At 57.9% G+C, this 56,445-nt stretch carries 56 protein-coding genes and 3 pseudogenes (2 of these 59 only partly in view); 40 read left to right on the top strand and 19 right to left on the bottom strand.

Annotated features, from left to right (window positions below; all coding sequences use genetic code 11):
* Positions 1-383: the 5' portion of a hypothetical protein gene (locus tag U5J94_RS04230; RefSeq protein WP_322564392.1), read on the bottom strand. 79 nt of this gene lie to the left of the window's left edge; the window shows 383 of its 462 coding nt (coding positions 1-383); the start codon lies at positions 381-383; the stop codon falls past the left edge of the window.
* Positions 384-923: 540 nt separating this feature from the next.
* Here U5J94_RS04230 and U5J94_RS04225 point away from each other — a divergent pair.
* From U5J94_RS04225 to U5J94_RS04205, 5 genes and pseudogenes are all read left to right on the top strand, one after another.
* Positions 924-2,615 carry an acetolactate synthase large subunit gene (locus U5J94_RS04225; protein ID WP_322564391.1) on the top strand — a complete coding sequence of 564 codons (1,692 nt, stop codon included), beginning with the start codon at positions 924-926 and terminating at the stop codon, positions 2,613-2,615.
* Positions 2,616-2,687: 72 nt separating this feature from the next.
* Positions 2,688-2,780, top strand: a pseudogene (locus tag U5J94_RS15210) (aldehyde dehydrogenase family protein); the annotation flags it as partial.
* A gap of 92 nt (positions 2,781-2,872) precedes the next feature.
* Positions 2,873-3,037, top strand: a pseudogene (locus U5J94_RS04215) (alkene reductase); the annotation flags it as partial.
* Between the two features lie 258 nt (positions 3,038-3,295).
* Positions 3,296-3,628 (top strand): hypothetical protein, encoded by a 333-nt coding sequence (locus U5J94_RS04210; protein WP_322564388.1) that lies wholly within the window; start codon positions 3,296-3,298, stop codon positions 3,626-3,628.
* 198 nt (positions 3,629-3,826) lie between these two features.
* Positions 3,827-4,420: a DoxX family protein gene (locus U5J94_RS04205; protein ID WP_322564387.1), complete on the top strand. Its 594-nt coding sequence runs from the start codon at positions 3,827-3,829 to the stop codon at positions 4,418-4,420.
* 300 nt (positions 4,421-4,720) lie between these two features.
* On the opposite strand, the gene U5J94_RS04200 is transcribed toward U5J94_RS04205, so the two are convergent.
* The 4 genes from U5J94_RS04200 to U5J94_RS04185 all read right to left on the bottom strand — a co-directional run bounded on the left by U5J94_RS04200 (position 4,721) and on the right by U5J94_RS04185 (position 6,438).
* Complete coding sequence (locus U5J94_RS04200) at positions 4,721-4,897, bottom strand: zf-HC2 domain-containing protein (protein WP_322564386.1); 177 nt, start codon at positions 4,895-4,897, stop codon at positions 4,721-4,723.
* A gap of 6 nt (positions 4,898-4,903) precedes the next feature.
* On the bottom strand, positions 4,904-5,509 hold the full coding sequence (locus U5J94_RS04195; protein ID WP_322564385.1) for a sigma-70 family RNA polymerase sigma factor: 606 nt from the start codon (positions 5,507-5,509) through the stop codon (positions 4,904-4,906).
* 80 nt (positions 5,510-5,589) lie between these two features.
* Complete coding sequence (locus tag U5J94_RS04190) at positions 5,590-5,991, bottom strand: thioredoxin family protein (RefSeq protein WP_322564384.1); 402 nt, start codon at positions 5,989-5,991, stop codon at positions 5,590-5,592.
* Positions 5,992-6,003: 12 nt separating this feature from the next.
* Positions 6,004-6,438, bottom strand: coding sequence for a DUF6789 family protein (locus tag U5J94_RS04185; protein WP_322564383.1), 435 nt, complete (start codon positions 6,436-6,438; stop codon positions 6,004-6,006).
* A 342-nt stretch (positions 6,439-6,780) separates the two neighbouring features.
* Between U5J94_RS04185 and U5J94_RS04180 the strand changes: the two genes are divergently transcribed.
* The 13 genes from U5J94_RS04180 to U5J94_RS04120 all read left to right on the top strand — a co-directional run bounded on the left by U5J94_RS04180 (position 6,781) and on the right by U5J94_RS04120 (position 21,392).
* The gene (locus U5J94_RS04180; RefSeq protein ID WP_322564382.1) at positions 6,781-9,057 is read left to right on the top strand and encodes a bifunctional diguanylate cyclase/phosphodiesterase; all 2,277 of its coding nucleotides are present in this window, start codon (positions 6,781-6,783) and stop codon (positions 9,055-9,057) included.
* 20 nt (positions 9,058-9,077) lie between these two features.
* On the top strand, positions 9,078-10,565 hold the full coding sequence (locus tag U5J94_RS04175) for an FMN-binding glutamate synthase family protein (RefSeq protein WP_416224188.1): 1,488 nt from the start codon (positions 9,078-9,080) through the stop codon (positions 10,563-10,565).
* Positions 10,566-10,736: 171 nt separating this feature from the next.
* A complete protein-coding gene (locus U5J94_RS04170; RefSeq protein WP_322564380.1) occupies positions 10,737-13,556 on the top strand; it encodes a 2-oxoglutarate dehydrogenase E1 component in 2,820 nt (939 codons plus the stop codon).
* Between the two features lie 24 nt (positions 13,557-13,580).
* A complete protein-coding gene (gene odhB / locus U5J94_RS04165; RefSeq protein ID WP_322564379.1) occupies positions 13,581-14,795 on the top strand; it encodes a 2-oxoglutarate dehydrogenase complex dihydrolipoyllysine-residue succinyltransferase in 1,215 nt (404 codons plus the stop codon).
* Positions 14,796-14,980: 185 nt separating this feature from the next.
* On the top strand, positions 14,981-16,420 hold the full coding sequence (gene lpdA, locus U5J94_RS04160; RefSeq protein ID WP_322564378.1) for a dihydrolipoyl dehydrogenase: 1,440 nt from the start codon (positions 14,981-14,983) through the stop codon (positions 16,418-16,420).
* 193 nt (positions 16,421-16,613) lie between these two features.
* On the top strand, positions 16,614-17,072 hold the full coding sequence (locus U5J94_RS04155) for a thioredoxin family protein (protein ID WP_322564377.1): 459 nt from the start codon (positions 16,614-16,616) through the stop codon (positions 17,070-17,072).
* Positions 17,069-18,310 carry a hypothetical protein gene (locus U5J94_RS04150; RefSeq protein ID WP_322564376.1) on the top strand — a complete coding sequence of 414 codons (1,242 nt, stop codon included), beginning with the start codon at positions 17,069-17,071 and terminating at the stop codon, positions 18,308-18,310. The genes U5J94_RS04155 and U5J94_RS04150 overlap by 4 nt, the downstream gene beginning before the upstream one ends.
* A 7-nt stretch (positions 18,311-18,317) precedes the next feature.
* The gene (locus tag U5J94_RS04145; RefSeq protein WP_322564375.1) at positions 18,318-18,878 is read left to right on the top strand and encodes a DUF192 domain-containing protein; all 561 of its coding nucleotides are present in this window, start codon (positions 18,318-18,320) and stop codon (positions 18,876-18,878) included.
* A 110-nt stretch (positions 18,879-18,988) separates the two neighbouring features.
* Positions 18,989-19,138 carry a hypothetical protein gene (locus U5J94_RS04140; protein WP_166668741.1) on the top strand — a complete coding sequence of 50 codons (150 nt, stop codon included), beginning with the start codon at positions 18,989-18,991 and terminating at the stop codon, positions 19,136-19,138.
* A gap of 182 nt (positions 19,139-19,320) precedes the next feature.
* Complete coding sequence (locus tag U5J94_RS04135; RefSeq protein WP_322564374.1) at positions 19,321-19,608, top strand: encapsulin-associated ferritin-like protein; 288 nt, start codon at positions 19,321-19,323, stop codon at positions 19,606-19,608.
* A 177-nt stretch (positions 19,609-19,785) separates the two neighbouring features.
* Positions 19,786-20,250, top strand: coding sequence for a thiosulfate oxidation carrier protein SoxY (gene soxY / locus U5J94_RS04130; protein WP_322564373.1), 465 nt, complete (start codon positions 19,786-19,788; stop codon positions 20,248-20,250).
* A 39-nt stretch (positions 20,251-20,289) separates the two neighbouring features.
* Positions 20,290-20,604, top strand: a complete 315-nt coding sequence (gene soxZ / locus U5J94_RS04125) for a thiosulfate oxidation carrier complex protein SoxZ (RefSeq protein WP_322564372.1) — start codon at positions 20,290-20,292, stop codon at positions 20,602-20,604.
* Between the two features lie 101 nt (positions 20,605-20,705).
* The gene (locus U5J94_RS04120; RefSeq protein ID WP_322564371.1) at positions 20,706-21,392 is read left to right on the top strand and encodes an alpha/beta hydrolase; all 687 of its coding nucleotides are present in this window, start codon (positions 20,706-20,708) and stop codon (positions 21,390-21,392) included.
* 55 nt (positions 21,393-21,447) lie between these two features.
* Here U5J94_RS04120 and U5J94_RS04115 read toward each other — a convergent pair whose 3' ends face one another.
* The 7 genes and pseudogenes from U5J94_RS04115 to prlC form a co-directional block, all read right to left on the bottom strand.
* Positions 21,448-22,002, bottom strand: coding sequence for a DUF4136 domain-containing protein (locus U5J94_RS04115; RefSeq protein ID WP_322564370.1), 555 nt, complete (start codon positions 22,000-22,002; stop codon positions 21,448-21,450).
* 57 nt (positions 22,003-22,059) lie between these two features.
* A complete protein-coding gene (locus U5J94_RS04110; protein WP_322564369.1) occupies positions 22,060-22,704 on the bottom strand; it encodes a ParA family protein in 645 nt (214 codons plus the stop codon).
* A 234-nt stretch (positions 22,705-22,938) separates the two neighbouring features.
* Complete coding sequence (ubiD, locus tag U5J94_RS04105) at positions 22,939-24,414, bottom strand: 4-hydroxy-3-polyprenylbenzoate decarboxylase (protein WP_322564368.1); 1,476 nt, start codon at positions 24,412-24,414, stop codon at positions 22,939-22,941.
* Positions 24,415-24,581: 167 nt separating this feature from the next.
* Positions 24,582-24,683 carry a hypothetical protein gene (locus U5J94_RS15205; protein ID WP_416224187.1) on the bottom strand — a complete coding sequence of 34 codons (102 nt, stop codon included), beginning with the start codon at positions 24,681-24,683 and terminating at the stop codon, positions 24,582-24,584.
* 56 nt (positions 24,684-24,739) lie between these two features.
* Positions 24,740-24,940, bottom strand: a pseudogene (locus U5J94_RS04100) (endonuclease/exonuclease/phosphatase family protein); the annotation flags it as partial.
* Positions 24,941-24,957: 17 nt separating this feature from the next.
* Positions 24,958-25,791, bottom strand: coding sequence for a TIGR04211 family SH3 domain-containing protein (locus U5J94_RS04095; protein WP_322564366.1), 834 nt, complete (start codon positions 25,789-25,791; stop codon positions 24,958-24,960).
* Positions 25,792-25,861: 70 nt separating this feature from the next.
* Complete coding sequence (prlC, locus tag U5J94_RS04090; RefSeq protein WP_322564365.1) at positions 25,862-27,904, bottom strand: oligopeptidase A; 2,043 nt, start codon at positions 27,902-27,904, stop codon at positions 25,862-25,864.
* Positions 27,905-28,005: 101 nt separating this feature from the next.
* On the opposite strand from prlC, the gene U5J94_RS04085 reads away from it, so the two are divergent.
* The 5 genes from U5J94_RS04085 to U5J94_RS04065 all read left to right on the top strand — a co-directional run bounded on the left by U5J94_RS04085 (position 28,006) and on the right by U5J94_RS04065 (position 32,484).
* Entirely contained in the window at positions 28,006-28,995 is a 990-nt protein-coding gene (locus tag U5J94_RS04085) for a serine/threonine protein kinase (RefSeq protein ID WP_322564364.1), read from the top strand.
* Positions 28,996-29,134: 139 nt separating this feature from the next.
* Entirely contained in the window at positions 29,135-29,860 is a 726-nt protein-coding gene (locus U5J94_RS04080; RefSeq protein WP_322564363.1) for a Crp/Fnr family transcriptional regulator, read from the top strand.
* Between the two features lie 226 nt (positions 29,861-30,086).
* Positions 30,087-31,088 carry a multicopper oxidase domain-containing protein gene (locus U5J94_RS04075; RefSeq protein ID WP_322564362.1) on the top strand — a complete coding sequence of 334 codons (1,002 nt, stop codon included), beginning with the start codon at positions 30,087-30,089 and terminating at the stop codon, positions 31,086-31,088.
* Between the two features lie 11 nt (positions 31,089-31,099).
* On the top strand, positions 31,100-32,116 hold the full coding sequence (locus U5J94_RS04070; protein ID WP_322564361.1) for a multicopper oxidase domain-containing protein: 1,017 nt from the start codon (positions 31,100-31,102) through the stop codon (positions 32,114-32,116).
* A gap of 86 nt (positions 32,117-32,202) precedes the next feature.
* Positions 32,203-32,484, top strand: coding sequence for a hypothetical protein (locus tag U5J94_RS04065; protein WP_322564360.1), 282 nt, complete (start codon positions 32,203-32,205; stop codon positions 32,482-32,484).
* Between the two features lie 94 nt (positions 32,485-32,578).
* On the opposite strand, the gene U5J94_RS04060 is transcribed toward U5J94_RS04065, so the two are convergent.
* A complete protein-coding gene (locus U5J94_RS04060; RefSeq protein ID WP_322564359.1) occupies positions 32,579-32,899 on the bottom strand; it encodes a hypothetical protein in 321 nt (106 codons plus the stop codon).
* Positions 32,900-33,031: 132 nt separating this feature from the next.
* Here U5J94_RS04060 and gorA point away from each other — a divergent pair, with 132 nt between their 5' ends.
* From gorA to U5J94_RS04040, 4 genes are all read left to right on the top strand, one after another.
* Positions 33,032-34,381 carry a glutathione-disulfide reductase gene (gene gorA, locus U5J94_RS04055; protein ID WP_322564358.1) on the top strand — a complete coding sequence of 450 codons (1,350 nt, stop codon included), beginning with the start codon at positions 33,032-33,034 and terminating at the stop codon, positions 34,379-34,381.
* A 144-nt stretch (positions 34,382-34,525) separates the two neighbouring features.
* A complete protein-coding gene (locus U5J94_RS04050) occupies positions 34,526-35,053 on the top strand; it encodes a gamma carbonic anhydrase family protein (protein WP_322564357.1) in 528 nt (175 codons plus the stop codon).
* A gap of 6 nt (positions 35,054-35,059) precedes the next feature.
* A complete protein-coding gene (locus U5J94_RS04045) occupies positions 35,060-35,740 on the top strand; it encodes a DNA-3-methyladenine glycosylase (protein WP_322564356.1) in 681 nt (226 codons plus the stop codon).
* Positions 35,709-36,092: a DUF2784 domain-containing protein gene (locus U5J94_RS04040; protein WP_322564355.1), complete on the top strand. Its 384-nt coding sequence runs from the start codon at positions 35,709-35,711 to the stop codon at positions 36,090-36,092. Before U5J94_RS04045 ends, U5J94_RS04040 begins: the two co-directional genes overlap by 32 nt.
* Before the next feature lie 180 nt (positions 36,093-36,272).
* Here U5J94_RS04040 and aroE read toward each other — a convergent pair whose 3' ends face one another.
* Positions 36,273-37,127 carry a shikimate dehydrogenase gene (aroE, locus tag U5J94_RS04035; RefSeq protein WP_322564354.1) on the bottom strand — a complete coding sequence of 285 codons (855 nt, stop codon included), beginning with the start codon at positions 37,125-37,127 and terminating at the stop codon, positions 36,273-36,275.
* Between the two features lie 123 nt (positions 37,128-37,250).
* Between aroE and ppx the strand changes: the two genes are divergently transcribed.
* Complete coding sequence (ppx, locus tag U5J94_RS04030) at positions 37,251-38,771, top strand: exopolyphosphatase (RefSeq protein WP_322564353.1); 1,521 nt, start codon at positions 37,251-37,253, stop codon at positions 38,769-38,771.
* A 31-nt stretch (positions 38,772-38,802) separates the two neighbouring features.
* Here ppx and ppk1 read toward each other — a convergent pair whose 3' ends face one another.
* The 4 genes from ppk1 to hemB all read right to left on the bottom strand — a co-directional run bounded on the left by ppk1 (position 38,803) and on the right by hemB (position 44,053).
* Entirely contained in the window at positions 38,803-40,893 is a 2,091-nt protein-coding gene (gene ppk1 / locus U5J94_RS04025) for a polyphosphate kinase 1 (protein ID WP_322564352.1), read from the bottom strand.
* A gap of 118 nt (positions 40,894-41,011) precedes the next feature.
* Positions 41,012-42,271, bottom strand: a complete 1,260-nt coding sequence (locus U5J94_RS04020; RefSeq protein ID WP_322564351.1) for an inorganic phosphate transporter — start codon at positions 42,269-42,271, stop codon at positions 41,012-41,014.
* A gap of 19 nt (positions 42,272-42,290) precedes the next feature.
* Positions 42,291-42,968, bottom strand: coding sequence for a TIGR00153 family protein (locus U5J94_RS04015; protein ID WP_322564350.1), 678 nt, complete (start codon positions 42,966-42,968; stop codon positions 42,291-42,293).
* Between the two features lie 113 nt (positions 42,969-43,081).
* Positions 43,082-44,053: a porphobilinogen synthase gene (gene hemB / locus U5J94_RS04010; protein WP_416224186.1), complete on the bottom strand. Its 972-nt coding sequence runs from the start codon at positions 44,051-44,053 to the stop codon at positions 43,082-43,084.
* Positions 44,054-44,253: 200 nt separating this feature from the next.
* On the opposite strand from hemB, the gene U5J94_RS04005 reads away from it, so the two are divergent.
* The 9 genes from U5J94_RS04005 (at position 44,254) to U5J94_RS03965 (ending at position 51,330) form a co-directional block, all read left to right on the top strand.
* Positions 44,254-44,967: an ABC transporter substrate-binding protein gene (locus U5J94_RS04005; protein WP_322564348.1), complete on the top strand. Its 714-nt coding sequence runs from the start codon at positions 44,254-44,256 to the stop codon at positions 44,965-44,967.
* A gap of 159 nt (positions 44,968-45,126) precedes the next feature.
* Positions 45,127-45,666 (top strand): ATP-dependent protease subunit HslV, encoded by a 540-nt coding sequence (gene hslV, locus U5J94_RS04000; protein WP_322564347.1) that lies wholly within the window; start codon positions 45,127-45,129, stop codon positions 45,664-45,666.
* A 25-nt stretch (positions 45,667-45,691) separates the two neighbouring features.
* Positions 45,692-47,041 (top strand): ATP-dependent protease ATPase subunit HslU, encoded by a 1,350-nt coding sequence (gene hslU / locus U5J94_RS03995; RefSeq protein ID WP_322564346.1) that lies wholly within the window; start codon positions 45,692-45,694, stop codon positions 47,039-47,041.
* Positions 47,042-47,086: 45 nt separating this feature from the next.
* Positions 47,087-47,470 (top strand): DUF971 domain-containing protein, encoded by a 384-nt coding sequence (locus tag U5J94_RS03990; RefSeq protein ID WP_322564345.1) that lies wholly within the window; start codon positions 47,087-47,089, stop codon positions 47,468-47,470.
* Positions 47,471-47,690: 220 nt separating this feature from the next.
* Positions 47,691-48,434 (top strand): bifunctional demethylmenaquinone methyltransferase/2-methoxy-6-polyprenyl-1,4-benzoquinol methylase UbiE, encoded by a 744-nt coding sequence (gene ubiE, locus U5J94_RS03985; protein WP_322564344.1) that lies wholly within the window; start codon positions 47,691-47,693, stop codon positions 48,432-48,434.
* Positions 48,431-48,934, top strand: a complete 504-nt coding sequence (locus U5J94_RS03980) for an RDD family protein (protein WP_322564343.1) — start codon at positions 48,431-48,433, stop codon at positions 48,932-48,934. The genes ubiE and U5J94_RS03980 overlap by 4 nt, the downstream gene beginning before the upstream one ends.
* Complete coding sequence (locus U5J94_RS03975) at positions 48,931-49,569, top strand: ubiquinone biosynthesis accessory factor UbiJ (protein ID WP_322564342.1); 639 nt, start codon at positions 48,931-48,933, stop codon at positions 49,567-49,569. Before U5J94_RS03980 ends, U5J94_RS03975 begins: the two co-directional genes overlap by 4 nt.
* Positions 49,570-49,698: 129 nt before the next feature.
* Positions 49,699-49,920 carry a hypothetical protein gene (locus U5J94_RS03970; RefSeq protein ID WP_322564341.1) on the top strand — a complete coding sequence of 74 codons (222 nt, stop codon included), beginning with the start codon at positions 49,699-49,701 and terminating at the stop codon, positions 49,918-49,920.
* A gap of 81 nt (positions 49,921-50,001) precedes the next feature.
* Entirely contained in the window at positions 50,002-51,330 is a 1,329-nt protein-coding gene (locus tag U5J94_RS03965; RefSeq protein WP_322564340.1) for a 6-phosphofructokinase, read from the top strand.
* A gap of 148 nt (positions 51,331-51,478) precedes the next feature.
* On the opposite strand, the gene U5J94_RS03960 is transcribed toward U5J94_RS03965, so the two are convergent.
* Positions 51,479-52,522 (bottom strand): aminopeptidase, encoded by a 1,044-nt coding sequence (locus U5J94_RS03960; protein ID WP_322564339.1) that lies wholly within the window; start codon positions 52,520-52,522, stop codon positions 51,479-51,481.
* A 103-nt stretch (positions 52,523-52,625) separates the two neighbouring features.
* On the opposite strand from U5J94_RS03960, the gene U5J94_RS03955 reads away from it, so the two are divergent.
* The 3 genes in view from U5J94_RS03955 to U5J94_RS03945 are tightly spaced (at most 7 nt apart) and all read left to right on the top strand, a layout consistent with a single transcriptional unit that may run on beyond the window.
* Complete coding sequence (locus tag U5J94_RS03955) at positions 52,626-53,561, top strand: AAA family ATPase (protein WP_322564338.1); 936 nt, start codon at positions 52,626-52,628, stop codon at positions 53,559-53,561.
* A 7-nt stretch (positions 53,562-53,568) separates the two neighbouring features.
* Positions 53,569-54,516 (top strand): DUF58 domain-containing protein, encoded by a 948-nt coding sequence (locus U5J94_RS03950; RefSeq protein ID WP_322564337.1) that lies wholly within the window; start codon positions 53,569-53,571, stop codon positions 54,514-54,516.
* A gap of 4 nt (positions 54,517-54,520) precedes the next feature.
* A protein-coding gene (locus U5J94_RS03945; RefSeq protein WP_322564336.1) for a DUF3488 and transglutaminase-like domain-containing protein crosses the window boundary here: on the top strand, positions 54,521-56,445 show its 5' portion. It continues 64 nt past the right edge of the window; only the first 1,925 of its 1,989 coding nucleotides appear in the window; its start codon is at positions 54,521-54,523; its stop codon lies beyond the right edge, outside the window.

Genomic DNA, 56,445 nt, shown 5'->3' with positions numbered 1-56,445 from the left:
GGCGTCTCCAGCTTCCGTTTACCCGGATAGTGACGGGCAAACTCAACCGGATCACATTGATCAGACTGTACCGTGCGCACAGTGACAGACAAATGTTGCGTCACCGGGATGATATCACTGTCGGACTCAAAGTCCGCCGGGTGAAACAATACCCGTTTTTTGACCATGCAGGAGAAATACAGCTGCATTTCAACCAGTAACGGTTCCTCCAACTGCTGTAACTGGCGCTGTGCGCGCCGGGTCCAGTGCACTGTCAGCTCCTTGCCCCGATACTGGCACCGTGCGATATGCCGGTGCGGATGCAGGAACTTCTCCAGCCAACGCGACGGCGCGAACAAATCACCCGTGCCCAGGTAACTGTGATTGATCAGAAAACTTCGCATGATTTTCCTCGATATATAGGGTCATTGATCGGCCTGCCGCAGCCGGCTCTCCAGGCTTCAACGGCAATGAACAGGTGGCGCTATGACCCCGGCACCAGAATACGTCGTTGCGCGCGGCAGGGCCTGGCGACGCCCTAAAATTCGGTTCAATTTCAATCATAACAAACTTGAACGATCATTCAAGTATTGCCATACTCGGAATTATTGAATAATCACTCTATAACCAGGAGAGCACCATGACACGCTTTACCTTTCATGATGAAGATTCCGCCCCGCAGGCCGCCAGGCCGGCCATGGACCAGGCCAAACAAAGCTCGTTTTCATAAACGTATGGCATCCGCCATTGGCAATCGGATGGGAGCTGTAAGGTCCGGGACGTTTCTGCGACCAAACCTTTATTCCTTCTGACTCAACGGCGGTGCGATTATTACGCTCTTGATGCAATCGGGATGGATTATCCGCGCAGCCAGGCCGCGGATAACCGCCAGTTCAGGGAAAGCTTCGAAAAAACATCAACCAAACGGAAGCAGGACATATTTCATGAAGGCCTCCGATCTATTTGTCAAGGCACTCGAATCCGAAGGGGTGGAGTACATTTTCGGCATTCCGGGCGAAGAAAACCTCGACCTGCTCAACTCACTAAAGGACTCGAATATCCGGCTCATCCTGACCCGGCACGAGCAGGCTGCCGGTTTCATGGCCGCCACCTATGGACGACTGACCGGTAAAACCGGGGTCTGTCTTGCCACCCTGGGGCCAGGTGCCACCAACCTGGTCACGGCCGCGGCCTATGCCCAGCTGGGGGCAATGCCCATGCTGATGGTCACCGGCCAAAAACCGATCAAAGCCAGCAAGCAGGGGGAATTCCAGATCGTTGACGTGGTGGATATGATGCAACCGCTGACCAAGTACACCCGCCAACTGAGCAGCGCCCACAACATTCCCGCCCGGGTGCGCGAGGCCTTCCGGCGCGCCGGGGATGAGCGACCCGGCGCGGTCCACCTGGAGTTGCCCGAGGATATCGCCCGCGACGAGACCGACGCCGGTGTGATCCCCCGCAGTCACTTCACCAACCCGCGCGCCAGTGACGATGCCATCGAGGCCGCGCTGCAGATGCTGCATTCGGCCCGCCATCCTCTGTTGTTAATCGGTGCCGGCGCTAACCGCCGCCAGACCTGCGCGGCATTGCGCGCCTTCGTCGACAAGAGCGGCATTCCCTTTTTCAGCACCCAGATGGGCAAAGGGGTCATCGACGAACGCCATCCGCTGTTTCTTGGTACCGCCGCCCTCTCCGGCGAGGATTATCTGCACCGGGCCATTGAGGCGGCGGATCTGATCATCAATGTCGGCCATGACGTGGTCGAAAAACCGCCTTTCATCATGGATGATGAGCATAGCGGTGAAGTCGAAAACCCCGATCTGGCGGGTGCCGGTAAGGCCGGTAACGCCAGGGTGATCCATGTCAATTACATTACCGCCGCCGTCGACGCGGTCTATCATCCCCAGCAAGGCGTGATCGGCGATATCACCGACAGCATCGAACGACTCACCACCGGCGTCAAGATACAGAAACAGTGGGATTTCAGCCGCTTCATGACGGTCAAGCAACACCTCGATGCCCATCTGAGGGAAGGAGTCGAGGATGACCGCTTTCCCCTCTATCCACAACGGCTGGTAGCAGAAATCCGCCGGGCCATGCCGGAAGACGGGATCATTACGCTGGATAACGGTATCTACAAAATCTGGTTCGCCCGTAATTATCTGGCATACCAGCCCAATACCGTCCTGCTGGACAACGCCCTGGCCACCATGGGCGCCGGCCTGCCTTCGGCCATCGCCGTCAAAATCGTTCACCCGGATCGCAAGGTGATGGCGATCTGCGGTGACGGTGGGTTCATGATGAACTCCCAGGAATTGGAAACAGCGGTGCGCCTCGAACTGGATCTGGTAGTCCTGATCCTGCGTGACGATGCCTACGGCATGATCAAGTGGAAACAGGCCAACATGGGATTCGAGGATTTTGGTCTGGATTACGGCAATCCCGACTTTGTGCAGTACGCCAACAGTTACGGTGCCCGGGGACATCGGATTGCCTCCGCAGCGGGACTGCCAACGCTGTTGCAACAGTGCCTCAACGAGACCGGCGTCCATCTGGTTGAAGTGCCAATCGACTATATCGACAACGATCGTATTCTCAATCACGCCATCAAGGAACAGAGCCGAGCGATATAGGAGACCTTCATGCTCGCACACTTTTGCGCACTGACAGCCGATAACCGCTCTCCCGCAGGGAACCGTGACGTGGTCGGACCGGCCGTCGCCGCCGGCTGTCCGGTGATCGTCAAACCGGCGGAGGACACACCGCTTTCCTGTTTTCGTTTCGTCGCGATGCTGCACATTGAAACGCGCTTTCCCATCGGAGAGTATTCAAAATAACAAAGGAGTCGTTCATGAGTACTGATTTGTTCGAACCGGTTCAAACCGGTGACCTTACCCTGGCCAACCCCGATCTGGTCCGCCGTTACTGCGAGGATCTGCCGTTGAACGATCCGGATACCGCCACCTTCTATGGCGGGGACGAAAAGGGTTACACGGATTATCCGTTTTACTCTTCTTCTGCACAGCATGCAGACATGCTTGCTACCGACCAGTAATCTCTTTAACAGACAATTTCTGAATATTGCGGGACAGAACTGTAAGGAATGCTTCGCTGCAACGACCAATGAAAAACGAAGAAAGCCCAAACGGCCGCCTCCTGGCACTCGTTCTGGATTTCTTCGGGGCGGGACCGCGGTAGTACACCTCAATCGTACCGGTACCGCTTAATCAATACCTTGCGCACAGGCCAGCCATCCCGCCCATGCGCAAGGACACCAACGGGATGGTATTTTAAAAGCTGATGGAGAATTCACATGTCACAGTCAAAAAAAACACTCAAATCCATTTCATGGGCCGTTGGCGCCACATTTGTTACCACACTCGCGGCCAGCAATGTCGCCTCCGCTGCCAGCCCGGCAGGCGATAATCCCTTTGCCATGAGCGAACTGGGCGGCGGTTACATGCTGGTCGCCCAAAAAGGCGCCGAAGGCAAATGCGGTGAAGGGAAATGCGGCGAGGGCAAGCGCGCCGACTCCAAAACCAAGGAAGGAAAGTGTGGTGAAGGCAAGTGCGGCGCCAAATCAGACAAGAAGGATAAAGATGCCGAAGGAAAATGCGGTGAAGGCAAGTGCGGCGGTAGTCGTTAAGCGCGCAGCCTGAAACGCATGCCGGCAAGTTCAGCCTGCAATGTGCCATTACCGGGCGCCGCGGACGAACAGTTCTGCTGTTCGACGCGGTCAGCCCGGTCTACCTTCAAGTACATTCAACGCTGTAATGCGGTTTTTTGACTACCCTATAAATATGGATACATAAATCACAACAAGGGAAACTGTCTGGAGGATACAATGAATTTTCTATGCAAACTGCAAGGTCTGCTGGATAAAAGCAGACAACTTGATTTTATCGCGCCGCTTTTACTGCGGCTGTTTCTCGCACCGATCTTTATTCTCGCCGGCTATGGCAAGCTAAGCTCCCTGGATAATACGGCCTATTATTTCGGTGAGATGCTGGGTATGCCGGCTCCCATGCTGATGGCCCTGCTGGCCGGCGCCGCGGAATTCTTTGGTGGAATCGCCATCCTGATCGGGCTGGCCACACGCTGGTTTGCTATCCCCCTGATGGTCACCATGATCATGGCCGCCACCACCGCGCACTGGGAAAACGGCTGGCATGCCCTGCCCGAAACCACCCTGACCGTACCCTGGGAATGGCGCATGGATATGATTGAAGGTGCCGTTGAACGCCGCGACATGGCGCGTGAAATCCTCAAAGAACACGGCAATTACAGCTGGTTGACCGAATATGGCAGTATCACAATTTTGAAAAACGGCATTGAGTTTGCCGCGACTTATTTCATCATGCTACTGGTGTTGTTCTTCCACGGCGCGGGACGTTATGTCAGCCTGGATTACTGGATTGGCCGAAAGCTGGTCACTTGATTCACGCAGCCTCCTCGTGAATCGTTGCCGGTCCACCCTGGACCGGCTTTTTTATGTCTGGATGTCCTCGGTGACATGAATGTAATACGTGGTAAAAAGCTGAATAACCATTCCTAAAAGGTGCACAAAACTCTCGCAGAGACGCGGAGAATGAGCAATATCAGATTGCTTTGCGCCGTGGCGTCTGTGCGAGAGCTCAGCTTTTTTCCTCTACGGCACAGCCTGGTTGTGTCTCACCGCCAACGTCGGCGGTTTGTCAGGGTTTAATCAGGGAGAACCAGCCCTGACAGGTCGACGTGTCTAATTTTTACCGCTGAAACGCTGACAGGCTTTATGGATAAAATCGATCTGCTTGTTGTAGTTACGGCAACCCGAACACATCATCAGATGAAACCGCAGGGCCACCCGTTTGCGAAACGACAGGGACTCATCCTGCTGTTGCGACAAAAGTTTGGTGGTATCTTTACAATTGAGCATCGTGCATTACCCCTGTGCAAACCATTCTTTTTCGAGGCACAGCCGCAGCCGTGAACGTGCCCGGTGCAGTATCACCCAGCAATTGCTTTCGCTGATCTCAAGCTGAGCGCAGATCTCCGCCGTTTCAAAGCCGAGAAATTCGCGCAGGGTAAACACCCGTGTCGACTGTTCGGTCAGTTCTGCCAGGCACAGCTCGAAGATGTGCCAGAACTGCTCATTATCGAGCTCGTTTTCGGGATCGCCCCAGTTTGCCGGCCGCTTTTCCTTGCGCCACTCGCCTTTCTCATTAAAGAGCTGTTCGATCTCCACATCGCTGCCGTCCTCGGCGGTCAAACTCTGTGTCGGATGACGGGAGCGATAGCGCAGCATATCGATGATCTTGTTGCGCAGGATCGAGAAGACCCAGGTCTTGAGCTGGGAGCGGCCGGCAAAACCGTCGCGGGCGAGGTAGGCTGCAGCCAGCGCCTCCTGCACCGCATCTTCCGCGGCGGCCTCATCACGCAGCTGAAAGCGGGCAAAGCGCAGCATATCATGGCGCAGTGCGGCGATATTCGCCTCGGAGAAAGGCCCGCTGGCCCGCGGATTGTCGGCACCCTGTGATGGCTGGCGCATGGCGGAAATAGCCCCGGGTAAAAAATTTGCCCCATTGTAACCGAGCCATTGGCCAGGCGGTATCCTGACAGTATGCGCTGTCAAGGCGCCTCCTCAATATTCAGACGGTTGCGCAGCCACGCCTCCGTGACGCCGCCGAGTCTGACCTCATCGATCCGGTCGTTTGCGACAATGATAAAAGAGGGTGTGGCGGCCACGCCAAACCGGCGTGCCAGCGCCGGGTGGCTGGCCACATCCACCTTGACCAGATTAGGGTATTCCCGGCACAGCCGATCCACGAGCGGGGCCACGGCCCGGCAGGGGCCGCAATGGACCGCATGGAAGAAATAGATTCGTCGCGCCGCCCTGTTCGCCCCGTCGACTGCGGTGGTATCCGGCGCCGGCCGGCCCACGTAGCGCCGGGCCTGGCGCAGCATGGACCATTGCCACCAGAGCAGAAAACCGACGACCGCGAGAATCAGCCCGAAAATGAACAGATTCATGGAGAAACCGGCTCAGTATCCGGCGTGGCTGAGTTTGTTATAGACCAGGCCGAGGACCAGCCCAAAAATGACATGCAATACCAGAGTGGCGACCGGGACCATCATACCGCTGGGCATCGCTACGCCAAACAAACCGGCCCCCATCATTGGCATCACTGCCACCATCATCACCAGCCAGCCCGCGACACCCAGAATAATCCCGCGCAGCCCATGGCCACCCAGTGGCAGATTGCCGAATACCAGGCTATAGGCCAGGCCGTAACCGATAACACCGATCATAAAATGGGCGAGCCAGCCCATGGCCGGCCCTGAACTCATCTGGGCAGACAGCATAGCGATCACGTTCAAATCGGGCATCAGCCCCATCATGCCTTTTAGCACCATGAGTACCGAAAGTACGACAGTGGCAGCCAGGCCGGCCATCAGACCATTAGTCACATTCTTCATTTTTCTCTCCTTGTCATATTTTGCCGGGCCAACCCCGGCTTCTTGCAGGTTGGTCGTCTAACGGCCAGAATCCTTACAAACGTCAGACATCGCATTTCGCGACGGGCTGTAAGGTGTGACCCTCCCGGACGTCTAAATAACTGTCCCTGAAAGGTGCGCAGAAAGTAGGTCAGGTTGCGCGCAGCGCTACCTGACACTCTGCGTATCAGCAGGGGTATCACGCAGGCTAACGCCAGCATGACCTGCAGGATTAGCCAGAGAGTTAGTCGGATATCGCCCGGCAGGGCCTCTCATAGCTTATCATGACATGTCTGTCTTATAACTAACCTGAAAAGAGATACCATGAACTTTGGACGCCGCTGGTGGTTTTTGGTCTATCTTGCCGTGCTCGGTCTCGGCTCGGTACTTTCGATCTATATTTACCAGCAGGGTCAGAACGTCCGCGACGAGATATTGCGCCTGAGCAACGACGATATCGCGCACCTGCACCGGATTGCCGATCTCAAACAGGCGGTCACCGCCCGTGAACCGATTCTCTACCGCTATTACACCGACACCGACCGTGACAGTTATCTGACCTCGTACAGCCGCAATAGCAGACGGGTTAATGACGGTATGGAGTGGCTGGCCAGGACCTTTGCGGACAATCCCGAGCTCGCCGAATTACAGAACGAACATTCGGTGCTACAGAAGCTGGCAAAAAAGCTCGACCAGGTATTGACTGCCGATTCAACAGACTGGGACGAGGCGCGCCGGATACTCGGCGAGGTCGCCGTCGTCTCCCGCTCGCTCAACAACCGGCTGGAACGTTTTGTCCGCTCGGTTGAACGCCAGGTTGCCGAACGCGGTAACTACGTCTCCGCGGCCTCGCTGGAGATGTTTTACCTGGTGGTCGCCGTGAGCGCGGTGATATTTGTTCTGGCTTTGTTTTTCGTCCATTACGCCTATCAACAGTTGTCCGACGCCCGGGCCCGGCGTTTGCTGGCTTTGTTTCCGGAACGCAATCCCAACCCGGTCTTTCAGATTGATACGCACGGCAAGGTTCTGTTTGCCAACCCGGCCGCCTATAACATGCACAGCGTTATTTTCCCGAACAGCGGGGAGATAGAGAGGTTGCTGCCACCAAACCTTCAAAAAAATATCAATGCAATGCACACCAGACATGCGCCTCTAATGCGTTTTGAATACACAGTCTCAACCTATATTTTTTTCTGCACCCTGCAATACCTGGAGGATTTCGACACCTGCCATGTCTATTTGCAGGATATTACCGCGCGCCGCAGCGCCGAAAATCGCAATGAATATCTGGCCTATCATGATTCATTGACTGATCTGGCCAATCGACGGCAGCTGGAAAAAGATGTCGCGGCAATGATTTCGAAAAACAGGCCTGACAACCTTATTGCAGTCGCCATAGCCAATATTGATCGTTTCAGCATGGTATCTCAAAGCCTGGGCCATCTTGCGGGCGATGAGCTGATCACCTCTGTGGCGAACCGCCTGCAACACTGTTTCTCTGAAACGGAGTACGACAATCCGATTAAAATTTACCGACTGGAAGGCGATCATTTCGTCATTCTGGCGGACAATGCGGACGAATTGTTTTCCGGTGAACTCTCTGAACATTTACGACGTATCGCCCGGGATCCCGTTCTTGTTGACAATCATATTCTGTCACTTACCATGAGTGTCGGGCTGGCGTACTTTCCCGAGCATGGCATGGATATATTTCAACTGCTCAAAAACGCCGAAAGTGCCATGCGCAGCATCAGCAATAAAGGTGGCAACGGGGTTTGTGTCTATCAATCCGAGATGAACGCCGACGCCCTGTTACGACTTGAGTTGTCTCATGATCTGCGTCAGGCAATAGCCGGAAATGAGCTGCTGATCTACTATCAGCCCAAAATCGATCTGCCCGGCGGCAACCTCGTCGGTGCGGAAGCCCTGGTGCGCTGGCAGCATCCCAAATACGGGATGATATCGCCGGCCGAATTCATTCCCCTTGCCGAGGAAACAGGCAGTATCACTCAGATCGGTGAGTGGATTTTGCGTACCGCCTGCACCCGTAACCTGCTATGGCAATCACATGACCAATTACCCGTCGCTGTCAATATTTCCGCCCACCAGTTTACCAACGAGCTTCCCGATCTCGTTGCCCAGGTTCTGCGCGAAACCGGTCTGGATGCCAGATACCTGGAACTTGAAATCACCGAAGGGGTTGCCATATCCATCGATTCATCGATCGATATAATGCACCGGCTACGCCGCCTTGGAGTCAAACTGGCGATCGATGACTTCGGCACGGGCTTTTCTTCTTTAGCCTACCTCAAGCAATTTCCAATCCAGACACTCAAGGTCGATCAATCCTTTGTCAAACAACTGGAAAACAGTCCGTCTGATCGGGCCATCGTGCGTTCCATTATCGAGCTGGGGCATCATCTCGACCTTGAGATTGTCGCCGAAGGTGTCGAAACCCCGGAGCAGCAAAAAATGCTCAGCGAATACGGCTGCGATATTATGCAGGGCTATCTTTTCGGTCGCCCTGTTCCAGCTGATGAATATGAAAAACTTTTTCTCGAAACCCGTCCGGAATCAAGCAACAAGAGGGAGATAACATGACCCTACTATCTGACGTCACCATGCAGGCGCTGATCTTTCTGGCAACATTGTTCGTTTTTGTTGTCGGCCTTGTGGTATTAATCATCATTATTGTTTTTATCCGGGACATTTCCCAGAAGAAAGATGCTATCCGGCACAATTATCCTGTTATAGGCCGGTTTCGTTATCTGTTCAGCTCGCTGGGCGAATTTTTCCGCCAGTATTTCTTTGCCATGGATCGCGAGGAGATGCCTTTCAATCGCGCCGAACGGGAGTGGGTTTATAAATCCGCCTCCGGACACGACAATACCGTGGCCTTCGGCTCCACGAAAAACCTGACGCCCCCCGGCACGCCACTGTTTGTGAATACCTCTTTTCCGACATTGATGGAGCACACCAGCGAACCGCCACCGGTTGTCATCGGGCCTTACTGCCCGCATCCCTATGAACCGACTTCATTGATTAACATTTCCGCCATGAGCTATGGCGCGCTTTCCAAGCCTGCCGTACGCGCCCTGTCACACGGGGCCAAACTGGCCGGCTGCTGGCTGAACACCGGCGAGGGCGGGCTGGCACCCTATCATCTGGAAGGGGGATGCGATCTGGTCTTCCAGATCGGCACGGCCAGGTATGGCGTGCGTAATCCCGAAGGCCAGTTTGATGTTGAACGCCTGCACGAGCTTGCCGCTTCGTCACAGATTAAAATGTTCGAAATCAAGTTAAGCCAGGGCGCCAAGCCCGGCAAGGGCGGGATCCTGCCGGGGACGAAAGTCACGCCCGAAATTGCCCGGATCCGCGGCATTACCCCCGGCATGGATTCAATCTCGCCCAACCGCCACCTCGAAATCGGAAATACCGCGGAGTTGCTGGATTTTATCGATGTCGTACGTGAAGCGACGGGCAAGCCGACCGGCTTCAAGCTTGTGCTCGGTGAAGACGAATGGCTGACGCAACTGTGCCGCGAAATACAACACCGGGGTATCAAAACCGCACCGGATTTTATCACGGTGGACAGCTGCGACGGCGGCACCGGTGCCGCACCGATGCCACTGATGGACGATGTCGGACTGCCGATCAAGGAGTCACTGCCCACTGTGGTGGATATCCTGACCCGTTACGGTTTGCGCGATCGAATCCGGGTGATCGCCTCTGGCAAACTGATCACGCCCTCCGGCGTTGCCTGGGCGTTATGCAGTGGCGCCGATTTCGTCAACTCCGCCCGCGGCTTTATGTTTTCTCTGGGCTGTATTCAGGCGATGAAATGCAATCGCAACACCTGCCCGACCGGCGTCACCACACACGATCCCCGCCTGCAAAAAGGCCTGAACCCGGAGGAAAAATCGGTCAAGGTGAAGAATTTCGTCGACAAGATCCATTACGGCACGGCGCTGATCGCGCACTCGTGCGGCGTCCCGCACCAGCGGGCACTGACCCGCGCGCATTGCCGACTTGTTCAACCGGATGGCAAATCCGTTCTGATGAGCACGCTTTACCCCAAACCGGAGGTGTTATCTGACTACCGACAGTAGTATGCTGGTGATATCTACCGGGTTTCATGCTGCCTCTGTCAGTACGCTCGAAATAGCGATTCAGTGATTTTCCACTTGAAAAATCTGCTGAATCTGCCGAAATAACAGGTATGAACACGAGTCAACCTGACAGGTACAACTACCCGAGAATTGTTACAAGGATGTCGGCCCATGTCCGATGAGTCCGATTTGAAAACCCGCTGGAGAAACTCCGCTTTTGCCGGCACCAACGCCGGTTATCTCGAGCAGCTTTACGAAGATTATCTGCAGGATCCCAGGTCAGTGGATCCCCAGTGGCAGGCGCTGTTCCGTGAACTGCCCAAAGTGGATGGCATCGACAAGGACATCTCCCACGCGGCGATTCGTGCCCAGTTCCGTCATCTAACCCCGACACGCCGGCAGGCCGATGTCGACGTGGAACTCATTCACAAGCAGGTCAAGGTCCTGCAATTAATCAACGCCTACCGCTTCCGGGGGCATCAGCTGGCCGATCTGGATCCGCTCGGCCTGCGCGAGGCACCCGAAATTCCCGAGGTGACGCTGGCGCATCACGAGCTCAGCGATGCCGATCTGGATACCGAGTTTGAAACCGGCTCGCTGGTCGGCCCGGATCGGGCGCGACTGGCCGAGATCATCAATATTCTGGTCAACACCTACTGCGGTTCGCTCGGCTCCGAGTACATGTATCTGGTCGACACGACGGAAAAACGCTGGATTCAGTACTATCTCGAATCCGCCCGGGGCCATGCCGATCTCTCCGAAACCCAGAAGCGCGATCTGTTCAGTCGTCTGACCGCGGCCGAGACCCTGGAAAAATATCTGCACAATAAATACGTGGGCCAGAAACGCTTCTCCCTGGAGGGCGCCGAGAGCCTGATCCCGATGCTGCACCGGCTGATCCAGCATGGCGGCGAAAGCGGCGTCAAAGAGATGGCCATCGGCATGGCCCATCGCGGTCGGCTCAATCTGCTGGTGAACGTGCTGGGCAAAACACCGGAAGAGCTGTTTCGCGAATTCGAGGGCGTCCATCCCGGCAATGGCAACGGCACCGGCGATGTGAAATACCATCTCGGCTTCTCCTCCAATCTCAACACGCCCGGCGGCCTGTTGCATGTGGCGCTGGCGTTCAATCCCTCGCACCTGGAGATCGTGGATCCGGTCGTCGAGGGCTCGGTGCGTGCCCGCCAGGATCGGCGCCAGGACTGGGAGGGTAAACAGGTGGTGCCGGTGCTGATCCATGGCGATGCCGCCTTTTCCGGGCAGGGCGTGGTGATGGAGACGCTCAATATGTCCCAGTCGCGCGGCTTTTCCACCAAGGGCACCGTACATATTGTCATCAATAACCAGATCGGCTTTACCACCAGCAATCAGGACGAGGCCCGCTCGACTCTCTACTGCACCGACGTGGCAAAAATGGTCAATGCGCCCATATTCCACGTCAACGCCGACGATCCCGAGGCCGTGCTGTTTCTCACGCAGCTGGCGCTCGATTACCGCATGCGCTTCTACAAGGATGTGATCATCGATCTGGTCTGTTATCGGCGTCACGGGCATAGCGAAGCCGACGAACCCATGGCGACCCAGCCGCTGATGTATCAACACATCAAAAAATTACAAAGCTGCCGGGATCTGTATCAGCAGCGACTTGAAGGTGAAGGCATTATCGATGCCGCCGACGCCAAACAGATGATCGCGGATTATCGCGACGCGCTGGAGCACAACCGGCCGGTGGTCCACGAGATGATCCCGCCCGAGCAGGCCGATTACCCCTACAGTGCCGACTGGAGTGCCTATCATACCCGCGACTGTGTCAGCGACATCGACACCACAGTGGACCCGCAAACCCTGCAGGCCTTGCACGAGCGGCTGGATCGTCTGCCCGAAGACTTTAAACTCCATCGCACGGTCGAGAAGATCATGGACAACCGCCGGCGCATGGCATCCGGCGAACTGGCGATGGACTGGGGCTTTGCCGAAACCCTGGCCTATGCCAGCCTGTTGCACGAGGCCTACCCCATCCGACTCTCCGGCGAAGACAGCGGCCGCGGCACCTTTTTTCATCGTCAGGCCGTGCTCTACAACCAGCGCGATGGCGAGACCTATGTGCCCCTGCGTGATCTGTCCGACGATCAGGCCAACTTTCTGGTGATCAACTCCCTGCTCTCGGAAGAGGCCGTGCTGGCGTTTGAGTACGGCTATTCGACAACGGACCCCAAAACGCTGGTCATCTGGGAAGCCCAGTTCGGCGATTTTGCCAACGGGGCGCAGGTGGTGATCGATCAGTTCATCAGCGCCGCCGAGCAAAAATGGAATCGCCTCTGTGGCATTACCCTGTTTTTACCCCACGGCTATGAAGGCCAGGGACCGGAACACTCCTCGGCACGGCTGGAGCGGTTTTTACAATTGTGCGCGCAAAACAACATGCAGGTCTGTATTCCGACCCATGCGGCGCAGATCTTTCATCTGTTGCGCCGCCAGGTGCTCCGCCAGTGTCGCCGACCGTTGATCGTCATGACCCCCAAGAGCCTGCTGCGCCTGCCCGAAGCCTCCCGGCCGTTAAGCGAGTTAAGCAAAGGAAAATTCTATCGGGTTATCGATGACGAACAGGTTCAAAATCCGGAGTCGGTCAAGCGGGTGATACTCTGTAGCGGCAAGGTCTACTATGATCTCGATCACCGGCGCCGGCAGGATCAACGCGATGATGTGGCGATCCTTCGCATCGAACAGTTATACCCGTTCCCCGAAAAGACCTTGCAAGCCGCGCTCAAACGCTATCCGAATGTGCAGGAGTACATCTGGTGCCAGGAAGAACCCATGAACCAGGGCGCCTGGTATTCCAGTCAGCATCACATGCGCCGGGCGATCGGCGAGCAGCATGGTCTGCAGTATGCCGGTCGTCCGCTGATGGCCGCCCCGGCGGTCGGCTATCCTTCCCTGCACAAACAGCAACAGGAAAACCTGGTCGCCGACGCGCTGGGCACCCCCTCCTGACAATAAAAGACAAAGGAATCGATCATGGCCATTGATATCAAGGTCGCACAGTTTCCCGAATCGGTCACCGAAGGCACGTTGATCGAGTGGCACAAACAACCGGGCGAGGCGGTTCGCCAGGATGAACTGCTGGCCGAGATCGAAACCGACAAAGTGGTGTTTGAGGTCAATGCCCCCGAAGACGGCGTGATGGGAGACCTGCTCGTCCAGCAGGGCGACACGGTCAGCTCGGAACAGGTGATTGCCCGCATGCAGGCCGGCGACGCCGTACCGTCCGATACCGAATCCTCCGAAGCGCCGGCTAAAGCACAAACTCCGCCCCAAAGCAAACCTGAAGGCGAGGCGGAACCCCGGCTCGCCCCGGCCGCGAAAAAGCTGATTGCCGAGCACCAGCTTGATCCGAACCGGATTAAAGGCAGTGGCAAGGACGGACGGATCCTCAAGGAGGACGTGCAGGCGTATCTGGACAAAGGCCAGCCCCAGGCACAAAAAGGAGCGCAACCAGCACCCCCCTCAACACCCGTCGCCGAGCCGGGGGAACGCCCCCAAAAACGGGTGCCCATGAGCCGCCTGCGCGCACGTATCGCCGAACGGCTGGTCGAGGTTCAGCAAACCGCGGCGATCCTCACCACCTTCAACGAGATCGACATGCAGCCGGTGATGGATCTGCGCGCCCGCTATAAAGATAAGTTCGAAAAACAGCACGGGGTCAAACTCGGCTTCATGTCGTTTTTCGTCCAGGCCTGTCTCGAGGCGCTGCAGCGTTTTCCCGAGATCAACGCCTCCATCGACGGCGAGGAGATCGTCTATCACGGCTTTTACGACATCGGCATTGCGGTCGGTTCACCGCGCGGACTCGTGGTGCCGATCCTGCGCGACGCCGACGCGCTGAGCATGGCCCGGATCGAAAAACAGATCGCCGATTATGCCGAACGGGCCCAGAGCGGCAAGCTGTCACTGGACGAGATCACAGGCGGCACGTTTTCCATCACCAACGGCGGCATTTTCGGATCGATGCTTTCCACCCCGATTCTCAACCCGCCACAAAGTGCTATTCTCGGGATGCATAAGATCGAAAAGCGTCCGGTGGTGATCGATGACGAGATCGTCATACGACCGATGATGTACGTGGCGCTCTCTTATGATCATCGCCTGGTGGACGGTCGCGAAGCGGTGCAGTTTCTGGTGACCATCAAGGAATGCATCGAGGATCCGGCACGCATGCTGCTCGATATCTGATGTCATGTTCCGAATGCCCGTTCAAAGAGATTGCTTCGTCACCTTGTTCCTCGCAATGACCCCACTGATTAAGGTCATTGCGAGCACCCCTGAGGGCATAAACACAGCAAAGCAATGTCTTAAACTTTCATGTTTCGGTATTCGGAACTTTTTGCCCGGCCTGACACGGCCTTGAGGAGCCCGAGATGAATGAACAGTACGATGTGGTTGTGATTGGCGCCGGACCGGCCGGTTATGTGGCCGCCATCCGCTGCGCCCAGCTGGGCTTCAGGGTCGCCTGTATCGATGACTATCTCGATGAACAGAACAAGCCCTCGCCCGGCGGCACCTGTCTGAATATCGGCTGCATTCCCTCCAAGGCGCTGCTGGAATCCTCGCACCATTATCAGCAGGCGCAACAGCAGTTTGCCGAACACGGTATCCGCATCGGCCAACTTGAACTGGATCTGGCCGCCATGCAAACTCGCAAACAACAGGTGGTCCGGGATCTGACCGGCGGCATCCAGTCGCTGTTCAAGGCCAACCAGGTCGCCTTTTATGCCGGACGCGGCACCCTCGGGCAAAACAACCGGGTCGACGTCGTCGCTCATGACAACACCACCACACAACTGATGGCCGAACACGTGATTCTGGCAAGCGGCTCGCGCCCGGTCGAGCTGCCCTTTGCCCCGTTCGATGGCAAGCAGGTAGTCGACTCCACCGGCGCGCTGGCCTTTGAATCGGTTCCCAAACGCCTCGGCATTATCGGCGCCGGCGTCATCGGCCTGGAACTGGGCAGCGTCTGGCAACGCCTGGGGGCCGAGGTGGTGGTACTCGAGGCGCAGGAAACCTTCCTGCCCGATGCCGACAATACGATTGCCAAACAGGCCAACAAGCTGCTCGGCCAGCAAGGTCTGGATATTCGCCTGGGCACCCGGGTCGACGCGGTCCACACCGGCAACACCGTCAGAGTGGACTATACCGATGGCCAGGGCAGCCAGAGCCTGGAATGCGACAAGCTGATCGTCGCGGTGGGCCGGCGGCCCAACAGCGAGGCGTTATGCAGCGACGACCTGAGCCTGAGCAGCGACGAGCGCGGCTTTGTGCAGGTGGACGATCACTATCGCACCGGCCTGAATAAAGTGTATGCCGTCGGCGATCTAATCCCCGGTCCCATGCTGGCGCACAAGAGCATGGAAGAGGGCATGGCCGTGGCCGAACGGATTGCCGGGCAATTTGCCGAGGTGGATTACGACAACATTCCGTTGGTGATCTACACCCATCCGGAGATTGCCTGGACCGGGCGCACGGAGCAACAACTCAAAGAGACCGGCGTCGACTATCGTGTCGGCCAGTTTCCCTTCAGCGCCAACGGCCGGGCCCGCGCCGCCGGCGACACCGAGGGGATCATCAAGGTCCTGGCCGATGCCCGCACCGATCGGGTACTGGGCGTGCACATGCTCGGCCCGCAGGCCTCCGAGCTGATCGCCCAGGCGGTGGTCGCCCGCGCCTTCGCCACCAGCGCCGAGGATCTGGCCCTGACGATGTTCGCCCACCCGACCCTGTCCGAAACCTTCCACGAAGCCGCGCTGGATGTGGCGGATCGGGCGATCCATCGCGCCCCGCCACGTAAAAAGAAACATTGACGGTCGAGCCACACCGGCAATCGCTGAATCACCTGCTGCGATTTTGCGCCTCGCGTTACCGCAGTGTGGCAAGGGTCCACTATACAGGACCTGATCACCGGGCTTGATCGACTGAACTTGATCACTGGACCTGATCACTGGACAGGGCCCGGCAAATCTCTTTCAATAGAGCGGACTGACACGAGGAGCTGACATGCGACCTGTTCTCTTGATTTTGTTATCAGTATTGTTCATCCCCGCCACCTGGGCGGATGCCCCCGAAGGTTATCCGTTTCAGGATTTTGACCAGGCCATGAATCAGGCCCGCGAACAGAACAAGACGTTGTTTGTCTACTTTGGCCGTTACGGTTGCGGCTATTGCGAGAAAACCAACAAGGAAGCGTTTTCCGATGACAGGGTTCGTCAAATCTACACCGACAACTATGTGCTGGCCTATGTCGATTCGGAAAGCGGCAAGCGCCTGCAATTGCCCAGCGGTGAACGGATTACCGAACATGAGGTCGGCACCCGTTACGATGCATTTGTCACCCCCGTGTTCACCTTTATGACGCCGCAGGGCAAACCGCTGAAACGCCTGGTCGGCGTCCAGCGGATCGAGGATCTGCTCAACGCCCACGAGGCAATCCAGGCCCAAACCGGGGACCCGTCATGATGTTTCGGCTTGCTTCCTGCATCCTGCTGCTCGCCGCTTACGCCCTGGCCACGCCCGCTGTCGCCCAGCCCTGGGCGTTTGACCCGCCGGTGGCGGTCACCGGGGTACAGGGCGAGGGGATCTTTCACCATCTGGAATCGGCGGGACGCCGCAACATTGCCGTCGCCGGCGACACGGTGGCGGTCAGCTGGGAAGATAACCGTCACGAGACCCCGGCGATCTATCTGGCACGCAAATCCCTCGCTGACGGCGCCTTCAGCCCGGCCGTGCGGATCAGCGGCAAGGATGACGCTTATGAACCGTCACTGACCGCGCTGGACGGGGAACGCTTTGCCATCGCCTGGGAAGAAGCGGGGCGCGTCCGTCTGCGCCTTGGCGACGGCCAGCAACTCGGCCCCGTTTTGACCCTCGATGCCACCCGGGCCGGCCAGGCCAATCTTACCGCCGGGGACGACAGGCTGTTGCTGGTCTATGCCGCAGCCGATCCGAACAGCCGTCATCGACGGATCTACTTGCAGCAATTTGAGACCGACGGTCTGACCCTGCATGCCGACACGGCCTGTGGCGTGGATCCCGAACCGCTCAAGCAGGCCCAGCTCTATCCCAGCGTGAGTCAATTACCCGATCGCACCGTGGTCGCCTGGGAAGATCGCCGCCACGGCCATACCATCATCATGGCAGCCGAGAACCGCCAGCCCGGCACCTGCCGCTTCGACAAACCACAACGCATCAGTGAACCGCTGCCGGGCCCGCGTCCGCCCTTCGGCGAGGGCCACGGCGTCACGCGGGTCGCCATGCACGCCTATGGCAAACAACAGCTGCTCGCCGCCTGGGCCGACAAGCGCGACTTTCGGGAGGGTTATGACATTTACGCCAGCCATTATCCGGCCGAGGGCGACGCCCTGTTCGGCCCCAACCAGAAAGTCCAGGATCCGTTCGGCGGCATCGCCCAGCAGTGGCATCCGAGTGTCGCCGGCAACCCGGCCGGCCAGCTGGTCGTGGCCTGGGACGACGGCCGCGATGATCAGACCAACATTCTGCTCAGCTGGTACAGGGACGGCCAGTGGAGCGACGACCTGCCGGTGCCCGGCGCCAGTGGCGTCCGCGAACAGAATCACCCTTCGATCACCCTGGACCGTCACGGCAACCTCCATCTCGCCTGGGTCGAACGGGAGACAGTCGGCGGCCCGACCCGGTTGCGTTATTTGTTCGGGAAAGCCTCGTCGGCCCAACCCTGAATAAACGATGGCACTTGTGCTGAAGATCCATTCAGATCACGGACCTGATCGACCTCTCTTGCCGACCAAATGGCCCTTCGTGAATATCTCGGAGGTATGGTCCAACGTCCTGGCCCTGGCATTGCTTTTGGCCCCGCTGACCGGACATGCGCTTGAGACAGCAGATGTGATCCTCACTGGCGAACAGTTTCAGGTCGAGCTGGCGCTAAGCCGTGAAGAAAAACAGCAGGGCCTCATGCACCGGGATCGGCTGCCGGAGGGAACCGGCATGTTATTCATCTACGCAACATCTCAACCGACAAGCTTCTGGAACAAAAATGTCCGTTTTTCCATCGATATTCTCTACTTTGACGAGAATCAGGCCTTGTTGCGCGCCGATACCCACGTTCCGCCTTGTCCCCATTCAGCATGCCCCGTCTATCGAACCGCGCAGCCGGTCAAATACGTGCTCGAATTGCCTGCCGGTACCCGGGAGCGGCTTGATCTTCAACCCGGTCACAGATTCATTTTCCGCCAAACAGACGTTCCGAAAACCGAGACAGGGATGAGACGCGACAGCATCGATTAAAGTTGCAGTGAACGGGCATTCGCAACGCTTGTTCAGACTCTATACGATGCAAACCTGGTACTGCTCAGATACGCTATAATTTATTCTTCAAATCTAATCAGGAGAACCCTATGCTGTTACCACGCCATGTAGGAACGATCGTTCTGGCCGCCTGGCTGATTTTGACCGGCCTGTCGGCCTTCGTAAACCTGGGCGATCTACGCAAGCTTTTAGACCTTGGTGCCATCGCCGCCGGGGTATTGCTGTTGTTATCTCGCTAAACAGAGATCCCGGATACCCGATCAGCCTGGCACCGCGAGATGTCCTCGTAGATATGCTGGCATCGGATCGCTTATCCAGGGATTTTCATTGATAAAATTGGCGTTTTCAGGCGTGACGTACAATGCCGATTTACAGTAACGTACAATTGCGATATCCAATCAAGCTACGAGGAATTTTATAAATGGCAAACGAAGGTTTTCACGAAGCGATTGAAGAGCTCTCCGACGAGACCCGGGATATGCATCGCGCCATTGTTTCGCTGATGGAAGAACTGGAAGCGGTCGACTGGTATAACCAGCGCATGGACGCCTGCAAAGACGGTGAGCTGCGCGCGATCCTCAAACACAATCGCGATGAGGAGAAAGAGCATGCCGCCATGGTGCTGGAGTGGATCCGCCGACGCGACAGCAAGCTCAATGACGAGCTCAAAGACTATCTGTTCACCGACAAGGCAATCGCCCACGAGTAACCGAATCCGTCCGGCAGACAGCCATCGCGCAACGATTCTGCAATTCAGTCGTGCATATTGCATGACCCGGGCGCCTTACGTAGCGGGTCGAATCAGCTATCTTATTGTTTTTGCGAGGGTTTAATTTCTGGCCCGAATATTGCGATAGGGTGATCACCTATATAGGAGGAGAAACATATGCAACGTAGAACTTTTCTCAAGGGCGGCCTGGCCGGCAGCACTGTGGCAGTCGCCGTCGGTGCCGGTCTGCTGACCCCCGGCGCGGTCATGGCCGCGTGGCCCAGGCGTGCCTTCGAAACCGAAAGCATGGAAACGGCCATGAATGACCTGTTCGGCAGCGCCCAGGCACAGCCCAGTGATGACATCAGCATCAAGGCCCCGGACATCGCCGAAAACGGCGCCGTGGTCCCGGTTTCCGTCACCACCGTTATCGCCGGCATCGAGGAAATCGCCATCATCGCCGAGAAGAACGGCTCGCCCCTGGCGGCCAACTTCAAGCTGGCCAGCAATGCCAAGGGCTTTGTCTCGACCCGCATCAAGATGGCCAAAACCTCCAATGTGATCGCCGTGGTCAAGGCCGGCGGCAAGGCCTACTCGGCTCGCAAAGAGGTCAAAGTCACTATCGGCGGTTGCGGCGGTTAAGCCCGATCTCGAAACGAATCGATCAAGAGGAACAATATTATGGCTAAGAGTATCCGCGCCCGGGCGACCCTCAAGGGGGACACCGTCACGGTCAAGTCGTTGATTACCCATGTAATGGAAACCGGTATGCGTAAAGACGAGAAAACCGGCAAGAAGATCCCGGCTCACTTCATCCAGGAAGTGACCTGTGCGCACAACGGCAACGAAGTCGTGCTCGCACAGTGGGGGCCGGCTGTCTCCAAGAACCCGTATCTCTCTTACGAGTTCACAGGCGGCAAGTCCGGTGATGACGTTTCCATCAGCTGGGTGGACAACAAGGGTGAGAAAGATTCCCTGACGGTCCAGATCAAGTAACCTTTTTTATCAGGTAACTTGTACAAAAGGCGAAGGAGTCCGCTCCTTCGCCTTTTTTATTTGCGTACAATCGCGACACAATCACAATACCCTATAAACTGATGTCCCAATTACCCGAATGCGTCGAAGTCGGTCCCGCCGATGCGCAACATAGCGTCATCTGGCTACACGGCCTGGGTGCCGACGGCCATGACTTTGAACCGCTGGTCCCCGAACTGGGGCTGGCGGATCTGTCCGTGCGGTTTGTTTTTCCCCACGCGCCGGTCCAGCCGGTTACCCTCAACGGCGGCATGGCCATGCGCGCCTGGTACGATATCCGCTCGCCCCGGATTCAACAGGATGAAGATGCCGCGGGAATCCGGGCTTCACAGGCCATGATCGAAGCGCTGATCCAGCAGCAACAGCAAGGCGGTGTCGCCTCCCACCGGATCATTCTGGCCGGCTTCTCGCAGGGTGGTGCTGTTGCCCTGCATACCGGCCTGCGTCAGGCCGAATCTTTGGGTGGCATTCTGGCACTTTCAACCTATTTGCCGCTGGTCGCCGACTTTGAACAGGAACGCCAGTATGCCAATCAGGCTGTGCCCATCTTTATGGCCCACGGCAGTGACGATCCCGTGGTGCCGCTCTCCCTGGCCGAAGCTTCATATCAGATCCTGCAACAGGCGGGCTACCCCGTAACGTGGAAGCGCTATCCCATGCAGCACCAGGTCTGCCCGGCGGAGATCAGCGATATCGCCGCCTGGTTACGCCAGCAACTGAGTGGCGAGGCAGAATCCTCGCTGCCCTGAATGATCACCACGGGTCTGCACCGTCGCGTGTCGTTGTAAATCGTGTAACACCTGTTTAGCGCGGCGGAAACTTTTTCAAAATCGCCTCGACCAGATCATTGACCAGGCCGGTGTTGCTTTCGGGCGTACTGCCGGCATACAAACGGCGACTGTCGGAACCACGCCAGAGCAACGTGTCGGTTTCGCTGCTGTGCAGATCGATCGTCAGCACCATGCGATCATAGGACTCCACGTCGGAAGCCGGAAACCCATAGCCGAAACCGATACCGACATTGCGGCTGAAAGTACCAACCCCGACCGAAACCCCGGAGGCGTCACTTTCGATCTCCTGCTTGATATCAACCCGATAACTCACACGCACATCTGCCGGTTGTTCCTCCCGCAGGCCCCCCTGCTGTAATCCGGCACGGATCGCCTTGACCAGACGCTGCTGCATCATGGGCGTATTGAGTCGCGGATCGTCAGCAATTTTTTCGGGCTTCTCCTGCAGGAAAAATGTTTCAAGCGCCGCAAAATTATAATTCTGCTCGTAATCCACATTTACAGTGGAGCTGCAGGCACCGAGCATCAAAGCCGCCAACAACAAACCAAGATAACGTATACAGTGCATAACACATGCTCCCGGCGGTGCGATCAAGTAAGCCTGTCCTGCTTGCGCCTGAATTGTTTAAGAATCCGCCCGACTGCGTTTGCTTCTCAACCAGCGCACCAGCGGCTCCCACTGTTCCCGATCCCACCACACCTGCGATGGGGCCATTTCAAAAATGCCCACGCCCCGTTCTTCGGCACGGATGTAGTTCTGGGTATCCCGCAGCGAGGTGACAAACGGTATTCGCAGACTCTTGAGAAACGCCTGTAATGATTGATAGATTAAGGTATTTTCCCTCACCCGATTGGCCACAACCGCGACCCGGGTCTCTTTTCGAGAGACCTTGCCGGTGGTGAGAAGTTCCTTCATAAAGTCGGCCGCGGCCCGAATATCAATAGGCGAGGGCAATACCGGGACGATAATTGTCTCCGCCCGGCGTACCAGCCGGGTCAGCTCCTTGCCCTGTACCCGGGCCGGCGCATCCATAATCACGACCTCGCTCTCCGCGGGAACGCGTACTGCTTCTCTGGTTGCGTCAATCCCGTGAATTTGCGGATAGTTGGCGGGACGCACCTTGAGCCAGGCCATGCTGGAGCCCTGGGGATCGAAGTCGGCCAGGGCCACCTGTTTTTCCAGCTCATACGCGTAGTAACTGGCCAGGTTGGTCGCGATCGTGCTTTTGCCACAACCGCCTTTGGCATTCAGAACCATGATCTTGCGCATCCGATACGGCCTCCTTGAATTCAGGTGCTAGGTACTAGGTACTAGGTACGAGTAACGAAGTTAAGGTGTGCCGTATCGGCACCGTAAATCAAGTGTAGTCAAAACGAATCTTCTGTGTGAAGGAAAAAGTCACATCGGGCAAGTCTGGAAGAAATATCGAGACGCTAACAGTGAACAGATCTGGTTTCGAAAAAAATAAATCTTCGTGTCTTGGTGTCTTCGTGGTTATGCTTTTTAATCATTATCGAAAATCCCCAGTTCGTCCCAGATGGCGTCAATGCGTTGCTTGACGCTTTCATCCATGCTGATCGGCCGCCCCCATTCACGCCGGGTTTCGCCCGGCCATTTGTTGGTGGCATCGAAGCCGATCTTGCTGCCCAGGCCGGAGACCGGGGAGGCAAAGTCGAGATAATCGATGGGCGTGTTGTCGATCAGGGTGGTATCGCGAATCGGATCCATGCGCGTGGTCATGGCCCAGATCACATCCTGCCAGTTACGCACATCCACATCCTCGTCGGTGACGATCACAAATTTGGTATACATAAACTGGCGCAGGAAGGACCAGATGCCGAGCATCACCCGTTTGGCGTGACCGGGATACTGTTTTTTCATGCTCACCACCGCCATGCGATAAGAGCAACCTTCCGGCGGCAGGTAAAAATCAACGATCTCCGGAAACTGCTTTTGCAGTAGTGGTACGAAAACCTCGTTCAGCGCCACCCCCAGCACCGCCGGTTCATCGGGCGGACGGCCGGTGTAGGTACTGTGATAGATCGGATCGGGACGATGCGTGATACGCTCGACGGTGAATACCGGAAACTGCTCCACCTCATTGTAGTAGCCGGTGTGATCGCCGAAAGGCCCCTCTTCAGCCATCTCTTCGGGATAGATAAACCCTTCGAGCACAAACTCGGCCGAGGCGGGCACCTGCAGATCAGAGCCGAGACAGGTTGTAACCTCGGTCTTGTCGCCGCGCAACAATCCGGCAAAGCCGTATTCGGAGAGCGTATCGGGTACCGGCGTGACCGCACCGAGAATGGTGGCCGGATCGGCGCCCAGCGCCACGGCAACCGGAAACGGTTCCCCGGGATGCGCCTGTTGCCAATCACGAAAATCCAGCGCCCCGCCACGGTGCGCGAGCCAGCGCATAATCACCTTGTTGCGCCCGATCACCTGCTGGCGATAGATGCCCAGATTCTGGCGCTCTTTGTTGGGGCCTTTGGTAATGACCAGCGCCCAGGTGATCAACGGCCCGGCATCCCCCGGCCAGCAGGTCTGGATGGGCAACCGGGACAGATCCACCTCCTCGCCCTCGATCACCTGCTTCTGACAGGCGGCCCCCTTGACCACCTTCGGCGCCATATTCAGCACCTGCTTGAAGATCGGCAGCTTGCTCCAGGCGTCCTTCATCCCCCTGGGCGGATCCGGCTCCTTGAGAAACGCCAGCAATTTACCTACCTCACGCAGGGCTTCGACCGACTCTTCCCCCATGCCCAGGGCCACCCGCTGCGGCGTGCCGAACAGGTTGGCGAGCACGGGGATATCCGAACCCCTGGGGTTTTCAAACAACAGAGCAGGGCCGCCGGCGCGCAGGGTGCGATCGCAGATCTCGGTCATCTCCAGATAAGGATCGACCTCGACCTGAATCCGTTTGAGTTCGCCGCGCTTTTCCAGCTGGGCGATAAAATCACGTAAATCGCGGTATTTCATACAAATTTACCGATAAGTTTTGCAGCATAATAATGGCAAGTAATGACAATGGCCACCGAAAACACTGAAATCACCGAAAACCGATGTTGTTCACGATAACCATAACCCTCGGTGTATTCGGTGCAATCGGTGTGTTCAGTGGTTACTTCTGTCGCCTTGCAGGCGAATCATGACAGCGACAAGTTGGTAACGACCGGGGCATGATCGGAGGGGCGTTCGAGGTTGCGCGAGGCGGTGTCGATCGTGGATCCCATCACTCTGTCGGCCAGGTTATTGCTGACCAGGATGTGGTCGATGCGCAGGCCGAGGTTGCGGCGAAAGGCGGCAGCGCGACACCGTTATAGGTTTTCTGACCGTTGGCGACCACGTTGTAGCCGGCTGCGTTGAATTCGGCAAGCGGAAAGTGCTCATCCTGCAGCTTGGTTTCCTGCAAGCCGACCAGATCCGGCTGGTTGACGGCCAACCAGTCAAGCACCTGGAGCAGGCGCACTCGCAGGGAATTGACGTTCCAACTGGCCAGGGTCAGCACAGGCGCGAAGATCCCTAGATGCGGAAACCGCCATGACGTCGGCGCAGGCGATAATCCATCCAGCCAATCCCACCGACAAGACCGATAATCAACACTGTCAGTAACGTCCCCCAGTACCAGCCGGGTAACGCAGGCTGCCATTTTTCTATCTCTTCGGCACTGGGCAGTTCTTCACGGGTCAAAAACTCCCGGGCGAACTCGATGCGGGCGCGCAGCTCCTTATTGAGTCGCCGCTGCTCTTCCAGTTGCGCGCGATACTGTTCGAGCCCGGGCGAAGCCGGCGTATCTTCTTCTGCTTCTGCTTCTGCCTCCGCTTCCTTTTTCAGGTTCTCGATCTCGGCTTGCAGTTTTTCGATCTGGCGCTCTTTTTCCGCCAGTTGCTGCAGTTGCTCTTCATTAATTGCCTCACTATTGCCACCCGCCTCGATCTGTTTTTTCAATTCGCGGATGGTGGTTCTGGCATTGGACAGTTCATCCCGGCGGATTTGCAGATCACGCTGGACTTTGTTGAGTTGTTTGTTTTTCTCTTCAAGCTGTGCGCTCAACGCCTCGTACTTGCTGGCCAGCTGATCATTTTGTGCCTTTTGCGGTGGCTCTTCGCCCAGGTACTGGGCCCGAATCCAGCCCTGATCGCCGTTTTCCAGCCTGACCCGTTTGAATTCACCTTGCTCCTGAAACACTTCCACACTGTCACCGATAGACAACTTGCCGGTAACGGGGCTGTTAATACTGGGTTGTTGATACAGATCAACTTCGAGCTGGTCGGAGACATACTCGGTTTTCGCCAGGGCCGGCGGAACTACCGCGACCAGCAGGATGAGCCAGAACAACTGAAGGCGTTTTTTCATTCTGTCGGATTCCAGATTATTCGTTATGGGTACGTCAAATTTCTCTCTGTCGGTCTTAATCAACGTTCGCTCAGGCAGCTATACCGGTATGCCGCAACAGAGCCTCGATCTGCGGCTCGCGACCACGAAAGCGGACAAACAGCTCCATCGGCTCACGTGTACCGCCTTGCTCCAGTACCGAGTTCAGGAAATGCTCGCCGGTACGACGATCAAAAATCCCGTTTTCCTCGAACAGGGAGAAGGCATCCGCCGATAATACCTCGGCCCACATATAGCTGTAGTAACCTGCCGCATATCCGCCGGCAAAAATGTGCGCGAAACCGTGCTGGAATCGATTATACGGCGCCGGCTTGACCACGGACACCTCATCACGCACCTGATCGAGAATCGTCTGAATCCGCCCGCCCTGTTGCGGGTCGTATTCCAGATGCAGACGAAAGTCGAACAGCGAGAACTCCAGCTGACGCATCATCAACATCCCGGCCTGGAAATTTTTCGCAGCATACATCTTCTGGTACAGCTCATCCGGTATTGGTTCACCGGTTTGATAATGGGCGGCAATCAAATCCAACGCCTCGCGCTCCCAGCACCAGTTCTCCATGAACTGGCTGGGCAGCTCGACCGCATCCCAGGCCACCCCGTTGATGCCCGAGACGCCGATGTGATCGACCCGGGTCAACATGTGATGCAGGCCGTGACCGAACTCATGGAACAGGGTAATCACCTCATCGTGAGTGAACAGCGCCGGTTTGTCGCCGACCGGCGGCGTCAGGTTACAGGTCAGATAGGCCACCGGCGTCTGCAACTCGCCACTGGTATGGCGCAGCCGGCCGCGACAATCATCCATCCAGGCGCCGCCACGTTTTTTCGCCCGGGTATAGAGATCCAGATAGAACTGGCCGCGCAACTCACCGTCGGCATCGCGGATCTCGTAGAAGCGGACATCCGGATGCCAGGTCTCAATGCCCTCAACCTCATTGATCTCGATGCCGTAGAGCCGTTTAACTACCTCGAACATGCCGGGGATCACCCGGGTTTCGGGGAAGTAGGGTTTGAGATCTTCCTGGGAGATGGCGTACTTGTGCTGGCGCAGTTTTTCCGAATAGTAGGCGATGTCCCACGGCTCCAGCTTCTCCAGACCGTGTTGCTGGTGGGCAAATTCGCTCAATTCGGCCAGATCCTGTTCCGCCACCGGTCTGGCCCGTTGAGCCAGGTCGTGCAAAAACGACAACACCTGTTGCGGCGACTCGGCCATCTTGGTCGCCAGCGAGCGTTCGGCGTAATGGGTAAAACCGAGCAGTTGCGCCAGTTCATGACGCAGCGCCAGGATCTCTTCCATCACCGCGGAGTTATCCCACTGGCCGGCATTTGGCCCCTGATCCGAGGCGCGGGTCACGTAGGCTTCATGCATTTCACTGCGCAGCTGCCGATCATCGGCGTAACTCATCACGGCATAATACGAGGGAAAATCGAGCGTAAAGACCCAGCCTTCGATCTGCTTCTCTTCGGCAGCCTGGCGGGCCATGGCGCGGGCCGAGTCGGGCAAGCCGGCCAGTTGCGCCTCGTCGGTGATCGGTTTGTGCCAGGCGTGCGTCGCATCCAGCAGATTCTCTTCAAACCTGGTGGTCAGGCTGGAGAGCCGTTGCTGGATTTCCTTGTAGCGCTGTTTCTTGTCGAGGGGCAGATCCACGCCACAGAGGTGAAAATCGCGCAGGGCGTTGTCGATGATTTTTTTCTGCGCCGCTTCCAGCTGTTGATATTGGGGCGAGTCGGCAATCGCCTTGTAGGCGGCATAGAGCTGCTCGTTCTGCCCCAATTCCGTGGCGTAGTCGCTGAGCTTCGACAGACAGGCGTTGTACGCCTCGCGCAACGCGTCGCTATTGACCACCGAGTTCATATGACTGACCGGCGACCAGGCCCGATCCAGTCGATCGTCCATCTCTTCAAGGGGCTGGATCAGGTTCTCCCAGCTGTAAACCTCGTTCTGCGCCAGCAACTGCGCCAGCTGTTCACGGTTTTGTTGCAACAGAGCGTCGATCGCCGGTTCGACATGTTCCGGTGCAATCTGGCCGAAGGCGGGCAGGGCGGGCATTTCAAGAAGCGGATTGGACATCGATACGTTACCTGTCTGATACTGTGTGGGTGAGCCGGGGCGCGAGGTGACGCGCCATAATTTAGCATGAACCGTAACCGCCTGTGGGGTTGGAGACAGAATTGCCTGACACCGCCCTGCCGTACGCCAACCTGACGCCGAGCCTCATACTGGATGCTGTCGAGGCCTGCGGATTTCAAGCCAGCGGCGCCCTGCTGGCGCTCAACAGTTATGAAAACCGTGTCTACCAGGTCGGCCTGGATGACGGCAGCTTCCTGGTCACCAAGATCTATCGCCCCGGCCGCTGGAGCGATGCGGCCATCCTTGAAGAGCACGCCTTTGCCCAGGAACTGGCGGAGCTGGAAATCCCGGTGGTGGCCCCGCTGCCGCTGGCCGAGGGCGGGACCCTGCTGCATTATGCCGACTACCGGCTGGCCCTCTATCCCCGGCGCGGCGGCCGCCCGCCCGAGCTGGAAGATCCCGAACACCTGCGCTGGCTGGGCCGCATGCTGGGCCGCATCCATGCCTGCGGCAGCCAGCGCCTGTTCCGCCAGCGGCCCCGGCTGAACACCGAGCTGCTCGGCACCGGTCCCTATCACTATCTGATGGAGCACGGCTTCATTCCCCCTGAGCTGGAACATAATTATCGCCAGGCCGCCGAGCAGCTGCTCGGGGAGATCGAAAGCGTGTGGCGGGAGGTTGCCGGATGGGTGGATCCGATTCGCCTGCACGGTGACTGCCATCCCGGCAATATCCTCTGGACCGGGCAGGGGCCCCATTTTGTCGATCTCGACGACTGCATGATCGGGCCGGCAATCCAGGATCTGTGGATGCTGCTCAGCGGCGATCGGGCCGATATGACCCGCCAGCTGGGCCTGCTGCTGGAAGGCTACAGCCAGTTTTACGACTTCAACGCCCTGGAATTGCGCCTGATCGAAGCGTTACGCGGGCTGCGACTGATTCACTACAGCGGCTGGCTGGCCCGGCGCTGGCACGACCCCGCCTTTCCCATGCACTTTCCCTGGTTCAACACCCCCCGCTACTGGGAAGAACAGCTCAATACCCTGCGCGAGCAGATCGAACGACTGGAGCAACCGCCGCTCGAACCCTGAAATTTTTGGAATAAAATGACCCGCCCGGCCGTTTACTCAGGGTAACCCTGATAATCCGTCGCCGGACCCCTCTACCCGCCGTTCTGTTGTCCAGTTGTCGCCAGCGACTAAAGCCATTCCGGGTAAAGTAAGCATAATCATGGGCGCATCAGAACAAACATTCTCCGACCCGCCGACCGAGGCCGATGAACAGGCACGGGCCAACCTGCGTCTTATCAGCCGGATCTATCCCGAGCTGGCCAATCCGCAAAAGCCCGAGTGCTTCGAACTGCTGGCGCAGGCGCCCATCAATCTCATCCCGCCGGGCAGCCTGCTGGTACAGGCTCACGAGACCTGCAACAACTTTATCCTGCTGCTGGAGGGCTCGATCCGAATTTACCAGATGGCCGAAGATGGCCGCGAAGTGACCCTTTATCGCATCCATCCAGGCGATATTTGCCTGATGAGCCTCAACAGTCTGCTGCGTAACGAACCGTTCAATGCCAGCGCCCGCACGGAAACCCGGGTCAGGGCCCTGATCCTCAAACAGAACGATTTCCATCACGCCATGGAAATCTCAGACAATTTCCGTAACCTGGTACTCAAGAGTCTGACCGCCAGCGTCAGCGAACTGACGAACAGCTTTTACGACATGGCCTTTCAACGACTGGATGTCCGCCTGGCCTGTCTGCTCGGACAACTGTTCGAGCGGGCCGGTAGCAAGACCATCAAGGTGACCCATCAGTCGCTGGCCCAGGAACTCGGGACCACCCGCGAGGTGATCAGCCGCCTGCTGAAACAGTTCGAACAACAACAGTGCATCAGCCTGGCGCGGGGACACATCACCATCAACAACAAATCCAGCCTCGAGTGGTTCAGCCGTTAATCGCATAGTTTAACGGTTGGTTATTTTATTTTGTATTAATCGCTGTTCTTTGCACTTTATGTAACCTGCGTTACAGACCCGTACCTATCACTCTGTTTTAGTCCCCGCAAAGCATTGACTGCCTGAATACGGACATCATCTGTTCGCATGGAGTACGGTCAAACACGCACTGCAATAACGTGTTATTTGATTCCTGCCAAATACAATAAAGAGGAGAACACCTGTCATGAAACGCCGTGACTTTCTCAAGCTCACCTCGGCCGGCGTGGCCGGGTCGTTGCTGGGCGGTGTGGGGCTGCTGAGCTGGACCCCGCGGGCGCACGCCGCCACCATTGAAAAAACCTTTTACATCACCGAAGGTTATATCACTCAAATCGACGGCACCGATGTCTATTTCCGCGGCTTCAGCAGCGACAGCAACAGTCTGAACGTGCCGGGCGAATCGATGATTGTGCAGGAGGGCGATACCCTCTCGATTACCCTGATCAACACCCTCAACACCAGCGCCAGCTTCGTCATCGACGGCCTGGTGGACAGCGGGACCATCGCTGCGGGCGAAATCAAGACCGTGGAATTTGAAGCAACCAGTTTCGGCTCCTTCATGTATTACGACAAACTCAACGCCCCCTATAACCGCCTGCTCGGCCTGCATGGCGGTCTGGCGGTGATGCCCTCGGGCAGCAGCGACGAGCTCTATCCTGGCAGCCCCACCTTCGTGCAGCAGTACTTCTGGATCTTCCACGATATCGATCCGGTGTGGCACGACGCCCTGAGTCAGGGCAACACGCCGAGCACCGAATATATCCCGCGCTATTTCACCCTCAACGGGCTGGGCGGGCGGCCGCCTGGCGCACCGGGCAGCGGCGATCCAAGTCTCGACAGCATGCACGATCCCCGCTCGGCCCTGCACGGCCACATGGGTGATCGGGCGCTGGTGCGGATATTCAACGCCGGCCTGGCCGCCCAGAGCGTGCATCCGCACGGAAACCACATGGAGTGGTTGACGGAAAACGGTATCATTCGCCCGGATATCTGGAAGAAGGATTGCCTCTACCTCGACGGCGACATGGGAGCACTGGACATGATCTATCCCTTCGAGACCCCGCCGGATGCCTGGCCACAGGTCTCCACCGGCGAGTATCCGATGCACCTGCACTCGGAAATGTCCCAGACTGCCGCCGGCGGGTACTACATGTTCGGCGCCATCACTGACATCTTTTTCGAATAAGGGGGTAAAGCATGTTTAATATCAACGAAAAACACCGTCTGATGATGGGCATGGGCGGCGGCGGAGGTGGCGGCATGGGCGGCGCCTGCTACGTCTATGACGAGAACCAGGAGGACAACCCCAACCTGGTCACGGCGGACGTCACCTTTGATCGCAGCATCGACATGGACATCAGCCTGACCATGGACGACGGCACTGACATCACCATGTGGGGCTTCGCCGACGGCGGTGGTGGCGGCATGGGCGGTGGCGGTACCTTCCCCTCGCCGGCGATGCGGGTCACCGCCGGGCAAATTGTCCACACCAACCTGTCGGTGAGTAACATGTGGGCGCATACCATTCACCATCACGGCATCGAGCCGGGGCCCGAGAGCGACGGTGTGGGCCATATCACCTGGGACGTGCAGGACAACACCTATACCTACCAGTGGCGGCCGATGCATCCCGGTACCTATTTCTATCACTGTCACACCAACACGGTGTTACACGCGGAGATGGGGATGTACGGCGCGCTCATCGTCGATCCGTCGGAAGGGCCGGGCACCCTGCTGTCGGGCGGTCCCACCTATGACGTGGAGGCGTTCTGGGTGGTGGACGAGATCGACTCGCGCTGGCATACCCTGGACTGGGACGCCGGCACCTGTGGCGAGGACGTGGGCCTCAACGTGCTCAACCCCGACTACTTTGTCATCACCGGGGTGGACGGCACCGGCACCTCGGCGCTGGATGCGCCCCCCATCTCCGCCACGGTAGAGGTGGGGCAGAAGCTGCTGGGCCGCTATGTCTGTGCCGGCTACCACCCGCAACAGATTCGCTTTGGCGGGTTGACCGGCACTGTGTACATCTCCGACGGGCGTCCCCTGCCCAACCCGGTGCAGGTGACCGAACTGCGCGCCCATTCGGGGGAACGCTACGACATCATCTTCGAGCCGACCGAAACCGGCGAATACATTATCGAGGCGGATGTCATTCACTGGATCAGCGGCGACGTGCTGGGGACAGTGAAAACCAAAGTGACAGTAGTATAATAATAAATAAATTTAGAGGTAAAACAAATTGGAGGGGATGCTTGCATCCCCTTTTTTTGTTATTGACGCCGTTTATACAACAGACGATGACTGATTACATCTTCCAGGCCCTGGATAACCCGCCACCCCGGTTTGTGCAAACCCTGCGTGCCGCCCTGGCCCACCATAATCAATCGGTGACCGGGGAGGCCAAGCTACAGCACCTCGGCATTTGTGCCAACGATAAAACCGGCCGGACGGTAGGTGCCGTCTATGGCTGGCTCCAGTGGGGCTGGTTGTATATCGATCTTACTCATTTATTCAATGAAAAAACCCTCGATCAGCGCCTGCCGAGCTACTCAGCGGATCCCGATGGAGACTCCCCCTGATTGATCCTCTCCGGCGTTGTCATAACAATAAAGCTTCGCTCAGCCGAAGAGGTTCTGTGATCAATCGCCAGTTTCGCCGGCAGGTATCCCATTTTTATTCCGGTTTCCAGATCCCCACAGCAGGATCATCCGTTTGCACGCTCTGCCCCCTGGGTGCGGCCGGCGCCGACTGTTGTTGTCCCGCCAAATCCTCTGCCTCCTGGGCGGCCACATGCTTGGCAAAGGCGGCCAGTTGATCGATCACCTCATCGCGTTCGTTTGAGCCACCGGGATGACCGGCGGCCAGATAGCCGGAGATCGCCGCCAGGTATTGCAGTGCCAGCATCATATTCTTTTCCACATCGGCGTCGTGTTGCACGATGACATTGTAAACCCCGTGGATCAGGTCATCGGACAGGGTGATGGAATCACTCATATTCTGTTTCCCGCTTTCGCTTCATAAATGGATGCAGGATTTTACAATCAATATATAATGTTGTCTCTACCCGTAAGACCCTGTCATTTTTCAGGCAAATTCACCCCAAATCGCAGTAGTGAGTTCCTTGCTATGAGTAAACATTTTGATCTGATCTCCATCGGCGCGGGCAGCGGCGGGCTCTCCGCCGCCGAACGCGCCGCCGAATACGGTAAAAATACCGCCGTCATCGAAAACAACAAACTGGGCGGGACCTGCGTCAATGTTGGCTGCGTACCCAAAAAAGTCATGTGGTTCGCCGCCGGCGTCGCCGAGACTCTCCATGATGCCACCGGTTACGGTTTTGATGTCAGCCTCAATAAATTCGACTGGGGCAAACTGGTCGAGGTACGCGAGGGCTATATCAACGGCATCACCGAGTGGTACGGCAACTATCTGAAGGATTCCAATATCGAGCACATCCAGGGCACGGCCCGCTTTACCGATGCCCACACCCTGGACGTGGACGGCGAGCAGTACACCGCCGATCATATCGTCATCTCGCCGGGTGGCTATCCCGTGGTGCCGGAGGTGCCCGGCGCCGAGTACGGCATCACCTCCGACGGCTTCTTTGCCCTCAGGGAGCAGCCCAAACGGGTCGCCGTGGTGGGCGCCGGTTATATTGCCGTGGAGCTGGCCGGCGTTCTCAACAGCCTCGGCAGCGAGGTGAGCATGCTGCTGCGCCGGGATCATTTCCTCTCCGATTTTGACGCCATGCTGCGCGAGACCCTGATGGAAGAGATGATGAACGCCGGGGTCAATATCATGTCGCGGGTTAACGTGGAACGGGTGGAGAAGCAGAGCGACGGCACGTTGAACATTCACTGTCAAAGCGGTGTCACCCTGGAAGGCTATGATTGTCTGATCTGGGCTATCGGCCGCGCACCGAATACCGCCAATCTTGATCTGGAGGCCGCCGGCGTGCAGTACAACAGCGATGGCACCATCCCGACCGATGCGTACCAGCAGACCAATATCAAAGGCGTGTATGCCGTCGGCGATGTGATCGGCAAGGCCCAGCTCACCCCGGTGGCAATTGCCGCATCACGCCGCCTGTCGGATCGGCTGTTCAACAACATGCCCGAGCGCAAGCTCGACTACGAAAACATTCCGACGGTCATGTTCAGCCACCCGCCCATCGGTACCATCGGCCTGACCGAGGACGAGGCCCGTGAGCAGCACGGCGACGCAGTGAAGGTTTACCAGACCGGCTTCACCGCCATGTACCATGCCTTCAGCCCCCATCCACAGCGTACCGCCATGAAGCTGGTCTGCGTCGGTGCCGAGGAAAAAGTGGTCGGTTGTCATATCATCGGCATGGGCGCCGATGAAATGCTGCAGGGCTTCGGCGTGGCGATCAAGATGGGTGCGACCAAGAAGGATTTCGACAACTGCGTCGCCATCCACCCAACCAGCGCCGAAGAACTGGTCACATTACGATAAGAGGCCCAAGGGACAGGGCAAAAAGACCTTTAACCACCAAGACACAAAGACACGAAGAAACTCAAAGAAAATCATTTATTCATATGTATTTCTTGGTGACTTGGTGTCTTGGTGGTAGAAATCATTAATAAGGGGTAACGGAATATGGCAATCAGGGACTTTGAAGAGGTCATGCCCGATCTGCATCCGGACGTCTATGTAGATGAGTCGGCGCTGGTGATCGGGGATGTGGTGATCGGCAAGGACAGCTCCGTCTGGCCGTTTACGGTGATTCGCGGTGATGTGAATGTCATTCGCATCGGCGCCAATACCAATATCCAGGACAATTCGGTGCTGCATGTGACCCACGACGGGTCGCACAATCCCGGCGGTTATGCGCTGAGCGTGGGCGATAATGTCACGGTCGGCCATCGCGTGATTCTGCACGGTTGCACTATCGCGGATAATTGCCTGATCGGGATGGGGGCGACCGTCATGGACGGAGCTGTTGTTCATGAGCACACTATCATCGGGGCCGGTTCACTGGTGACGCCAGGGAAAGAACTGGAGAGCGGTCTGTGGCTGGGCAGTCCGGCGCGCAAGGCGCGGGAGCTGAGCGACGAGGAGCGTGACTCGATTGCCTATTCCGCCCAGCACTACGTTCAACTGAAAAACCGCCACCAACAATCCTGATCGGCCATGGCACGACTCAAGCCGGCCTTTTTCGATCAGGAGCCCTGCGACCTGGCCCGGGCGCTGCTCGGCAAGGTACTCCGCCATCGTTATCGCGATCGCTGGCTGGCCTGCCGGATTATCGAAACCGAGGCCTATTATCTTGCGGAGCGCGGCAGCCACTCCTCGCGGGGCTATACCCCCAAACGCGCCGCGATGTTCATGCCGCCCGGCACCATTTACATGTACTACGCGCGAGGCGGTGACTCGCTGAACATCAGCGCGCGGGGCGAAGGCAACGCGGTACTGATCAAATCCGGGATAGCGTATTTCGATCGCGAGTCGCCACGCGACAACCTGGTACGCATGCAAAAGCTCAATCCGGTCAAAGGATCCGGCAAACAACGCCCGGTGGAAAAACTCTGCAGTGGACAGACCCTGCTATGCGCGGCGCTGGGCCTGAAAGTGGGTCGCTGGGATCAGCAACAATTCGACAGACAGCATTTTTATATCGACGATGTCGGTTATCAGCCCCGGGCGATTATCCAGACAACCCGGCTCGGCATCCCCGCCGGGCGTGACGAACACCTGATGTACCGCTATATTGATTACGCTCATGCCGGGCAATGTACCCGCAATCCGCTGCGTAAACGCAACCAACAGGAAGGCCGGGACTATGTCCTCCACCGTCTATCTGCTGCTGGCTGAACTGACCGTATTGCTCCATTTTCTGTTCGTCGCATTTGTCGCGGCGGGTGGATTGCTGGTGTTGCGCTGGCCGAAGCTGGCCCGGGTGCATCTGCCGGCTTTATTCTGGGGTATCTATATCCAGTTCAGCGGCGGCTTTTGCCCGCTCACCCCGCTGGAAAAAACCTTCCGCCAACTGGCCGGTCTGCAAGCCTACGAAGGCGGATTTATCAATCACTATCTCATACCAGTGATCTATCCGCCTGGATTAACCCACGAAATGCAAGTAATGATCGGTATCGGGCTGATCGTGTTGAACGTAGTGATCTACACAATTTTTATCTACCGACAACGATGTGGAGATAGTAGCTGACTCACTGGGAATAACGCAGAGGTCGCGGAGGCGCAGAGACGCGGAGATTTAATGTTGAATTTTCAATTTTGAATTACGATTCCGTATTAAATTCATCACTCAACATAACCATTTAAAATCACATTGTTTTCTCTGCGCCTTTGCGCCTCCGCGTCCTCTGCGTTTATTAGATCGTTCCGGCTACGAAGAAGCTGCCATTTCGCGGCGCAGTTGTTCGATGACGGATCCGGTCTCGGGGCGTACGCCACGCCAGATATAAAAGGACTCGGCGGCCTGTTCCACCAGCATGCCCAGGCCATCGAGTACGGTGGCGGCCCCATGCGCGCTGGCCCACTGCATGAAGGTGGTCGGCCCGGCGCCGTACATCATGTCGTAACAGGCGGCACCGTCGGCAAGCAGGTTGTCGGGCAGTGGCGGCAGCTCGCCCTGTAAACTGGCGGCGGTGGCGTTGATCACCAGATCGAATCGTTTGTCCTCAAGCGCCTCGTAGCCACTGCCTTCAATGCTGCCCAGATCGCTGAAGACCTCGGCCAGTTCCCGGGCTTTTTCCGCCGTGCGGTTTGCGATCACCAGTTGCGCCGGGTGTTCGGCCAGCAGCGGGGCCAGGACGCCGCGAGCGGCACCCCCGGCACCCATCAGCAGGACTTTTTTGTCCTTGATCGGAACACGATTGCTGTGCAAATCGTTGACCAGACCGATGCCATCGGTGTTATCGCCGAATAGCTGCTTGCCGATGAACTTGATGGTATTGACTGCGCCGGCCCGTTCGGCCCGTTCACTGCGTTCGTTGACCAGCGCCCAGGCTTCCTGCTTGAAGGGCACAGTGATGTTAAGCCCCTTGCCGCCGCTGGCATCGAAGTTACCGACGGCCTGGGGGAATCCACCGGGATCGACCTGGATCGCTTCATAATGCATCGCTTCACCGGTCTGCTCGGCAAACAGGGTATGAATCCGCGGCGATTTACTGTGTGCTACCGGATTGCCCATGACGGCATAGTCATCGTGGCGTTGACTGAAATCAAACAGGTCACTCATCGGTTGTATCGCTTTTCAGTTTATCGTGGCGCGGGCGACAGAATTAGATATGGAATAACCCGAACATCGCCTGCATACTGGCATTGTATCGCATCCAACCCCGGGTTGATAAAACCGCAGCACATGATTCTGTCCCGCGCCAAAAAAGAGACCTTCCATCGCCTTCTGGCAGCCGTGGATCTGGGTTCCAACAGCTTTCATATGATCGTGGCCCGGGCCAGCGACCAGACCCTGCAGGTGCAGGACCGGCTGCGAGAGATGGTGCGCCTCGGCGCGGGGCTGGATGACGAAGGACATCTGGCTGCGGATGCCCGCCTGCGCGCGCTCGAGTGTCTGGAACGTTTTGGCCAGCGTTTACGTGGCATGGCGGATCGGGAAGTACGGGTGGTCGGCACCAATACCCTGCGCGCGGCCCGGGATCAAGGGGATTTTTTGCGACAGGCCGAAGCGGCGCTGGGCCATTCGGTGGAGATCATCTCTGGGATCGAGGAGGCGCGGCTGATCTATCTGGGCGTGGCCCACAGCCTGGCCGAGGACGGCATGCGGCGCATGGTGATCGACATCGGCGGTGGCAGTACCGAGGTCATCATTGGCGAACGCTTTGAGCCCCTGTTGCTGGAGAGCCTGGACATGGGTTGTGTCAGCATGAGCCGACAGTTTTTTCCCGACGGTGCGATTACCCCGGCGCGGCTCAAGGCCGCGGAACTCGCCGCGCAACTGGAGCTGGAGGGTTTTGCCCACCGCTGTCATCAGATGGGTTGGGAACAGACGGTAGGCGCCTCGGGTACCGCCAAGGCACTGGCCAGGGTGGTGCAGGCACAGGGCTGGAGTGAGCAGGGCATTAGCGCCAAATCGCTCAAGCAGCTGCGCAAGGCAATACTTGATGTCGGGCACATCGATGAACTGAAACTCAAGGGGCTGAGCGAGGAGCGTCGGCCGGTGTTTATCGGCGGATTTACCATCATGGCGGCGCTGTTTGCCTCGCTGGATATCAAGCAGATGCTGGTCTCCGACGGGGCGCTGCGTGAAGGTCTGTTGTATGACATGCTGGGGCGTCACCGGCACGAAGATGTGCGTGAACGTAGTGTTGAACTGTTACAGAAGCGCTACCAGATCGATACTGAGCATGCTCGTCATGTGGAACAGACCGCATTATCGCTGCTGCAGCAGGCGGCAGAGTCCTGGCAACTTGACGATCCCGTCAGCGAACAAATGCTCGGCTGGGCCGCGCGCCTGCATGAGATCGGTCTGGCCATTGCGCATTCCGGTTATCACAAGCACGGTGCCTATTTGCTGGAGAACTCGGATCTGTCGGGCTTCAGTCTGCAACAACAGCAGGTGCTGGCGATTTTGGTGCGTAGTCATCGCCGCAAGCCGGACCCGGCCTTGTTCAGCGCTTTTCCCCGGTCGGTACGCGAGGCCATGTTGCAATTGACTATCCTGTTGCGCCTGGCCGTCAAGCTGCAGCGTAGCCGGTTGCACGCGGCCCTGCCCGATATCCGTCTCAAGGCCAGGCCCCGACAACTCAAGCTGAGCTTTCCCGATGAGTGGCTGGATCAACATGATTTGACGCGGGCTGATCTGGAGCGCGAGGTCGAGTACCTGCGGTTACTCGATTATGAACTGAAAATTACCACTCCGTAATTGAAAGGCGCCAGTTACTAGCTGCTAGTGACTAGTTACTCTTCTCGGTACCCGGATCGGCCGCCAGTTTTTCGAGAAGCTGGCGTTGCACGTTACGCGGCTTGTGACTGCCCTGTTTTATCCGCCGGTAGGTGCCGTCGGATTGCAATTGCCAGGCCAGGGTGTTGTCGGCCAGATAGGCCAGCAGGCCGTCATTGATAACCCGTTTTTTCAGGGCAGGGTCTTCGATGGGAAAACAGGTCTCCACCCGGCGGAAGAAGTTGCGATCCATCCAGTCAGCGCTGGAGCAAAAGACCTGTGGGTCGTCGTCGTTTTCAAAATAGTATACCCGGGTATGTTCCAGAAAGCGCCCGACGACCGATCGCACATGGATGTTTTCCGATATACCACTGACGCCAGGTCGCAGACAACAGATGCCACGCACGATAAGGTCGATCTTTACCCCGGCCTGCGAGGCTTCGTAAAGTTTGGCGATGAGCTTCGATTCAACCAGCGAGTTAATCTTGATAATAATGCGCGCCGGTTTGTTGTTGCGCGCGTTTTCCGCCTCCTGCTCAATCAACGCCAGCAGGCGCTTATGCAGGGTAAACGGTGACTGTAACAACTTGCGCAGCTTGGTCGCCCTGCCCAGACCGGTGAGCTGGGTAAACAGGCGATGTACATCCTCGCCAATGGCCTTGTCGCAGGTTAGTAAACCGTAATCGGTGTATACCCGTGCCGTACCGGCATGATAGTTGCCGGTGCCCAGATGTGCATAGCGACGAATGAGCCGCCCTTCACGGCGCACCACCAGTAACAGTTTGGCATGGGTTTTATAACCAACCACGCCGTAGACCACGTGGGCGCCGGCATCCTGCAGCCGGGTCGCCAGCTCGATGTTGGCGGCCTCATCGAAGCGGGCACGCAGTTCCACTACCACGGTGACTTCCTTGCCGGTCCGGGCTGCTTCCACCAGGGCATCCACCAGCGGAGAGTCGGCGCCGGTGCGATACAGGGTCTGCTTGATCGCCAGGACTTTTGGATCACTGGCCGCCTGCTTGAGCAAGCTGATTACCGGGGCAAAGGACTCGAAGGGATGGTGTAACAACAGGTCCCCATGGCGGATGACTTCAAAAATATCGTCATTGTTTTTCAGTCGCTTGGGAATACCGGGGGTAAACGGCGCGTATTTAAGATCCGAATGTTCGACCAGATCGTGAATCTCCATCAGGCGATTGAGATTCACCGGACCGTTAACCTGGTAGAGATCTTCCTGATCCAGTTTGAACTGGTTCAACAGAAACTCGGCCATTTCTTCACTGCAATTGTCCGCCACTTCGAGGCGTACCGCGTCGCTTAAACGGCGCGAGGAGAGTTCGCCCTTGATGGCGCGCATCAGATCGTCGATCTCCTCCTCGTCGACAAACAGATCGCTGTCGCGGGTAACGCGAAACTGGTAGCAACCGGTGACGTTCATCCCCGGGAACAGGTCGCTGACATGGGTGTGAATAATGGAGCTCAAAAACACAAAGATCTGGCCGTTGGCCATGGATGAGGGCAAACGGATCAGCCGGGGCAGACTGCGGGGTGCCTGCACGATGGCGATGCGGCTGTCGCGGCCAAAAGCATCCTTGCCCTCAAGAGAGACAATAAAGTTGAGGCTGCGGTTTAACACGCGGGGAAACGGGTGCGCCGGATCCAGTCCCAGCGGGCTGAGCACAGGCAATAACTCGTTGCTGAAGTAGCGCTTGATCCAGGTGGCCTGCTTCTGGTTCCAGCGCGAGCGTTTGAGAAAATGAATCCTGTGCCGGGCCAACTCGGGAATGAGAACGTCGTTAAGTATCCGGTACTGCTCATCCACCAGCTTGTGCGCCTCGTCACTGATCCGGGTTAGCAGTTGTTCAGGGGTCAGGCTGTCGGCGCTGCCACTGGTGGATTCCAGTGCCGCGCGGTACATCAGGCCGGCGACGCGAATCTCGAAAAACTCATCCAGATTGGTGCTGGAGATACACAAAAACCGCAACCGTTCCAGCAGCGGAATGGATTCGTCACTGGCCTGGGCCAGCACCCGCGATTGAAACTGCAACAGGCTCAGTTCGCGGTTGAAATAGAGTTCGGGGTTTTTCAGGTCGGCTTTCTCCATGTTGTCATAAAACCATAACCTTATGACAACGGGATGACAAATCAGTTAAGAGCTCTATCGGGCGAGGAGCCGGCCTCTTCTGACGGGAGGCCTGCTCTGATACAAGTCGAGGCGCGCGTCAGCCGCCAAAGATGCCCTTTAGCGTGAAGAAGAACAGAATCGCGAGAATCGCGCCGGCCGGCAGAGTAACGATCCAGGACATGAAAATGGCCCGTACCACGCCCATGTTGACCGCCGCGATCCCGCGCGCCATGCCGACCCCGAGCACCGCGCCAACCAGGGTATGGGTGGTGGAGATGGGCAGACCGGTACCGGAGGCGACCACCACGGTGGTCGCCGCGGCCAGGGTGGCGGCAAAACCGCGGCTTGGCGTCAATTCGGTAATCCCCTGGCCGACGGTGGCGATCACCTTGTGACCGTACATCATCAGTCCGGCAACGATCCCGATCCCCCCGAGCAGCAGAATCCAGGGCGCCATCAGCGAACGCTGGGTCACCTCGCCGTTGTTTTGCACGATACTGACGACCGCCGCCAGCGGACCCACCGCATTGGCCACGTCGTTGGAGCCGTGGGCGAAGGCCATGGCGCAGGCGGTGACCATCATCAGGATACCGAAGACTTTCTCTACATTGGTGAAGTGGTACTCGCGGTCCGCATTCGGATCGAACTTCAGCCGGCGTATAAAATAGATACCGATCAGCATGATCACGATCCCCACACTGATGGCGACCAGGTAGCTCTGAAACATATTCAGTTCCAGGCCGACATGCTTGAGACCCTTGAGCATGGTGACCAGCGTAACGATGAAGCCCACCAGGAAAATGTAGACCGGCACATAACGACGTGCGTTGGCCAGGGGATCATCGGTATTGAAGATCAGTTTTTGCACGCTGAGAAACAGCAAAAAAGCAATCGCACCCGAGGTTACCGGCGAGATCACCCAGCTCATGACGATGGCGCCGACCTTGGCCCAATGAACCGCCTCGATACCCAGGCCGACCGCGGCAAAGCCGACAATGGCGCCGACAATGGAATGGGTGGTGGAGACCGGCCAGCCGGCGCGGCTGGCAATCAGCAGCCAGATGCCGGCGGCCAGCAGGGAGGCCATCATGCCGTACACCAGTAACTCCGGTGAGCCGGCCATCAGTTCCGCATCGATCATGCCCTTGCGAATCGTCGCGGTGACCTGGCCGCCGGCCAGAAAGGCGCCGAGAAATTCAAATACGGCGGCGATAATAATCGCCTGCTTGATGGTCAGCGCTTTTGAACCGACCGAGGTGGCCATGGCATTGGCCACGTCATTGGCACCCACCCCCCAGGCCATGAACAAACCGAAGACACACGCCAGAACAATGAAGATAATACCGAATTCCATCATCTTCCCCTTATTGTTATTTTTATCGAGCCAGCATCAACTCAAGCCGGCTGCCAACGCGTTGCGCCAGATCCGCCAGATCCCCGATCCAATCGAGAACCCGGTACATGAACATCACGTCGACAGGGGGAAGATCCTTTTCTATTTTGAATAATATGGCGCGCACCGCGACCTGAATATCGTCGGTGTCGCTTTCGATGGTATCCAGCTTGTCGATCATCGACTCCACCAGATCGATTTCGTTACCGCCGAAACCGGTGGCGACCAGCTCGTCCAGCTCATTGATGGCGGTCTGGGCCTGGGAGACGGCATCGGAACAACGGTCAACGAAATCCAGCAGGGGCGCATTCATGGTATCGGGGAAGCGCATCTTGCGCCCCAGCATCAGACCGGCGATGTCCTTGGCCTTGTTGGCGATGCGATCCTGCATGGTCAGCACTTCCAGCAGATCGTGGCGTGAAACCGGCATGAACAATCCGTGAGGGAGCTTGAGTCGCAATTCGCGCTTGAGTGCATCGGCTTCATTCTCGCGAACGGCGATCAACTGTTGCATGGACTCGGCCTTCTCCCAGTCCTCGGCCAGCGCCGCCTGGAAAAAGGGCAACAATTCCTCCACCGTGGCCTGCACCTTGGCCATGTGCTGCTGCAGGGGTGAGATAGGGGAGGTGCCGAACAGTCCGGATATATAACTTCGGGGCATGGCGAGTACCTTGCGTTATGATTTTAAGCGCGTACGATGGCGATCATCACGACCCTGTGCAGTATACCGACTCGATTCACCGGATAACAGATTTGTGACCGAAGCGCCCGGATTCAGCCCTGTTTCAGCCACTGGGCCACGCGCTTGGCGAAGTAGGTGAGAATGCCGTCGGCGCCGGCACGCTTGCAGCCGAGCAGGGATTCGAGAATCACCGCTTTTTCGTCCAGCCAGCCGTTTTGCGCCGCGGCCATCAGCATGGCGTATTCACCGCTGACCTGATAGACGTAGGTGGGAGCACCGAACTCCTGCTTCACCCGGCGCACGATATCCAGATAGGGCATGCCGGGCTTGATCATCACCATATCGGCCCCTTCTTCGAGATCCAGCGCCACTTCCCACAACGCCTCGTCACTGTTGGCCGGGTCCATCTGGTAGCTGTACTTGTTGCCGCCGCCCAGATTGGCCGCCGAGCCGACCGCGTCACGAAACGGGCCGTAGAAACTGGAGGCATATTTGGCCGAGTAGGCCAGGATACGGGTGTGAATATGGCCGGCGTCTTCCAACGCCTCACGGATCCGGCCGATACGCCCGTCCATCATGTCCGAGGGGGCGACCACGTCGGCGCCGGCCTCGGCGTGGGAGAGGGCCTGTTTAACCAGTACCTCGACTGTCTCGTCGTTGAGCACATAGCCGTCGGCGTCGATCAACCCATCCTGACCGTGGGTGGTGAAGGGATCCAGGGCCACGTCGGTAATCACGCCCAGTTCGGGCAGATTTTCCTTGAGCGCGCGCACGGCCCGCTGGGCCAGGCCTTCCGGGTTGTAGGCCTCGCGGGCGTCGTCGGATTTGACCCCGGCGGGCGTCACCGGGAACAGGGCGACGGCGGGGATACCCAGCTCCAGCAGCTGCTCACCCTCGCGCAGCAACTGGTCGATACTGACCCGCTCGATACCCGGCATGGAAGACACCGCTTCGCGCTGACCTTCGCCCTCGAGCACAAACAGGGGAAAAATCAGATCATCCACACTCAACTGCGATTCGCGCATCAGCCGGCGAGAAAAATCGTCCCGCCGCATGCGACGCATGCGCACCCCGGGAAAACGGCCGTGTCCGGTCTCAATCTGGGCCACCTGCCTCTCCTGTGAAAAAGTGAACCGATACCCCGATCGGGCATCGAAGTTAAATAGACTATATAATAAGCTTATGCTGGCAAATCGCCGCCTGCGCCGACTGCTTGATTGAGCATACCGTAACCCATACCGATTTTAAACGGGAGCCGCGCGCCATGAACGTCCCAACTGCTACCAACCCACACCTTCACATGCCCCTGTTGCGCCTGCCCTATCTGTTCGGCGCGCTGCTACTGGCCCTGTTCCTGTCGCTGCCGACCCAGAGCGCAACCGCAGCCGATAACGATCCCGATGAGGCCCGGCAGGTACTGGAAAAGGTCGCCCAAAAGATGATCCAGACTACCAACGCGCGCCGCGACGATATCAAAGAGGATCCCAGGGTTGTCGAGCAGCTGGTCGAGGAGCTGCTGCTGCCGCATATCGACCTGCTCACCGCCTCGCGCTGGGTGCTGGGCAGGCACTGGCGCACCGCCAGCAAGGAACAGAAGCTCAACTTCATGCGCCACTTCCGCGGCATGCTGCTACGTTTTTATTCCACCGCCCTGGCCGACTACCTGAGTGAAAATACGGTGGACGAAGATCTTATTCGCTTCCAGCCGGTACGCGCCGAGGCCGGCAGCGACGATGTGACTGTGCGTTCGCATGTCCACCCGCCCAATGGCCAGCCCATCCCGGTCAATTATCATATGCACCTGACCCGCAAGGGCTGGCAAGTCTATGACATCTCCGTCGAAGGGGTCAGCATGATCACCACCTATCGCAACAGCTTCAATGACGAGATCCGCCGCAACGGGCTGGATAAACTCATCGCCCGTCTGGCCGACGAGGACAGCGACCTGGTCAAGCACCCGCCGGGCGCCAACAGCTGAATATCCAAGAATTCGTTTCATCGCCAACGCCCTGGCCCCGCTGACTTTGCTGGCTGCCATCACAGCCTGGTGGCGAATCCCTCCGTCTGAGGGGCAGGGTTTTTTGTCCGCCGCGCTGGTGTACAATGCCCGCCCCCGTGACAGCGACAGGAGCAGGCGGTGAAACAGTTCGACGGTACAACAGTGCTCTGCGTGCGGCGCGACAACAAGGTGGTGCTGGGCGCCGACGGTCAGGTCAGCTTTGGCGATACGGTCATGAAGGGCAATGCCAGCAAGGTGCGCCGGCTCTACCATAACAAGGTGCTGGCCGGATTTGCCGGCGGGACCGCCGACGCGTTTACCCTGTTTGAATACTTCGAGGGCAAGCTGGAGAAGCATTCCGGCAACCTGGTGCGCGCGGCTGTGGAGATGGCCAAGGACTGGCGTACCGACCGCGCCCTGCGCCGACTCGAGGCCCTGCTGACCGTGGCCAACAAGGACGCCATGCTGATCATCTCCGGCAACGGCGATGTGATCGAGCCGGAACATTCACTGGTAGCGATCGGCTCCGGCGGCCCTTACGCCCAGGCGGCGGCCCGCGCCCTGCTGGAAAATACCGAGCTCGATGCGCGTGCGATTACCGAGAAGGCCTTGAATATCGCCGCCGACACCTGCATCTATACCAACCATAACCTGGTCATCGAAGAACTCGACACCTGAACCCGACTTTAATCAAGGCCCCCGCATGTCCCAGATGACACCCCGCGAAATTGTCCAGGAACTGGACAAACATATTATCGGCCAGTCCGCCGCCAAGCGCGCGGTGGCCATCGCCCTGCGTAACCGCTGGCGGCGCAGTTGCGTCGATCCCGAGCTGCGCAACGAGATCACGCCCAAGAATATTCTGATGATCGGCCCCACCGGGGTCGGCAAGACCGAGATCGCCCGCCGCCTCGCGCGCCTGGCCAATGCCCCGTTTATCAAGATCGAGGCCACCAAGTTTACCGAAGTCGGCTATGTCGGCCGCGATGTGGAGTCGATCATCCGCGATCTGGTGGAGATATCCATCAAGATCACCCGCGAACAGGAGATGGACAAGGTCCGTCACCGGGCCGTCGATGCCGCCGAGGAGCGGGTCCTGGATATTTTGCTGCCCCCGCCGCGCAGCGACGGGTTCGGCTTTGATAACGAGGCGCCGGCGCGGGACAACGATCAGGAAAACGCCACCCGGCAGAAATTCCGCAAAAAGCTGCGCGAGGGCGAGCTGGACGACAAGGAGATCGAGATCGAGGTCAGCGCGCCGTCCATGGGGGTGGAGATCATGGCCCCGCCCGGCATGGAAGAGATGACCAGCCAGTTACAGGGCATGTTCCAGAACATGTCCGGCCAGCGCACCAAGACCCGCAAGATGCCGATCCATCAGGCACTCAAGGCGCTGACCGACGAGGAAGCCGCCAGGCTGGTCAACGAGGAGGAGATCAAGGTCAGGGCGGTGGACAATGTCGAACAGCACGGCATCGTGTTTCTCGACGAGATGGACAAGATTGCCAAGCGCAGCGAGACCTCCGGCACCGATGTCTCCCGCGAAGGGGTGCAGCGGGATCTGTTGCCGCTGGTGGAAGGCTCCACCGTCAGCACCAAGTACGGCATGGTGCGCACCGACCATATCCTGTTTATCGCCTCCGGCGCGTTCCATCTGTCCAAACCCTCGGACATGATCCCCGAACTACAGGGCCGCTTCCCGATCCGGGTGGAGCTGGAACCGTTGAGCACCGAGGACTTCGTGCGCATCCTCACCGAGCCCGATGCCTCGCTGACCGAACAGTATCGCGCCCTGCTGTATACCGAGGATGTGACACTGGAATTTACCGATGAAGGCATTCACCGGCTGGCGGAAATCGCCTGGCAGGTGAACGAGCGTACCGAAAATATCGGTGCGCGGCGGTTGCATACCATGCTGGAACGCCTGCTGGAGCAGATCTCTTTCGAGGCCTCGGATCGGGGCGGCGAGCAGGTCAGAATCAGCGCCGACTATGTGGATGAAAATCTTGCCGACCTGGCGCAAGATGAAGATCTGAGTCGTTATATTCTGTAAGCCACCGCGCCGGACAGACTCACCGTACTATAGAGGTTATCAAGCATGAGCAATGTCAAACCGACCGAAATCAATTTGCACCAGGCGTCCCATATACTGGAGATCGCCTTCGACGACGGCAGCCGCTTCGAACTGCCCACCGAATACCTGCGGGTCTATTCCCCCTCCGCCGAAGTGCAGGGCCACGGGCCGGGACAGGATAAGCTGCAGATCGGCAAGCAGGACGTGAACATCGAACGCATCGAACAGGTCGGCCACTACGCCATCCAGCTTTACTTCGACGACAATCACGACACCGGTATCTATTCCTGGGACACCCTCTACAACCTGGGCAAGAACTACGACGAGCTGTGGCAGAAATACCTGGATCGGCTCAAGGAAGCGGGCAAGGAACGGCCCGAACCGGAACACCTTCAAAACAGGGCCTAGGGACGAGTTACGAGGGACGAGGAAAGGCTTAACCACGAAGGCTCGAAGACACGAAGAAAATATGACGCTTCGAGTCTTCGTGACTTCGTGGTGAAAAATCTACCTCTCGATATGGCGACGCTTTGCGAAGTTTGTATGTCCTCCCGGTTGGCACCAGGTCGCAATTTGCGGTGAATAGGATAGAATTTATATCAGCCCATGATGATGTGAACCCGCTACTATGAAAAAGACCACTTATTTCGGTTATGAGGAAGTCCCGTACGAGGAGAAGGTGCGCAAGGTCGCCGGGGTGTTTCATTCGGTCGCGGGCAAGTACGATCTGATGAACGACCTGATGTCGATGGGGGTCCATCGGCTGTGGAAGCGGTATACGCTGGATATGAGCGGGGTGCGGCGCGGGGACCATGTGCTGGATCTGGCCGGCGGGACCGGCGATCTGGCCCGGAAGTTTTCCCGCATGGTGGGGCCGCAGGGTTCGGTGACCCTGGCCGACATCAATGACTCCATGCTGAAAATGGGCCGCGAGCGGCTGGTCAATGACGGGATCGTCGGCAATGTCGAGTATGTGCAGGCCAATGCCGAATGCCTGCCGTTTCCCGATAACCATTTCGATGCGATTACCATCGCTTTCGGCCTGCGCAACGTCACCGACAAGGAGGCCGCGCTGCGCTCCATGTTGCGGGTCCTGAAGCCGGGCAAACCGTTGCTGGTACTGGAGTTCTCCCGGCCGGTGATCAAACCACTCAACCCGATCTATGACGCGTATTCCTTCAAGGTCCTGCCGATGCTCGGCAAACTGTTCGCCGACGATCCGGACAGTTACCGCTATCTGGCCGAGTCAATTCGCAAGCACCCGGATCAGGAGACACTCAAGGCGATGATGCAGGAGGCCGGCTTCGAGCAGTGCGCCTATTACAACCTGAGTGGCGGAATCGTCGCCCTGCATCGCGGCTACAAGTTATGAGTGCCACGGCGGCCAGAGCGCAATATGCCGGGTTCTGGCGCCGTCTTCTGGCGCTGTTACTCGACGGCGTCCTGTACACCGCGCTGATTCTGCCCCTGCTGGTGACGATCTACGGACCCGGCTATCTCCGCTGGTGGTTGGGTGACAGTAGCGACCTGGTCAGTTACGGTTTTCTTGATTTGCTTTTGACCTATGTGTTGCCGTTTGTCGCGGTGGTCGTATTCTGGCGCACCTGGCGGGCGACGCCCGGCAAGTTGCTCCTCGACTGCCGGGTGGTGGACGCCCGCACGTTGCAACCGCTGAGCCTGCGCCAGGCGATCATCCGTGCCCTGGCTTATATCCTCTCCGCCCTGCCGTTGTATCTCGGGTTTATCTGGGCCGCCTTCGACAAACGCAAACAGGCGCTGCATGACAAACTGGCCGGCAGTGTTGTTATTCAGGTGATCGACGATGACAGCGATATCACTGTGCAACAGTGGCTGGAGCGATCAAGCATATGAGCCTGTCGGGCGAAGGGCTGACCTTTATCGAGGCGGCTGTGGAGACCGCGCTCAACCGGGCCCTGCGCCTGGATCCGGTGGCGTTCGCCCGGCTGGAACAATTCGAAGGTAAAACCATCGCTCTCGAGCTGCGTGGCACCGGACTCACCTTGACGCTCCTGCCGGGGCGTGACGGCATCCAGGTACTGAGTGCTTCGGCCGGGGAGGCGGATACGGTCATCAGCGGCACACCGCTGGCCCTGGCCGAACTGAGCCTCGGTGATGCCCGGCGCGTGCTGTTCGCCGGCGAGGTGAGCATCCGTGGGGACATTGAGACCGGCCAGGCCTTCAAGCGGCTGCTGGATAATCTCGATATCGATTGGGAAGAACATCTCAGCCGCCTCAGTGGTGACGTGGTGGCGCACCACATCGGGGATCTGTTCCGCGGCCTGCAGCAGTGGGGCCAACAGGCACGGCAGGTTCTGGGCCGCAACCTGGCCGAATACCTGCAACAGGAGAGCCGACAGTTGGCCACGCACGAGGCGTTAACCGGGTTCGTTCAGGAGGTAGACCGATTACGCGACGACAGCGAGCGGCTGCAGGCGCGTATCGTCCTGCTGCAGCAACGCCTGCAGCATAGCGAACAAAGATCATAAACCCCGCTTTGCCGGCTATATAAAAGTTCATTTGCACCCGTCTCTCAGTCTCCCAGAATAGGGCGCCATGCAATTTTGAAGGTATTGCGGTATGCTTTGCCTTTGAATCTGCTCGAAGGAACAGAAACCATGAGCCAAATCCCGGTCTTCGCCGGTGCGACAATCAGGACCCTCGAGACGGCCCTGGAAGAGCGTTATCACCCTCCGCTCGAACTGCATCGCGCCGATATTCGTTCGCGGCGTTACCCGACCGATCGGGAACCGGCCGTGTACCGGGGAAAAGGCGGCTGCCTTTTTGTGCAGGCCGGCCATGAATTGCGGAGCAACACGATCACGGAGCTCAGCCAGTAATTTTCATAATGCCTGCCGCGTGCGGGCATTGTTGTTCCATAAATCGATACCAGCGTATCCAGTTAAAAAGGGGAACCCGCTATGGCTGCCAAGAAAAAGGCCAAAAAGAAAGTTGCAAAGAAAAAAACCAGTACCCGTCGCGTAAAAAAAGAGGCGCCCAAAAACGCCTTTTACGCCCAGTCCGGCGGGGTGACCGCCGTGATCAACGCCAGTGCGGCCGGCGTGATTGAAACCGCGCGCAACAACAAGAACAAGATAGGCAAGGTCTATGCCGGCCGCAACGGCATTATCGGCGCGCTGACCGAGGATCTGATCGATACCAGCAAGGAGTCCGCCTCCGCGATCAAGGCGCTGCGCCATACGCCCGCTGGCGCCTTCGGCTCCTGCCGTTATAAATTAAAGAGCCTGGAAGACAACCGCCGCGAGTACGAACGGCTCATCGAGGTGTTCGAAGCGCACAACATCGGTTACTTCTTCTATAACGGTGGCGGCGACTCGGCCGACACCTGCCACAAGGTCTCCATGCTGTCAGAGAAGATGGGCTATCCGGTGCAGGCGATTCATGTACCCAAGACCGTGGATAACGATCTGCCCATTACCGACAACTGTCCCGGCTTCGGCTCTGTGGCCAAATACATTGCCGTCTCCACCCGCGAGGCAAGCTTCGACGTACAGTCCATGGCCAAGACCTCAACCAAGGTCTTCGTCATCGAAGTCATGGGTCGCCATGCCGGCTGGATTGCCGCCGCCGGTGGCCTGGCCTCCAGTGAAGACACCGAGATCCCGATCGTGATCCTGTTCCCGGAAGTGAAGTTCGATCAGAAGAAATTCCTGGCCAGGGTCGATCAAATGGTCAAGAAACACGGTTATTGCTCGGTCGTGGTTTCCGAAGGAGTACACTGGCCCGACGGTCGTTTTCTGGCCGAATCCGATCGCAAGGACGCCTTCGGCCACGCCCAGTTGGGTGGTGCCGCCACAGTGATCGCCGAGATGGTGGGCAGTGAACTGGGTTACAAGAACCACTGGGCCGTTGCCGATTACCTGCAACGCTCCGCGCGCCATATCGCCTCCAAGACCGATGTGGACATGGCCTATGCCATGGGCAAGGCGGCTGTACAACTCGCCATCAAGGGACACAATGCGGTAATGCCCACGGTGGATCGCATCTCTAACAAGCCGTTTAAATGGAAAGTCGGCATGGCGCCGCTGTCCAAGGTTGCCAATGTCGAGAAGATGATGCCGGATAACTTCATCACCAGGGATGGCTTTGGTATCACCAAAAAATGCCGTGACTACATGCTGCCGTTGATCAAGGGCGAGGACTATCCGCCCTACAAGGACGGCCTGCCCAGGTATGTCCGGCTGAAGAACGTGGCTGTTACGAAGAAACTGAAAAACTTCACCGTATGACCGGTTAACAAAAACAACCATAAAGCAGTAAGCAGTTGGGGCGGTTCTACCGCCCCGTTTTATTTACAAAAGCAATTTTGAATGCTTAAAAGTTCTGAGTACTTAGTACTTAGTACTTAGTACTTAGTATTGAGGGTAAGCTGATTTTTCATTCGTCAACGTTGTTTATCAATGCGGTTTTTCGCTGCTCGGGGGAAAGTTTCGCAAGCCGCTCTACCTCCGCATAGAACGCCGTCAGATCGCCGTTATAATGATCGAGCAACTTTTCAAACCGATCAACCTGCTCGCGGTAAGTCGCGATCAGTGCCAAATGAGCGTTGTTTAACGGTTGTTGCATCCATTCATCATAACCGTCATAGCCGTTCCACTGCTGTTTTAGCTGTCGATAGGCCTGCTTGAGATCGGCAAAGTGTTGTTGCTTTTGCTCACGCTTGACCGCAGCCGGTTGCTGGCTGGCATACAGCCGGGCCAGCTTTTCCCGGGTTTCAAGTAACAGCCCATGGAACCGGGCGCGACGCGCCACTGTTTGCCGGTATCGATCGACCTCTTCGTGCCGGCCCTGCGCTTCAAACCTGCGTCTGACGCCCTCCTGTTGAACAAACACGGCAAAGCCTTCGTTAAACGCCGGGTCATCCTCGATATAGATTTTCTGATGCGCCAGCTCATGAAAAAGCACGCCGAGGCGGCTGGCTTCATTCTTTAACAGCATGGTATTGAGCAGCGGATCATCAAACCAGCCCAATGTGGAATAGGCGCGCGCGCCGGCGACATGGGTATCGTCACCTTGCTGCTGCAGTTGTTGCGCATACGCCTGTGCTTTGTATTCGGCAAAATAGCCGCGATAATTAAGACACCCGGCAAACAGGAAACACCATTGCCGGGGTTTCACCGACAGCTCGGGCGTGGCGATCACATTCCATACCGCATACTCACGGCCAATGTCGGCGTAATAACGGTAACTGTCATTATCCGGCAGCAGCAGAACATCAACGGCAAAACGGCGTGCCTGTTGAAGCTGAATCAGCGCCTGACGCACGGCATCGCGGGTACCGGGATCCTTGATGACCTCACTGACCGGCCGTTGCTGGTTGAGAATCCCGGCATGGCCGTTGACCGCATCGAGATAATAGGTGAGGGTGCTGCAACCCGGCAGGGTGATGACGATCACAAACAACAGCAGGAGGGTACGCACAGAATCGCCTTTTCGGTAAATTGTCGGCGGGCGACGCCGATACAGGAATGAATCTACTATATAATAGTGTGTCAGATTTTCTACACCTTTTGTGCGAGTGATTATGGACAGTCCGGTCAAACCCGATACCCGCCCCCTGCATCAGGCCATCGCCCGTCTTGGCGAGATCATCGTCGGCAAACAAGAGTCGATTCATCTGGCCGTCACCTGCCTGCTGGCCCGCGGCCATCTGCTGATCGAGGATCAGCCGGGGGTGGGTAAAACCACCCTGGCCCATGCTATCGCCGCGGTTATGGGACTCCAGTATCAGCGTATCCAGTTTACCAGCGATCTGCTGCCCGCCGACATTCTCGGGGTATCGGTCTATGAGCAGGCCACGGGGCAGTTCAAGTTTCACCCGGGGCCCATCTTTGCCCAGCTGGTTCTGGCCGACGAAGTCAACCGGGCCACCCCCAAGACCCAGAGCGCCTTGCTCGAAGCGATGGAGGAGCGTCAGGTCACCATGGAGGGACAGACCCGCGATCTACCCGAGCCTTTTTTCGTGATCGCGACGCAGAACCCGACCTATCAGATTGGTACCTTCGCCCTGCCGGAATCGCAACTGGATCGCTTCCTGATTCGCCTGGAGCTGGGCTACCCGGATATCGGTGCCGAACGTGCGTTGTTAAGTGGCGTCGATCGCCGCGAATTGCTGGAGCATCTGGGGCCCGTCCTCGACCCCGAGGATCTGCTGATCTATCAGCAGGCGGTCAGTCGAATTTATGTCAGTGACGGCTTGCTCGATTACCTGCAGGCGATTGTCGCGCTGAGTCGCGAACACCCGGAGATCGTCACCGGTCTGTCGCCGCGCGCCGGGCTGGCGTTATTGCGCGCAGCCCGCGCCTGGGCGTTGCTGGCCGATCGGGATCATGTCCTGCCCGATGATCTGCAGGCGGTGTTGCCCGGTGTCGTCACCCACCGACTGCGCCCGGCGACGGGCGAAAGCGGCCACGCACTCGAGCGGCTGGTGCAACAGCTGCTGGACGTGCCGATCCCCTGAGCCGGCGATGCGCGCCGCTTCGCTGATCCAGCGCTTTAATCTGTCCCGTTTTCTCCAGGGCGATGCCCCCAGTCCCGCGCCCTGGACGCTCAACCGGCGCAATGTCTATATTCTGCCGACCCGGCAGGGGGTTTTTTTTGCCGTCACCCTGGCGGTGATTCTGATCGGGGCCATCAATTACAACAACAGCCTCGGCTATTTTCTCACTTTCCTGCTGGGCAGCATTGCACTGGTCGCCATCCTCCATACCTATCGCAATCTGCTGCAACTGCAGCTCCGTGTGGCAACGATTCCCCCGGTTTTTGCCGGTGGCGAGGTCAGCGTCCCGGTGATCCTGGCCAATCCCGGTCCGGCCACCCGCTACCGCCTCGCTTTTGCCGATCAGCCGTTCATGGTGTTCGATGTGCCGCCCGGGCGCCACACCACCGTTACCCTGCACAAACCGGCCGGCGCCCGCGGCTGGCAGCCCGTCGGCCGCTTTATCCTGGCCTCCACCTTTCCCCTCGGGTTGTTCCGGGCCTGGAGTCATGTCGTACCCGACGCGCAGTATCTGGTCTATCCGGCACCGGCGGCCGAGGAACGTCTGCCACAAGCCTCTCGCTACATGGCCAGCCTGCTGGGCGATCAGGGTCTGGGCAGTGACGACTTTGCCGGACTGCGCGGCTATCGCAGCGGCGATTCGCTTAAACACATTCACTGGAAAGCGCTGGCACGGGAACAGGGCCTGCTGACCAAACAGTTCGGCGGTGATCGCAGCGAGCGGCTGTGGCTGGACTGGCGCACGCTGGAGGGACTGGCGGTGGAGGTGCGGCTGAGCCAATTGTGCCGCTGGGTCCTGGAAGCCGAGCGGCAGGATCTGGAGTACGGTCTGTGGCTCCCGGATCGGCTCCTGGAACCGGGCCGCGGCCCGCAACACCGGCAACAGTGCCTTGAGGCACTGGCGCTGTTCGGCTGATCGCATGTTCCGCTCTGTGCGCCTGCCTCGCCCGCCTCTGGCCAATGGCCTGTTACTTTTCAGCATCTTGCTGGTGATCCTGCCGCATCTGTCGCACCTGCCGCTGTGGCTCGCCCTGGCCACGCTGCTGGCGATCGGCTGGCGGCTGCTACACGACGCCGGGTGGGTGCCACTGCCCAACCGCTTCGTGCGCACCGCGCTGGTGGTGCTGGCGATTCTTGCCCTGTTGGCCACCTATCGAACCTTGGTCGGGCGCGAGGCCGGCAGCGCCCTGTTACTGCTGATGCTGGCACTCAAGCTGTTCGAGATGCGCAGCTGGCGGGATGTCACGGTCGTGATCTTTCTTGCTTTCTTTGTCATGGTCACCGCCTTTTTGTTCAGTCAGTCACTGCTCATGGGCGCCTATATCCTGGTGGTCGTGACTTTGCTGATCGCCAGCCTGATCAGCTTTCAACATCCGGGGCGGGCTTTTCAACGCCAACCCTTGTTACGCGACTTGCGACTCGCCTTGCGGCTGCTGATCCAGGCACTACCTGTAGCGCTGATCCTGTTTGTGCTGTTTCCGCGCATTCCCGGCCCCCTGTGGGCACTCCCGGAAGATACCGCCAGCGCACAAACCGGCCTGAGCGATGAAATGGAGCCGGGGCGCATCAGCCGACTGGCCGATTCGAATGCGGTCGCATTTCGTGTTCAGTTTGACAGCACGGTACCAGCAGCGGAGCAGCGCTACTGGCGCGGTCCGATACTCTGGCAATACAACGGCCGCAAATGGCAAACCCGGCCGCATCAGATCCGCCTGCCCCAACAGTTCGATCTGGATCCCCTGGGTCAGACCGTGGACTATCAGGTGACCCTCGAGCCCCATAATCGCCAATGGCTGTTCGCACTGGACATGCCCGCAACACCGCCGGATAAGGCGCAGTTCAATAGCGAATACCAGCTGCTCGCGCGTCGACCTGTTAACGAGGTCTATCGTTACACCATGCGCTCCCACCTCGATTATCAACTGGATGCCACGGTTCTGCCGGAACGATCGCGTTATGTGGCGTTACCGGCAACAACCTCACCACGCACCCGTGAACTGGTGGCAAAACTGAAAGCGGACGCTGACTCGCCGGGCGCTCTGGTTAAGGCGGTGCTGGACTATTTTGCCCAACAACCTTTTTATTACACCCGCGAGCCGCCGCTGCTGTTCGATGATCCGGTGGACGAGTTTGTCTTCGAAACCCGGCGCGGCTATTGCGAACATTACGCTTCCGCCTTTACCGTGATGATGCGCCAGGCGGATATCCCCGCACGAGTGGTGACCGGTTACTACGGCGGCGAAATGAACCCGTTGGCCGATTACATGATCGTGCGCCAATCCGACGCCCATGCCTGGAGCGAGGTCTGGCTCGAGGGTCGCGGCTGGGTGCGAATCGATCCCACCGGCGTCATTCCCGCGTCGCGGGTGGAGCTGAGCGCCGATCTGGCCCGGCGCCAGCCCGAAGTGCGCAGCCAGCTCGACGCCGAGCGGCCCTGGCTACAGCAATCGATGCGTCAGGCCGGCTTTGTCTGGGACGCCCTCAACAACCGCTGGCAACAGTGGGTGATCGGTTATAACTCCTCGCGTCAAAATGCCCTGCTCAAAGCACTGGGGCTCGACAATATCAGCTGGCACAGCCTGATCGCGCTGCTGTTTATCGCCCTGGTTGTGGCCCTGCTGATCATTGCCGCTCTGTTGTTCAGACCAACACCCGAATCAGACGATCGCGCAACACGCCTCTACCGACGCCTGTTGCGCAAACTGGCGCGCCGCGGCTGGCATAAAGCACCCGGCGAAACACCAACGCGGTTTTGCCTGCGCCTCAGTCGCCGACAACCGACCCTGGCCGGCCCCCTCGGTCGCATTACCCGCTACTACCTGCTGTTACGCTATGCACCACTGAG

Origin of the sequence: Thiohalophilus sp. (assembly GCF_034522235.1) — a bacterium.
Classification (GTDB): Bacteria; Pseudomonadota; Gammaproteobacteria; order UBA6429; family Thiohalophilaceae; genus Thiohalophilus.
The sequence above is the reverse complement of the archived record's forward strand: the minus strand, read 5'-3'. Positions and strand labels throughout refer to the sequence as shown.

Excerpts from the sequence above, each read along its gene's own strand:
- U5J94_RS04225 (WP_322564391.1), top strand. The coding sequence starts at position 924 with ATGAAGGCCTCCGATCTATTTGTCAAGGCACTCGAATCCGAAGGGGTG.
- U5J94_RS04210 (WP_322564388.1), top strand. The coding sequence starts at position 3,296 with ATGTCACAGTCAAAAAAAACACTCAAATCCATTTCATGGGCCGTTGGC.
- U5J94_RS04205 (WP_322564387.1), top strand. The coding sequence starts at position 3,827 with ATGAATTTTCTATGCAAACTGCAAGGTCTGCTGGATAAAAGCAGACAA.
- U5J94_RS04200 (WP_322564386.1), bottom strand. The coding sequence starts at position 4,897 with ATGCTCAATTGTAAAGATACCACCAAACTTTTGTCGCAACAGCAGGAT.
- U5J94_RS04195 (WP_322564385.1), bottom strand. The coding sequence starts at position 5,509 with ATGCGCCAGCCATCACAGGGTGCCGACAATCCGCGGGCCAGCGGGCCT.
- U5J94_RS04190 (WP_322564384.1), bottom strand. The coding sequence starts at position 5,991 with ATGAATCTGTTCATTTTCGGGCTGATTCTCGCGGTCGTCGGTTTTCTG.
- U5J94_RS04185 (WP_322564383.1), bottom strand. The coding sequence starts at position 6,438 with ATGAAGAATGTGACTAATGGTCTGATGGCCGGCCTGGCTGCCACTGTC.
- U5J94_RS04180 (WP_322564382.1), top strand. The coding sequence starts at position 6,781 with ATGAACTTTGGACGCCGCTGGTGGTTTTTGGTCTATCTTGCCGTGCTC.
- U5J94_RS04175 (WP_416224188.1), top strand. The coding sequence starts at position 9,078 with ATGCAGGCGCTGATCTTTCTGGCAACATTGTTCGTTTTTGTTGTCGGC.
- U5J94_RS04170 (WP_322564380.1), top strand. The coding sequence starts at position 10,737 with ATGTCCGATGAGTCCGATTTGAAAACCCGCTGGAGAAACTCCGCTTTT.
- odhB (WP_322564379.1), top strand. The coding sequence starts at position 13,581 with ATGGCCATTGATATCAAGGTCGCACAGTTTCCCGAATCGGTCACCGAA.
- lpdA (WP_322564378.1), top strand. The coding sequence starts at position 14,981 with ATGAATGAACAGTACGATGTGGTTGTGATTGGCGCCGGACCGGCCGGT.
- U5J94_RS04155 (WP_322564377.1), top strand. The coding sequence starts at position 16,614 with ATGCGACCTGTTCTCTTGATTTTGTTATCAGTATTGTTCATCCCCGCC.
- U5J94_RS04150 (WP_322564376.1), top strand. The coding sequence starts at position 17,069 with ATGATGTTTCGGCTTGCTTCCTGCATCCTGCTGCTCGCCGCTTACGCC.
- U5J94_RS04145 (WP_322564375.1), top strand. The coding sequence starts at position 18,318 with ATGGCACTTGTGCTGAAGATCCATTCAGATCACGGACCTGATCGACCT.
- U5J94_RS04140 (WP_166668741.1), top strand. The coding sequence starts at position 18,989 with ATGCTGTTACCACGCCATGTAGGAACGATCGTTCTGGCCGCCTGGCTG.
- U5J94_RS04135 (WP_322564374.1), top strand. The coding sequence starts at position 19,321 with ATGGCAAACGAAGGTTTTCACGAAGCGATTGAAGAGCTCTCCGACGAG.
- soxY (WP_322564373.1), top strand. The coding sequence starts at position 19,786 with ATGCAACGTAGAACTTTTCTCAAGGGCGGCCTGGCCGGCAGCACTGTG.
- soxZ (WP_322564372.1), top strand. The coding sequence starts at position 20,290 with ATGGCTAAGAGTATCCGCGCCCGGGCGACCCTCAAGGGGGACACCGTC.
- U5J94_RS04120 (WP_322564371.1), top strand. The coding sequence starts at position 20,706 with ATGTCCCAATTACCCGAATGCGTCGAAGTCGGTCCCGCCGATGCGCAA.
- U5J94_RS04115 (WP_322564370.1), bottom strand. The coding sequence starts at position 22,002 with ATGCACTGTATACGTTATCTTGGTTTGTTGTTGGCGGCTTTGATGCTC.
- U5J94_RS04110 (WP_322564369.1), bottom strand. The coding sequence starts at position 22,704 with ATGCGCAAGATCATGGTTCTGAATGCCAAAGGCGGTTGTGGCAAAAGC.
- ubiD (WP_322564368.1), bottom strand. The coding sequence starts at position 24,414 with ATGAAATACCGCGATTTACGTGATTTTATCGCCCAGCTGGAAAAGCGC.
- U5J94_RS04095 (WP_322564366.1), bottom strand. The coding sequence starts at position 25,791 with ATGAAAAAACGCCTTCAGTTGTTCTGGCTCATCCTGCTGGTCGCGGTA.
- prlC (WP_322564365.1), bottom strand. The coding sequence starts at position 27,904 with ATGTCCAATCCGCTTCTTGAAATGCCCGCCCTGCCCGCCTTCGGCCAG.
- U5J94_RS04080 (WP_322564363.1), top strand. The coding sequence starts at position 29,135 with ATGGGCGCATCAGAACAAACATTCTCCGACCCGCCGACCGAGGCCGAT.
- U5J94_RS04075 (WP_322564362.1), top strand. The coding sequence starts at position 30,087 with ATGAAACGCCGTGACTTTCTCAAGCTCACCTCGGCCGGCGTGGCCGGG.
- U5J94_RS04070 (WP_322564361.1), top strand. The coding sequence starts at position 31,100 with ATGTTTAATATCAACGAAAAACACCGTCTGATGATGGGCATGGGCGGC.
- U5J94_RS04065 (WP_322564360.1), top strand. The coding sequence starts at position 32,203 with ATGACTGATTACATCTTCCAGGCCCTGGATAACCCGCCACCCCGGTTT.
- U5J94_RS04060 (WP_322564359.1), bottom strand. The coding sequence starts at position 32,899 with ATGAGTGATTCCATCACCCTGTCCGATGACCTGATCCACGGGGTTTAC.
- gorA (WP_322564358.1), top strand. The coding sequence starts at position 33,032 with ATGAGTAAACATTTTGATCTGATCTCCATCGGCGCGGGCAGCGGCGGG.
- U5J94_RS04050 (WP_322564357.1), top strand. The coding sequence starts at position 34,526 with ATGGCAATCAGGGACTTTGAAGAGGTCATGCCCGATCTGCATCCGGAC.
- U5J94_RS04045 (WP_322564356.1), top strand. The coding sequence starts at position 35,060 with ATGGCACGACTCAAGCCGGCCTTTTTCGATCAGGAGCCCTGCGACCTG.
- U5J94_RS04040 (WP_322564355.1), top strand. The coding sequence starts at position 35,709 with ATGTCCTCCACCGTCTATCTGCTGCTGGCTGAACTGACCGTATTGCTC.
- aroE (WP_322564354.1), bottom strand. The coding sequence starts at position 37,127 with ATGAGTGACCTGTTTGATTTCAGTCAACGCCACGATGACTATGCCGTC.
- ppx (WP_322564353.1), top strand. The coding sequence starts at position 37,251 with ATGATTCTGTCCCGCGCCAAAAAAGAGACCTTCCATCGCCTTCTGGCA.
- ppk1 (WP_322564352.1), bottom strand. The coding sequence starts at position 40,893 with ATGGAGAAAGCCGACCTGAAAAACCCCGAACTCTATTTCAACCGCGAA.
- U5J94_RS04020 (WP_322564351.1), bottom strand. The coding sequence starts at position 42,271 with ATGATGGAATTCGGTATTATCTTCATTGTTCTGGCGTGTGTCTTCGGT.
- U5J94_RS04015 (WP_322564350.1), bottom strand. The coding sequence starts at position 42,968 with ATGCCCCGAAGTTATATATCCGGACTGTTCGGCACCTCCCCTATCTCA.
- hemB (WP_416224186.1), bottom strand. The coding sequence starts at position 44,053 with ATGCGTCGCATGCGGCGGGACGATTTTTCTCGCCGGCTGATGCGCGAA.
- U5J94_RS04005 (WP_322564348.1), top strand. The coding sequence starts at position 44,254 with ATGAACGTCCCAACTGCTACCAACCCACACCTTCACATGCCCCTGTTG.
- hslU (WP_322564346.1), top strand. The coding sequence starts at position 45,692 with ATGTCCCAGATGACACCCCGCGAAATTGTCCAGGAACTGGACAAACAT.
- U5J94_RS03990 (WP_322564345.1), top strand. The coding sequence starts at position 47,087 with ATGAGCAATGTCAAACCGACCGAAATCAATTTGCACCAGGCGTCCCAT.
- ubiE (WP_322564344.1), top strand. The coding sequence starts at position 47,691 with ATGAAAAAGACCACTTATTTCGGTTATGAGGAAGTCCCGTACGAGGAG.
- U5J94_RS03980 (WP_322564343.1), top strand. The coding sequence starts at position 48,431 with ATGAGTGCCACGGCGGCCAGAGCGCAATATGCCGGGTTCTGGCGCCGT.
- U5J94_RS03975 (WP_322564342.1), top strand. The coding sequence starts at position 48,931 with ATGAGCCTGTCGGGCGAAGGGCTGACCTTTATCGAGGCGGCTGTGGAG.
- U5J94_RS03970 (WP_322564341.1), top strand. The coding sequence starts at position 49,699 with ATGAGCCAAATCCCGGTCTTCGCCGGTGCGACAATCAGGACCCTCGAG.
- U5J94_RS03965 (WP_322564340.1), top strand. The coding sequence starts at position 50,002 with ATGGCTGCCAAGAAAAAGGCCAAAAAGAAAGTTGCAAAGAAAAAAACC.
- U5J94_RS03955 (WP_322564338.1), top strand. The coding sequence starts at position 52,626 with ATGGACAGTCCGGTCAAACCCGATACCCGCCCCCTGCATCAGGCCATC.
- U5J94_RS03950 (WP_322564337.1), top strand. The coding sequence starts at position 53,569 with ATGCGCGCCGCTTCGCTGATCCAGCGCTTTAATCTGTCCCGTTTTCTC.